At 69.1% G+C, this 40,771-nt stretch carries 40 protein-coding genes and 2 pseudogenes (1 of these 42 running past the window's edge); 23 read left to right on the top strand and 19 right to left on the bottom strand.

What is annotated here, in order from left to right:
* From C1J00_RS00465 to C1J00_RS00400, 14 genes are all read left to right on the top strand, one after another.
* Positions 1 to 752, top strand: a 752-nt coding sequence (locus tag C1J00_RS00465; protein WP_102907033.1) for a carbon-nitrogen hydrolase family protein, incomplete at its 5' end; no start/stop codon positions are given.
* 1 nt (position 753) lies between these two features.
* Positions 754 to 1,935, top strand: coding sequence for a tyrosine decarboxylase MfnA (mfnA, locus tag C1J00_RS00460; RefSeq protein WP_102907032.1), 1,182 nt, complete (start codon positions 754 to 756; stop codon positions 1,933 to 1,935).
* Positions 1,932 to 2,783, top strand: a complete 852-nt coding sequence (locus C1J00_RS00455) for a carbon-nitrogen hydrolase family protein (protein WP_102907031.1) — start codon at positions 1,932 to 1,934, stop codon at positions 2,781 to 2,783. The genes mfnA and C1J00_RS00455 overlap by 4 nt, the downstream gene beginning before the upstream one ends.
* On the top strand, positions 2,783 to 3,559 hold the full coding sequence (locus C1J00_RS00450) for an ABC transporter permease (protein WP_245936111.1): 777 nt from the start codon (positions 2,783 to 2,785) through the stop codon (positions 3,557 to 3,559). The genes C1J00_RS00455 and C1J00_RS00450 overlap by 1 nt, the downstream gene beginning before the upstream one ends.
* Positions 3,552 to 4,526 carry an ABC transporter ATP-binding protein gene (locus tag C1J00_RS00445; RefSeq protein ID WP_102907030.1) on the top strand — a complete coding sequence of 325 codons (975 nt, stop codon included), beginning with the start codon at positions 3,552 to 3,554 and terminating at the stop codon, positions 4,524 to 4,526. The genes C1J00_RS00450 and C1J00_RS00445 overlap by 8 nt, the downstream gene beginning before the upstream one ends.
* Positions 4,523 to 5,905, top strand: a complete 1,383-nt coding sequence (locus C1J00_RS00440) for a coproporphyrinogen-III oxidase family protein (RefSeq protein ID WP_102907029.1) — start codon at positions 4,523 to 4,525, stop codon at positions 5,903 to 5,905. Before C1J00_RS00445 ends, C1J00_RS00440 begins: the two co-directional genes overlap by 4 nt.
* Positions 5,892 to 6,599, top strand: a complete 708-nt coding sequence (locus C1J00_RS00435; RefSeq protein WP_102907028.1) for a class I SAM-dependent methyltransferase — start codon at positions 5,892 to 5,894, stop codon at positions 6,597 to 6,599. Before C1J00_RS00440 ends, C1J00_RS00435 begins: the two co-directional genes overlap by 14 nt.
* On the top strand, positions 6,599 to 7,432 hold the full coding sequence (locus C1J00_RS00430; RefSeq protein WP_102907027.1) for a carbon-nitrogen hydrolase family protein: 834 nt from the start codon (positions 6,599 to 6,601) through the stop codon (positions 7,430 to 7,432). Before C1J00_RS00435 ends, C1J00_RS00430 begins: the two co-directional genes overlap by 1 nt.
* A 15-nt stretch (positions 7,433 to 7,447) precedes the next feature.
* Positions 7,448 to 8,947, top strand: coding sequence for a B12-binding domain-containing radical SAM protein (locus C1J00_RS00425; protein ID WP_102907026.1), 1,500 nt, complete (start codon positions 7,448 to 7,450; stop codon positions 8,945 to 8,947).
* Positions 8,944 to 9,696 (top strand): DNA alkylation repair protein, encoded by a 753-nt coding sequence (locus C1J00_RS00420; RefSeq protein WP_245936110.1) that lies wholly within the window; start codon positions 8,944 to 8,946, stop codon positions 9,694 to 9,696. The genes C1J00_RS00425 and C1J00_RS00420 overlap by 4 nt, the downstream gene beginning before the upstream one ends.
* A 4-nt stretch (positions 9,697 to 9,700) precedes the next feature.
* Positions 9,701 to 10,738, top strand: a complete 1,038-nt coding sequence (locus C1J00_RS00415) for a BtrH N-terminal domain-containing protein (RefSeq protein ID WP_102907025.1) — start codon at positions 9,701 to 9,703, stop codon at positions 10,736 to 10,738.
* 15 nt (positions 10,739 to 10,753) lie between these two features.
* On the top strand, positions 10,754 to 11,149 hold the full coding sequence (locus C1J00_RS00410) for a pentapeptide repeat-containing protein (protein ID WP_102907024.1): 396 nt from the start codon (positions 10,754 to 10,756) through the stop codon (positions 11,147 to 11,149).
* Between the two features lie 17 nt (positions 11,150 to 11,166).
* The gene (locus tag C1J00_RS00405; protein ID WP_102907023.1) at positions 11,167 to 12,945 is read left to right on the top strand and encodes a carbamoyltransferase family protein; all 1,779 of its coding nucleotides are present in this window, start codon (positions 11,167 to 11,169) and stop codon (positions 12,943 to 12,945) included.
* Between the two features lie 90 nt (positions 12,946 to 13,035).
* Complete coding sequence (locus tag C1J00_RS00400) at positions 13,036 to 14,022, top strand: BtrH N-terminal domain-containing protein (protein WP_102907022.1); 987 nt, start codon at positions 13,036 to 13,038, stop codon at positions 14,020 to 14,022.
* Between the two features lie 72 nt (positions 14,023 to 14,094).
* On the opposite strand, the gene C1J00_RS00395 is transcribed toward C1J00_RS00400, so the two are convergent.
* Complete coding sequence (locus C1J00_RS00395) at positions 14,095 to 14,436, bottom strand: response regulator transcription factor (RefSeq protein WP_245936109.1); 342 nt, start codon at positions 14,434 to 14,436, stop codon at positions 14,095 to 14,097.
* Between C1J00_RS00395 and C1J00_RS00390 the strand changes: the two genes are divergently transcribed.
* Positions 14,435 to 14,734 carry a hypothetical protein gene (locus tag C1J00_RS00390; RefSeq protein WP_102907021.1) on the top strand — a complete coding sequence of 100 codons (300 nt, stop codon included), beginning with the start codon at positions 14,435 to 14,437 and terminating at the stop codon, positions 14,732 to 14,734. The two genes, C1J00_RS00395 and C1J00_RS00390, sit on opposite strands and share 2 nt — an antisense overlap.
* Before the next feature lie 179 nt (positions 14,735 to 14,913).
* On the opposite strand, the gene C1J00_RS00385 is transcribed toward C1J00_RS00390, so the two are convergent.
* The 9 genes and pseudogenes from C1J00_RS00385 to C1J00_RS00350 all read right to left on the bottom strand — a co-directional run bounded on the left by C1J00_RS00385 (position 14,914) and on the right by C1J00_RS00350 (position 24,941).
* Complete coding sequence (locus C1J00_RS00385) at positions 14,914 to 16,725, bottom strand: S8 family peptidase (RefSeq protein WP_245936108.1); 1,812 nt, start codon at positions 16,723 to 16,725, stop codon at positions 14,914 to 14,916.
* Positions 16,726 to 17,128: 403 nt separating this feature from the next.
* Positions 17,129 to 18,475 carry a jacalin-like lectin gene (locus C1J00_RS00380; RefSeq protein ID WP_102907020.1) on the bottom strand — a complete coding sequence of 449 codons (1,347 nt, stop codon included), beginning with the start codon at positions 18,473 to 18,475 and terminating at the stop codon, positions 17,129 to 17,131.
* Between the two features lie 437 nt (positions 18,476 to 18,912).
* On the bottom strand, positions 18,913 to 19,932 hold the full coding sequence (locus tag C1J00_RS00375; protein WP_102907019.1) for a zinc-dependent alcohol dehydrogenase: 1,020 nt from the start codon (positions 19,930 to 19,932) through the stop codon (positions 18,913 to 18,915).
* A gap of 76 nt (positions 19,933 to 20,008) precedes the next feature.
* On the bottom strand, positions 20,009 to 20,332 hold the full coding sequence (locus C1J00_RS00370) for a putative quinol monooxygenase (protein WP_102907018.1): 324 nt from the start codon (positions 20,330 to 20,332) through the stop codon (positions 20,009 to 20,011).
* A gap of 113 nt (positions 20,333 to 20,445) precedes the next feature.
* A complete protein-coding gene (locus C1J00_RS00365; protein WP_102907017.1) occupies positions 20,446 to 21,582 on the bottom strand; it encodes a serine hydrolase domain-containing protein in 1,137 nt (378 codons plus the stop codon).
* Between the two features lie 2 nt (positions 21,583 to 21,584).
* A complete protein-coding gene (locus tag C1J00_RS00360) occupies positions 21,585 to 23,108 on the bottom strand; it encodes a flavin-containing monooxygenase (protein WP_102907016.1) in 1,524 nt (507 codons plus the stop codon).
* Between the two features lie 54 nt (positions 23,109 to 23,162).
* A complete protein-coding gene (locus C1J00_RS46185; protein ID WP_245936112.1) occupies positions 23,163 to 23,423 on the bottom strand; it encodes a helix-turn-helix domain-containing protein in 261 nt (86 codons plus the stop codon).
* Positions 23,424 to 23,645: 222 nt separating this feature from the next.
* Positions 23,646 to 24,205, bottom strand: a pseudogene (locus tag C1J00_RS46180) (AraC family transcriptional regulator ligand-binding domain-containing protein); the annotation flags it as partial.
* A 61-nt stretch (positions 24,206 to 24,266) separates the two neighbouring features.
* Positions 24,267 to 24,941: a PaaI family thioesterase gene (locus C1J00_RS00350; protein WP_102907015.1), complete on the bottom strand. Its 675-nt coding sequence runs from the start codon at positions 24,939 to 24,941 to the stop codon at positions 24,267 to 24,269.
* A 184-nt stretch (positions 24,942 to 25,125) separates the two neighbouring features.
* Here C1J00_RS00350 and C1J00_RS00345 point away from each other — a divergent pair, with 184 nt between their 5' ends.
* Complete coding sequence (locus C1J00_RS00345; RefSeq protein ID WP_281262735.1) at positions 25,126 to 25,710, top strand: TetR/AcrR family transcriptional regulator; 585 nt, start codon at positions 25,126 to 25,128, stop codon at positions 25,708 to 25,710.
* Positions 25,711 to 25,738: 28 nt separating this feature from the next.
* Here C1J00_RS00345 and C1J00_RS00340 read toward each other — a convergent pair whose 3' ends face one another.
* From C1J00_RS00340 to C1J00_RS00325, 4 genes are all read right to left on the bottom strand, one after another.
* On the bottom strand, positions 25,739 to 26,215 hold the full coding sequence (locus C1J00_RS00340; protein WP_102907013.1) for a tautomerase family protein: 477 nt from the start codon (positions 26,213 to 26,215) through the stop codon (positions 25,739 to 25,741).
* Between the two features lie 129 nt (positions 26,216 to 26,344).
* Entirely contained in the window at positions 26,345 to 26,971 is a 627-nt protein-coding gene (locus tag C1J00_RS00335; protein ID WP_102907012.1) for an NAD(P)-dependent oxidoreductase, read from the bottom strand.
* A 710-nt stretch (positions 26,972 to 27,681) separates the two neighbouring features.
* The gene (locus C1J00_RS00330; protein WP_102907011.1) at positions 27,682 to 28,173 is read right to left on the bottom strand and encodes an SRPBCC family protein; all 492 of its coding nucleotides are present in this window, start codon (positions 28,171 to 28,173) and stop codon (positions 27,682 to 27,684) included.
* Positions 28,170 to 28,562: a metalloregulator ArsR/SmtB family transcription factor gene (locus C1J00_RS00325; RefSeq protein WP_102907010.1), complete on the bottom strand. Its 393-nt coding sequence runs from the start codon at positions 28,560 to 28,562 to the stop codon at positions 28,170 to 28,172. The genes C1J00_RS00330 and C1J00_RS00325 overlap by 4 nt, the downstream gene beginning before the upstream one ends.
* A gap of 243 nt (positions 28,563 to 28,805) precedes the next feature.
* Here C1J00_RS00325 and C1J00_RS00320 point away from each other — a divergent pair, with 243 nt between their 5' ends.
* The gene (locus tag C1J00_RS00320; protein WP_102907039.1) at positions 28,806 to 29,303 is read left to right on the top strand and encodes a hypothetical protein; all 498 of its coding nucleotides are present in this window, start codon (positions 28,806 to 28,808) and stop codon (positions 29,301 to 29,303) included.
* Here the strand turns inward: C1J00_RS00320 and C1J00_RS00315 are convergent.
* Positions 29,300 to 30,223, bottom strand: a complete 924-nt coding sequence (locus C1J00_RS00315; protein ID WP_102907009.1) for a MerR family transcriptional regulator — start codon at positions 30,221 to 30,223, stop codon at positions 29,300 to 29,302. The two genes, C1J00_RS00320 and C1J00_RS00315, sit on opposite strands and share 4 nt — an antisense overlap.
* Positions 30,224 to 30,698: 475 nt before the next feature.
* Here C1J00_RS00315 and C1J00_RS00310 point away from each other — a divergent pair, with 475 nt between their 5' ends.
* Complete coding sequence (locus tag C1J00_RS00310; protein WP_102907008.1) at positions 30,699 to 31,877, top strand: Cmx/CmrA family chloramphenicol efflux MFS transporter; 1,179 nt, start codon at positions 30,699 to 30,701, stop codon at positions 31,875 to 31,877.
* Between the two features lie 360 nt (positions 31,878 to 32,237).
* On the opposite strand, the gene C1J00_RS00300 is transcribed toward C1J00_RS00310, so the two are convergent.
* The 3 genes from C1J00_RS00300 to C1J00_RS00285 form a co-directional block, all read right to left on the bottom strand.
* Positions 32,238 to 32,960 carry a dienelactone hydrolase family protein gene (locus tag C1J00_RS00300; protein ID WP_102907007.1) on the bottom strand — a complete coding sequence of 241 codons (723 nt, stop codon included), beginning with the start codon at positions 32,958 to 32,960 and terminating at the stop codon, positions 32,238 to 32,240.
* A 521-nt stretch (positions 32,961 to 33,481) separates the two neighbouring features.
* Entirely contained in the window at positions 33,482 to 33,940 is a 459-nt protein-coding gene (locus tag C1J00_RS00290; RefSeq protein ID WP_102907006.1) for an SRPBCC family protein, read from the bottom strand.
* A 243-nt stretch (positions 33,941 to 34,183) separates the two neighbouring features.
* Positions 34,184 to 35,263: a class I SAM-dependent methyltransferase gene (locus C1J00_RS00285; protein ID WP_102907005.1), complete on the bottom strand. Its 1,080-nt coding sequence runs from the start codon at positions 35,261 to 35,263 to the stop codon at positions 34,184 to 34,186.
* Between the two features lie 113 nt (positions 35,264 to 35,376).
* On the opposite strand from C1J00_RS00285, the gene C1J00_RS00280 reads away from it, so the two are divergent.
* The 4 genes from C1J00_RS00280 to C1J00_RS00265 are packed head-to-tail and all read left to right on the top strand — an operon-like array spanning position 35,377 to position 39,007.
* The gene (locus tag C1J00_RS00280) at positions 35,377 to 36,372 is read left to right on the top strand and encodes a branched-chain amino acid ABC transporter permease (protein WP_102907004.1); all 996 of its coding nucleotides are present in this window, start codon (positions 35,377 to 35,379) and stop codon (positions 36,370 to 36,372) included.
* 10 nt (positions 36,373 to 36,382) lie between these two features.
* Positions 36,383 to 37,375 (top strand): branched-chain amino acid ABC transporter permease, encoded by a 993-nt coding sequence (locus C1J00_RS00275; protein ID WP_102907003.1) that lies wholly within the window; start codon positions 36,383 to 36,385, stop codon positions 37,373 to 37,375.
* Positions 37,365 to 38,264: an ABC transporter ATP-binding protein gene (locus tag C1J00_RS00270; RefSeq protein ID WP_102907002.1), complete on the top strand. Its 900-nt coding sequence runs from the start codon at positions 37,365 to 37,367 to the stop codon at positions 38,262 to 38,264. Before C1J00_RS00275 ends, C1J00_RS00270 begins: the two co-directional genes overlap by 11 nt.
* 2 nt (positions 38,265 to 38,266) lie before the next feature.
* On the top strand, positions 38,267 to 39,007 hold the full coding sequence (locus C1J00_RS00265; protein ID WP_102907001.1) for an ABC transporter ATP-binding protein: 741 nt from the start codon (positions 38,267 to 38,269) through the stop codon (positions 39,005 to 39,007).
* 22 nt (positions 39,008 to 39,029) lie between these two features.
* Here C1J00_RS00265 and C1J00_RS00260 read toward each other — a convergent pair whose 3' ends face one another.
* Positions 39,030 to 40,277, bottom strand: a complete 1,248-nt coding sequence (locus C1J00_RS00260) for an ABC transporter substrate-binding protein (protein WP_102907000.1) — start codon at positions 40,275 to 40,277, stop codon at positions 39,030 to 39,032.
* Between the two features lie 391 nt (positions 40,278 to 40,668).
* Between C1J00_RS00260 and C1J00_RS00255 the strand changes: the two are divergent.
* Positions 40,669 to 40,771 (top strand): annotated as a pseudogene (locus C1J00_RS00255) (ATP-binding cassette domain-containing protein); its annotated part runs 482 nt beyond the window's last position; the annotation flags it as partial.

Below are 40,771 nucleotides of genomic sequence, written 5' to 3'. Positions count from 1 at the left end.
CCCCCGAGGCGACCGCCGCCGCCGTACTCGACGATCTCGACAGCCGGGTGACCGACGAGGCATCGTTCGTCGTCCTCCCCGAGAACGCCTTCACCACCGGCGACATGGGCCCCGCGCTGCCCCGGCCACTGCGTGAGCGGTGCCTGGACCGCCTGACGGCACTGGCGCGGACCCGCGGTACCTACGTGTTCACCGGCTCGTGGGCGGAGGAACGGCCGGGCGGCGGGCTGACGCAGGTGGCCAGGCTGCTGGATCCGAGCGGCGCGGAGTGCACCCGGGTGGAGCGGCCCGTCCTGCCCGACGGGACGACCGGCACCGGCGACGACTTCCCGGTCGTCGAGACGCCGTTCGGCCACGTCGGGGTGCTCCTCGGCCCCGACTTCTGGCTGGTCGAACCGCCGCGCATCGCATGCCTGACCGGCGCGGAACTGCTGTTGGTGGCAGGGTCCCTCGACGGCACTCAGCAGGCCGCGCAGCGCGCAGCGGTGTGGGGCATCGCCACCCTCAACACCGTCGCCGTCGCCTTCGCCGGCTCGCTGAGCGAACGCTGCGGTGGAGGCAGCGCCGTGGCGGCGCCCGAGGGGTTCGTCGCCGAGGCCGGCACCGACGAGGGCGTCATCGAGGCGCCCTGGGACGTAGCGAGGATCCGGCATCTGCGCGAACCCGACCTGCGCTTCCAGCAGACTCTCTGGTTCGGGCTTTGGGCGCGCCGGACGGAGCTGTACACCGGCCTCACGGCGCAGGTGAGTTGAGATGCGTACCTCCGGCGCTCCCGCCTCCGACGTCCGACGACGGATCGCGACGGAGCTGGCGGACGACGTGCCGTGGAACCGGGTGCTCAATTCCATCTGCACCGAACCCCATCCCCTGGGAGTGGAGATGGCGTCGGCCGCTGCGCACACCAACCTCGGCGACGTGCGCATCTTCCGCGGCACCAAGCGGATCGAACGCGAGGTCGTCCGGCTGCTGCTCGATCTGATGGGCAACCCGGGCGGGTCGGGGGGCCTGGTGTCCGGAGGCACCGAGGCGAACCTGATCGCGCTGCTGGTGGCCCGCGAGTCGGCGCGCGCCCGGGGACGGCTGACCGGCCGGCCCGAGGTGGTCGTCAGCAGCACCGTGCACTTCTCCTTCACCAAGATCTTCGGCCTGCTGGGGCTGACCCCGGTCGTCGTGCCGGTCGACGTCTCCCTGCGGTTGCCGGCCGACGAGGTGGCCCGGCGCATCGGCGAGCACACCGTCGCGGTCGTCGCGACCGCGGGCAGCAGCGAGTTCGGTGTGGTCGACGCGGTCGACGAGATCGGACCCGTGGTGGCGGGACGGGACGTGCACCTGCACGTGGACGCGGCCACCGGCGGCTTCATCATCCCCTTCGCCCGTGAACTCGGCCACGACCTCCCGCAGTTCGACTTCAGCGTCGACGGTGTCGACTCGATCACCATCGACCCGCACAAGTACGGACTGGCCAACGTCCCGGCCGGAGCGATCCTGTTCCGGGGCGCCCAGGACGCCGGACGCTTCGCCGTCGACTCGTTCTTCATCGACACGCCGGTGCACAACACCCTCCTCGGCACCCGCCCCGGGTCCGCCGCGGTATCGACCTACGCGGTGCTGGAACACCTGGGGCGGGACGGCTTCCGCGACCTCACCCGCACGAACTACGAGGTCACGCAGTACCTGGTGGACGGGTTGCGCGCGGCCGGGCACGAGTTGTTCACCGAACCGCAGCTGAACATCGTGGTGGTCAGGATGGCGCACGCGGTCCGGGTCTCGCAGCTGCTGGAGTCGAGGGGCTGGATCGTCTCCACCTCGAAGCGCTTCGGCGAAACCCTGCGCCTGGTCGTCACCCGGCACGTGACCCCCGAGATGGTGGACGAGTTCCTTCCGGTGCTGGAGCGGGCATGCAAGGAAGCCACCGCAGAGGCGGCGCCGCGATGAGCCTCTTCCGTGGCGCCCGGACCCGGCTCGCCGCCCTGCAGATGCGGATCGAGCCCGGGCAGCGGGACGAGAACCTGGCGCGAGCCGCCAAGCTGCTGTCCACCGCGCGAGAACGCGAGGCCGACCTGGCGTGCCTGCCGGCGACGTTCGCCACCGGCCTGAACTTCCCCACGCTGCGCACGGACGCGACCGCCGAGGACGGCCCCGTCGTCGAGTTCCTCGCCGAGCAGGCCCGCACCCTCGGCATGCACATCGCCGCGGGCGTGCTGCTGTCGAGCGGGCGGGACCTCTTCGACGCCGCCGTGCTCGTCGGCCCCGCCGGCGACCCGCTCGGCTGGTACCACCGCGCCTGCGTCTGGGCGGGCGAGTCCGAGTACATCTCCACCGGCTCACCCGGCGAGGTGATCGACACGCCTGTCGGGCGGATCGGCCTGCAGGTGAGCTACGACCTGCGGTTCCCGGAGGCGAGCCGCCAGTACCTCGCCCAGGACGCCGACCTTGTCGTCTGCGTGGCGAACCTCTTCGGGCCGTTCTCGCACCCGGTGCGCTCCCTGTGCCGCGCACGGGCCGCCGACAACGAGTGCGCGCTGGTGTTCGCCAGCGGGGTCGGCGAGAACCGCTTCGCGAACATGACCTACGTCGGCCGCAGCATGATCGTCGACGGTCTGGTGCAGGACGCCCGGGAGGACCAGGACGCGGACATCCTCGCCGAGGCCGCCCCGGGCAGTCAGGAAACGGTGATCGACGCGGACGTGCACTGGCGGCAGCGGCGCAAGGTGCGCGCCGGCCTGCCGTTCCACGACGACCTGCGCTCGACCTGGACCACGATCCACGGGGGGCGCGCCTGATGAGGGCAACGCGTATCCAGCAGGAGTCCGGCTGGCTCGGCGACGTTCTCGGGCTCGTCGTCATGGACATGCGGCAGTTCTTCGACAACCGCCTGTTCGCGGTCTCGACGCTGCTGACGTCGGTGTCGATGGTGCTGGCCTTCGGCGCGGCGACCGACCAGATGGTGAGCCCCGCACCGACGGCCGCCAACTACTTCGGCTTCGTCTTCCCCGGCATCATCGGCGCCGGCATCATGTTCAGCTGCACCTACACCGTCGGCTACACGGTCATCATCGACCGCAACCGCCGCACGATCGAGGACCTGATCCTCTCGCCCCTGTCGTACTCGGGGTTTCTGCTCGCGCGGATCATCGGCGTGGTGCTCAAGTGCCTCTTCCAGTTCGTGCTGGTGCTCCTGCTCGGCGTCGGGGTCTTCGACGCCCGCATCGAGTCCGTGCCGCTGTTCCTGCTGGGCTTCTTCACCGCGTGCACGGCCTTCGCCGGGCTCGGGATCCTCATCGCGACGTACACCAACGAGATCTCCTTCCCGGCCGTCGTGAACATCATCGTCATCCCGCTCATGTACTTCGCCGGGATCTTCTTCCCGCTCGACAACCTCGGAAAGCTCGGCGACGTCTTCGAGAGGCTCCCCCTCTCCGTGCACGTCGACGTCTTCCGCGCCGCCACCTCGCCGGACGTCTCGGCCACCGGGGCGTCGGTGCTGGCGGTGGCGTACTCGTTCCTGGCCCTCGGCATCGCCGCATGGGCCTTCCGCAGGAGGATCGGCCATGGCTGACACCACGAGCACCGCGGCGCCGGTCCTGTCGGTTTCCCGGCTCGACCACCGGGTGAGCCCCGGCTTCGCCCTGCGCTCCATCACCTTCTCGGTCGAGGCCGGCGAGGGCGTGGCCATCATCGGCACCAACGGCGCCGGCAAGACCACACTGATCCGGCTCATCGCCGGGCTGCTGCGCCCGTCCGGCGGCGAGGTGCGGATCTGCGGTACCCCGCCCCGCCGCTGGGGGCAGGTCGGCCGCCACATCGGGTACGTCCAGCAAGCCAAGGACCTCCCGGACGGCGTCAGCGTGGAGACGTACGTCAAGCACCAGCTCAAACTCCGTCGGGCCGACCCCGCCCGGTACGAGGAGCTGATCGCCCTGGCCGACCTGGAGCAGTACCGCCACCAGTACGTGCGCAGTCTCTCCGGCGGCAGCCAGCGCAAGCTGCACGTCATCTGCGCCGTGGCACACCGGCCCGACCTGCTGATCCTCGACGAGCCGACCACCGGCCTGGACCCGACGGCCCGCGAGACGCTGCTGGAGCTGCTGGGGAACCTGAAGAAGGACGGCGTCGGCGTGCTGTTCGCCAGCCATCACCGCGACGAACTCCTCGCGCTGGCCGACTCGGTCGTGGTGCTCCACCAGGGCCGCCAGATCAAGGACGCCTCGCTAGACGCCGTCACCCGGTGGGGCGAGCGCTCCAGCCTGATCCTCGAGGCCTTCACCGAGGAGCACCTCACGCGGCTGCACGACTGGGCCGGGCAGGAGGCGCAGGCCGGCGGCCCGGTCCGGTCCGTCCGCGCCGTCGACCAGGGCGTGCGGCTCGACCTGTCCGAAGGCGACCACCAAGCCACGCTGGCCGAGGTCGTCGCCCGGGCCCACACCGCCGGGCTCGCACTGCGCTCCGCGTCCTACTTCCAGCCCACTCTGGCGGACGTCGTCCGTTCCATCGTCGACCAAGTCGAACCGGAGGACATCGCATGAGCATCACCACCACGACCACGAGCATGCCGTTCTGGAAGGAGTACCCGGAGCGCGACAGCGAGTGGGTGCGGCAGTACCCGACGAAGCACGTGCCGGTGAACGAGGAGGAGGTGTTCGCCCGCAAGCCCATGGGCGTGTACGTCCACATCCCGTTCTGCAACCGGCTCTGCTTCAGCTGCCCGTACATCAAGCACCAGACCGACCGGGACCTGACCCGCACCTACCTGGACGCGCTGAAGACCGAGATCACCAACTACGCCGAGCGACCCTACATCCAGGACCACGTCATCACCCTCGGCTACATCGGCGGCGGCACCCCTACCGCGCTGACCGCCCCGCAACTCGACGACCTGCTCGGCCACATGTTCAGCAGCCTGAACGTCGAGGAGGGCGCGGACTTCTCCATCGAGACCACCCCGGTCGACATCACCGAGCGCAAGGCCACCGTCCTGCTGGAACGCGGCATACGGCGCATCAGCCTCGGGGTGCAGACCTTCGTGCCGGAGGAACTCAAGAACATCGGCCGCCCCAACGACCCTGAGATGCTCAAGGAGAGCATCCGGCTGCTGCGCCGGTGCGGGTTCGAGAACATCAACATCGACCTGATGCACGGCATCAACGGGCAGACGATGGAGAGCTGGGAGCACAGCCTCGACGTCGCCATCGAACTCGGGGTCACCTGCATCTCGTTCTACACGTACATGGAGTTCGCGCAGATCTCCACCAAGCGCAGGAAGCTGCCGCCGGTCCCGGAGAAGGCCGTGGTCGACGACATGTTCCTGTTCGCCGCGGAGAAGCTCTCCAAGAACGGCTTCCTGGGCTACTACGGCGACTGCTTCGCCAAACCCGGCTTCCAGCCGAAGTACGGCGAGACGTCGTGGAGCGAGGACATCCCCATCATCCCGCTCGGCCCGACCGCCACCGGGCACCTGCGCGACCACTGGTACTTCAACGAGCCCGACATCGGCCGCTACATCCAGACGGTGATGGAGGGACGGCTGCCGATCTCGATGGGCAAGCACATCACCAAGTCGGAGGCGATCCGGCGCTCGATGGTCCTCGGCGTCAAGGCCGGGCGGGTCAACCGGGAGCGCTTCCGCCGGATCCACGGCGTCGACTTCATGGAGATGTTCCGCGCCGAGATCGACGACCTGATCGAGAAGGAACTGGTCACCGCCGACGAGAACGGCATCGAGGTGACCGGCCCGAAGGGCTGGTACTACCTGGACAACATCTCCAAGGCGTTCTACTCGCCGGAGTACCGGCGCTACCCGCAGCACCTGGGAGCGGACATCTCCAACTTCATCTCCAGCCAGCCGATTCCTCTGCAGCTCACCACGCGGCCCACGAACGAGGAGGCCGGCTGTGACCACCACTGAAACCCGACTGCTGAACCTGACCGACCGAGTGCCGCAGGCGTCCCCGCACGACGACATCGACAAGGTGCGCTTCTACGACCTCGGCATGCGCCGCTCCGCGCTGATGGCCTACAAGCGGCCCAGCGACCGCATCCTGGCCCATGTCCGCGAGGGGATGACCGACCTCGTCGAGGTCGGCTTCAACACCGGCCTGCTGTCCCTGCACGTGGCCGGCCAACTGCCGGACCTGGCCGTGTCCGGGGTCGAGGAGAACCAGAACCTCGTCGACGTCGCCGAGGACAACCTGACGCTGGCCGTGTGGGCGAACAGCGCCGGCGACGTGGAGTTCGAGATGGCCAAGCTGAACCGGCTGCCCTTCCCGGACGACTCCGCCGACATCGTCTTCTCGTTCTCCTCGCTGCACCGCTGGCGCCGGCCGGTCGAGACGCTGAAGGAATGCGCCCGCATCTGCAAGCCCGACGGCGTCGTGATCATCGAGGACATGAACCGGCACGCCGAGGAGGGGCACATCACCTTCATCCTCCAGTTCGTGAAGGAGGGCGGCGACGAGTTCATGCGGTCGCTGCAGGCCGCCTACACGCGCGACGAGGCGGCCGAGCTGCTCCGGGAGGCCGGACTCGCCAACTGGCAGGTGGTCGAGGAGGACCTCGGCCTGGTGATCTCCTCGCGTCCCCTCGAACCGGTGAGCACGTGATGCCCGGGACGAAGATCGCCGTAGTCCAGATGGAGTCGAAGCTCGGCAAGCCGGCCCAGAACCTGCGCCGCGCCGAGCACTACATCCGGGAGGCCGTCGAGCAGGGCGCGGACCTGATCTGCCTGCCCGAGGCGTTCTCCACGTCCGGCAACATCCTCGAAGTGGCCGACGTGTCGGTGCCCGTCCCGGGGCCGGAGACCGAGTTCCTGTGCGAGCAGGCGAAGCAGGCAGGCGTGCACCTCGTGGCCGGCCTGCTGGAGCGCGGAGACGACGGCAGGTACTACAGCACCTCGGTCCTGTGCGGCCCCGAGGGAACGATGCTCGGCCAGTACCGGCGCGTGCACTGTCACGAACTGGAGGCCCGCTACCTCTCCGGCGGATCGCAGTACCCGGTCTTCGACGTCGAGTTCGGGCGCATCGGTCTGATGCAGGGCTACGACATCAACTTCCCGGAGGTCGCGCGGGAGTACTGCCGCCGCGGGGTCGACATCATCGTGTGCTCCGCACTCGTGCCGGAGATGTTCGCGTACGTGGCGAACATGCGGCTGCCGGTCAGGGCGGTGGACGCCGAATGCATCGTCGCGTTCGCGTCCGGCATCGGCAACAACCTGTACGCCGGATTCGGCTACATGGGGCGCAGCCAGATCCTGGCCGATCCGCTGTTCCTCGAAGCCGAACGATTCGACTTCGTCGACGGCGACGAACGGATGGTGGACCTCGGTAAGGAGCCCGGTGTCGGCGTCGTCGAGGTCGACCTGGACCGTATGCGCCGCTACCGCACCAAGGCCACCCTGAGCGGCGATCTGCAGCCGGCGACGTACTGGCAGTCCTGACGAGAGTGAAGGCCCATGCGCGTACTGCTCATCTCCACCAACAAGATCCGGGTACCGCGGCCGGCGCTGCCCATCGGCATGGCCTACATCAGCGCCGCGCTCAAGCACGCCGGGCACCACGTCGACGTCCTGGACCTGCTCTGGGAGTCCCGGGAGCTCAAGGCGGTCCGGGAGAAGCTGACCACGGGAACGTACGACGTCGTCGGCGTCGCCGTACGCAACCTGGACAACCTGACGTTCATCGATCCGGTCTTCTTCGGCCCGATGACCGAGAAGATCGTCCAGTGCGTCCGCAAGTACACCAGCGCCAAGGTCGTCCTCGGCGGGTCCGGCTTCTCCGTCGAGCCGTTGTCGTTCTTCGAGTACGCCCAGCCGGACTACGGCATCGCGGGTGAGGGCGAGGCCGGCATCGTCCAGCTGCTGGACTACCTGGAGTCCGGCGGGCGCCTGGAGTCGATCTCGGGGCTCTGCTACCTCGACGACGACGGCAAGTTCTGCCAGAACCAGTCGAGTCAGGCGTTCGACCTGGGCGCGCTGGAGCCCGACCGGTCCGTGTACGACCCCAGGTACTTCGAGGAGGGCGTCTCGGCGGCCTCCGACCTCACCCGCGACCACCAGCCGGCCATCGAGACGCTGCAGACCAAACGGGGCTGCAAACTGTTCTGCTCCTACTGCATCATCCGCAAGACCGAGGGCAAGGGCGACCGGTTCAAGGACCCGGCCGAGGTCGTCGGCGAGATCCAGCGGGCCATGGCGGAGAACCCCGCCGTCCGGGAGTTCGAGATCGTCGACGCGACCTTCAACTACCCGATGGAGTACGCCGCAGAGGTCTGCGAGGAGATGATCCGCGCCAAGCTCGACGTCCCCTGGTACTGCCAGCTGACGCCGAACGCGGTCACGCCGGAGTTCGTGAAGCTGCTGCACGCGGCCGGCTGCATCCGGGTGGACCTCGGCACCGACGCACTCACCGACGAGGCACTGGCGGACCTGATGAAGGGCTTCGACATGGCCCGGGTCCTGGAGATCGATCGCCTGTTCACGGCCAGCCCGATCGAGCACACCCACTGCATCTTCCTCGGCGGGCCGGGGGAGACCCCGCAGGCACTCAGGGAGTCGATCCGCTTCACCGAGCGGTACCTCAACCCGGCCCAGATCTACGCCAACCTCGGCATCCGGATCCTGAGCGGCACCAAACTCCAGCGCCAGGCGTACAAGGCCGGGATCCTGCGCGAGGGCCAGGGAACGTTCGTCCCCGCCTTCTACGTGGAGCCGGCGATCCTCGCCGACGGGGACACGCTGGACTTCGTCCGCAACGCCTATCTGAGCCACAAGAACTGGTACCTGTGGTGGGGCCTGGGCGGGCAGAATCTGACGGACCGTTCGAAGGAGACCATCCAGGCCGTGGCCGACATGCAACAGGAGTACGAGTACGTCATGCAAGGCAAGCCCCGGCTGGAACGTGCGCCGAAGCCGCTCCCGGCCCAGCCGCTGAAACTCACGATCGGCACCCCGTGATCCATGTTCCATCCGCCGCGGACGAACTCGCGAAGACCCTCGCGGCCCGGGCCGACCCGGACTTCGCGGTCCGCATGCAGCGGTACTTCCCGCACGAGATCCGGGCGCTCGGGGTCGCCAATGCCGCGGTCGTCGAGATCGCCGACGGCTACTTCCGCGAGCGGCGCGACACTCCCGCGGCGACGCGGCTGCTCCTGGCGGAGGAGGTGCTGGCGCGCGCCGAGTACCACGAGGAGGTGCTGCTGGGCTTCGCGGTCCTGCACAAGGTCGCCAGGACCGGACTCGGTGCCGAGTTGCCGGACCGCTGCGAGCACTGGTTGCAGACGTACGTGTCCAACTGGGCGCAGTGCGACGACATGTGCCTGAAGCTGCTGTACCCGTTCTTCCTCGGGCACCTGGAGCTGATCCCGCGGACGCGGGACTGGGTCGCCTCGTCCTCGCCGTGGGCCAGGCGCGCGGCGAACGTGGCCGTCGTGAAGTTCGTCCGGCGCACGGTGGGCCGTACGGTCTTCGAGCTGCCGTTGTCGCACGTCTTCGACAACTGCGTCCGGCTGATGCACGACGACGACGTCTACGTGCAGAAGGGCTCGGGCTGGCTGCTCAAGGTCACCGCCGGGGTCCATCCCGACGAGGTGGCCGAGTTCCTGCGCACCTGGCACACCGAGATGCCCCGCGACACGTTCCGGTACGCGGTGGAGAAGATGGACCCGCGGCTGCGGCGGTCCTTGATGGAACTGGGACAGGGGTGACGCGATGAGCGCGACCGGCCGCTACGTCCACCGGCGGGGCCTCCACTGCGAGTCGGCCTGCCAACGCGCCGTTCTCGCGGCCGGCGGATACGACGTGGACGAGGAGATCGTGTTCGGGCTGGACGGGGGTTTCGGGTTCTCGTTCTTCCCGGCGAACGGCAACGCGCCGGACATCGTCGTCGGCAAGCAGGCGATCATGCCGCTCCGGGCGGCACGGCTGATGGGCGTCGAGGTCGCCACCCACACACCGAGGTCCGGTGCGGGTCTGGCCAAGCTGCTGGAGTCGGCGCCGGCCGTCATGACCCGGGTGGACCTCGGCCTGCTTCCGTACTGGGGTCTTCAGGGGCGTACCTCCTTCGGCGGGTACTTCGTCAACGTCGTCCGCCCGCTCGGGGCCGATGCCTTCGAGGTGTCGGACCCGGCGTTCGACGAACCCGTCTCCGTGAGCGCGGCCGAGTTGCAGGCGGCACGGTCCAGCCGCGACTCGCCGCCGCTGAACCCGGACCGGAAGGTGTACGTCTTCGGCGTGCCGCGGCGCACTCCGCAGCTGGACCGCGTCGGTCCCGTGGCGGTACGCACCCTGTGCCGCGAGGTCCTCAAGCCGGGCAGCCGGAATCTCGGCATACCCGGGATGAAGCTGCTGGCGACGACGGCGGCGTCCTGGCCGGAGTCCAAACGCGGCGAGGTCGAGGACGTGGACCTGGCCGGGCACGTGGTGCGGACCGACGCACTGGCGCGTCAACTGCTGCACCTAGGACGGCAGATCGAGTCCTTCGGCACCGGCGGCGGACTGTTCCGGCCGATGATCGGCCGCTACCTGAACAGGGTCGCCGACACCACCGGCGAGGCCCGCTACGCCGATGCGGCAGAGCAGTTCCTGGACAGCGGCCGGCTCTGGTCGAAGCTGGGATCCGCACTGCTGGCCGCCGGGACCGCCACCGCGCGCGACGATCTCACATCGCTCGTGGACGCGGTGGCGGACACGGCGCGGTCCGCGATGGACGTCGAGAAGCGGGCGCTCACCGCCCTCACCACTGTGTAGACGCGAGGTCGAGACATGCCCACCGAGGACGAGACCGTACTGCTCCAGGGCCCGGCACGATGGAACGAGCACGCCCGCCGGCGCCGGTCGCAGGGCCCCTTCCGGCCCGACCTGCGCAAGGCGGTGCTGCACGGCGCCGACCTGCAGGGCGCGGAGCTGGCCGACGCGGACTTCACCGACGCGGTGCTGACCGAGTCGTACCTGATCTCCGCCGACCTGAGGGGCGCGAATCTCGAAGGCGCCGACCTGTGCGAGGCGTACCTCATCCTGGCCGAGCTGAACGGCTGCCGCCTCGTGGGAGCGAACCTGGACGGCGCGGACCTCAGCGGTGCCGATCTGACCGGCGCGGTCCTCGACCCGGGCTTCCGGCGGTCCGCCGTGATCTCGGACTACCTCACGATCTGGCCATAGCGAAAGGAGCTCCTCAAATGATCGTTCTGGGCTACAACGGATTCGGCAAGTCTGCGGAAATCTTCGGACGCCTCTTTCGCGCCACCGGCATCGACCGTCACCTGTTGTACGGCCATGACTCGTCCGCCGCCCTCGTCATCGACGGGGAACTGGTCGCCGCCGTCGAGGAAGAACGGCTCAACCGGGAGAAGAAGACGTCGAGCTTCCCGGCCAACGCGATGCGCTGGTGCCTGGAATCGGCCGGGATATCCTTCGACGACGTCGACACGTTCGCCTTCTCCTGGCAGTTCTCCCAGGACGTGGTGAACAAGATGATCGCCGAGATCACCGAGGACCGCGCAGCGACCGTCGAGCAGAAGTTCGCGCGCCTTGGGCGTCTGGCGGAGACCCATGCGGCGATGTTCAGCGAGGCCGCGACCGAAGCCGACTTCCTTGAGCACACCGGTCACAGGCCGGCCCCGGAGAAGCTGGTCCGGGTCCCGCACCACATGGCCCATCTGATGACGGGATACCACCTGTCGGGCGGCGGGGACGCCGCGTTCCTCGTCAGCGACGGCCGCGCCGAATGGCTGTCGTCGATCATGGGCGAGGTGCGCGACGGCGAGGTGAAGATCTTCGACGACATGACCATCGACTCGCGGCATTCCCTGGCGATGCTCTTCTCCGTGGTGACGCGCTACCTCGGATTCGTCCCGAACAACGACGAGTACAAGGTGATGGGGCTGGCCGGCTATGGCGCGCCGCCCGAGCCGAATCCGTTCCTGGAGCACGTCGTGGAGATGCGCCCCGACGGCACCTACCGGATTCCCTACCCGGCGAACGCGGTACCCGCCTACTACGAACTCTTCGACCGCGTCTTCGGCGGAGACGCCGAATGCCGGGAAGAATTCGACTACCGCGTACGCGTGGCCAGTGCGGCACAGTACATGCTCGAAACGGTGACCGCCGGCCAGATCCGGACGCTCGAAACCCGCAGTGACCTCCCCCGAGTGATCTTCGAGGGTGGACTGGCCCTGAACTGCGTCAACAACAGCAAGCTGCTGGAGCGTTCACGCTTCACCGGGATGGACGTCAGCTTCGGCGCCAGCGACGTCGGCGTGGCCATCGGGGCCGCACTGTTCGCCAGCGGCCGGGCCGGCACACCACCCCGGATCAGCACATCGCCCTACCTGGGCCCGAGTTACGACGCCCAGGAGATCCAGGCGGCCCTGAAGCAGTACGCCGACCAGGTCGTCTGGCGAGAGCTGGACCCTGCGGACGTGCCGCGGGAGGCCGCACACCTGATGCGGGAGCGGTGCGTCATCGGGTGGTTCCAGGGGCGTATGGAGTACGGGCCGCGCGCCCTGGGCAACCGCAGCATCCTCGCCAACCCGAGGTTCCCCGACATCAAGGACATCATCAACGAACGCATCAAGCACCGCGAGCAGTTCCGGCCCTTCGCCCCCGTAGTCCTGGAGCACCTCGCGGCCGACGTCTTCGAGCTCGGCAAGAAGACGTCCTCGCCCTACATGACCTTCGTGGTTCCGGTGCGCCCCGAGTACCGGGACAAGATCCAGGGCGCCTGCCACGTCGACGCCACCTCGCGGATCCAGACGGTCACCGAGCAGAGCAATCCGCTGCTCGCCGAACTCCTGCGTGAGTTCACGGAACTGACCGGGATTCCCTGTCTGATCAACACCTCGTTCAACGTCGCCGGCGAACCCATCGTCTGCTCGCCCGCGGATGCTCTGTCCTGCTTCTTGAAGACGGATATGGATCACCTGTTCCTCGGCAACTTCCTGGTTTCGCGAATCTGAACGAGTGGACACCTCCCTGATCTGGGCGCCCGCAATCGTACTTCGGGCGGTTGCGCTACGCTCTACGCGAAGGAAGGGAGACAAGAACAAGTGTCGCTTTTAGAGGAAGATCCGTACGTCGGTAACCACTGCGAGTCGACCACCCTCGTCAACTTGTTGCGGCAGCGAGAGATCGACTTGTCGGAGTCACTCGTCTTCGGGCTCGCCGGTGGTTTGTCATTCATCTACTGGCGGACGAAGCAGATGCCGACACCGTTCGTCGGTGGCCGCATCAAGCCCGACACACTGTCCGAAAACCTCGCGACTGCGCTGAACCTGCGCCTGTCCGTGCACGAGACGTCGTCGGTGAACCGGGCGCGGGAACACCTGCTGGCCGAGCTTGATTCCGGAACGGTCGTCGGTCTCAAGCTCGACCGCTACTTCCTCGACTACTCCACCGACGACTTCCGGTTCGCGGCCCACTATGTAGCCTGCGTCGGGTACGACGACGACCGTTTCGCCCTGGTCGAGACGCAGCCGCTCGGTCTGCAATGGGCCTCCGGCGAATCCCTCGCGACCGCGCGAAACGCCCGGGGACCGATGAGTTCGCGCAATCGCGCCTTCACGATGGATATCCCGAAGGGCGGCCTTCCCGACCTGGGTGAAGCCGCCCGTAAAGGCGTCAAATCGGCGGCGGAGAAGTTCTTGAATCCGCCGATCTCCAACTTCGGATTCAAAGGAATGCACAAAGTCGCCGACCTGATGCCGCAGTGGCTCGACGACCTCGACTCTCCCGCCGACAGCCTTCCCGAGATCTGCACGATCATGGAGGATGCCGGGACCGGTGGTGGCCTGTTCCGCATGATGTGGGCGGAATTCCTGGCGGAGACCGCCGAAATCACCGGCACCGGCGAGTTCCATAAGATCTCGGACGCCTACCGAGAAGTGTCGAAGAAGTGGACCGAGGTGGCCGGACTTCTGAAAGAGGCGGGAGAAGCGTCGTCGCGGGAATCCCTCCACAGCGCGTCGAAGATCGTGCATGAGGCAGCCGACAAGGAACAGCGCTTGATGCACCGCCTCATGGAACTGTCGAGCTGACCGGAGCCCGGACCCCTGTTCTCCGTGTGCTTCACGACGGTGACCCGCCGGCACTCGAGCGCGGGCCGGCACTCACCCTGAGGAGCCCTGCGTGGAGCTCCGGGGATGTCCCAGGCCCGCGTCCCGCGCCAGGGCCGCCGCCTCGGTGCGTGACCGGGCGTGCAGTTTGGCCAGAACGTCGCTGACCCCGTTGCGGATGGTCTTCTCGGAGAGGCGCAGGCGGCGGGCGATGGATGCGTTGTCCAGGCCGGGGGAGATCAGGTCGAGCGTCTCTCGTTCCCGGTCGGTGAGGTGAGGTGAGGTGAGGTGAGGGAAGGGGAGATCGAGCGGCGGGCGGCACGGAGAAGTGGGACAGGACCCCTCCCGGTCCTCCGAACCGGGCACTGTCAGTGGTGGCTGCGAGGGTGAACGCATGGACCGTGATGAAGAGCAGTTGCTGCGCGGCCGGGTCTACGGCCACGACCACGACGACCCCGACCCGGGCCCGCGCCGCGGGCAGACATACGCCGAACTGGTGGGCGGGCCGCTGGACGGACTGCTGCTGGACATCACGAGTTGGCGGGCGGAGGAGTTCGACGAAGGAGCGGCTCTGCCCACCGAGCTGGGACGGTTCCCCGGCGGCCGGGCACTGTACGAGCCGGTGCCCGGCGGCTCCCGCACACCCGGTCCGGGGGTGAGCTGCCGCTTCCACCACTCCGGGGACACGCCCTGACGTGCGCTCCGACCACGAGCCGGACCACGCAGGCCAGGGCGGCCCTACCGCCCTGCCGGCCCTTCGGCTACAGCCTGTCCCGGTCAGGCACCCGGTGACGCACGCACGCGGTCGGCCTCGCGGCCGGGCGGGTACCCGCCCGGCCGCGAAGCGCGTACCCGCCCGGTGCGACGCAGCTGCTAGAAGGTGAGGTTCCAGGCGTCGATCCGCCCCGTGTCCTGCGAGGCGATGTCGCGGACGCGCAGTTTCCATGTACCGGACGCGGTCTCCGACGAGGCGTCGACGGTGTACGTCTTGACCACGTTGTCCGCGCCGTCGCCGTTGGCGAAGTCCTCGAGGGAGTAGACCGATCCGTCGGGGGCGACGAGGGACAGCACCAGGTCGCCGCGGTACGTGTGCTTGACGTCCACGCCGACCTTCAGCGCGGCCGGGGCGTTGCCCGTCACGCCGGTCACGGTGATCGGTGAGTCGACCGTGGCGTTGTCGGCGACCGTGACGTCGGTGGTGTTCTCGAAGTAGCGGCCGGGCTGCGGCCCGGTGCCACCGACGGCCTTCAGCGCGTCGACCTGGCCCTCCCCGAAGAAGGCGTTCTTGGCAGTGGTGCCGGTGCAGCGGCTGTCGGACGGGCACGCCGTGTCCGTGGCCTGGACTCCCAGCCGCGCGCGGAGATCGGCGGGGGTGGCGGCCGGGTCTGCACTCTTCAGAAGCGCGGCGACACCGGCCACATGCGGTGAGGCCATCGAGGTGCCGTTCATGTTCCCGTACTTGCCACCGGGGAGCGTGGAGTAGACGCCGGAGGCGCCGTCACCGCCCGGGGCCGCCACGTCGATGACGTCCCGGCCGAAGTTGGAGTAGGACGCCCTGATGTTCCCGTTGCCCATCGCCGCGACGGTCACGACGCCCGGCAGTTCCGTCGGGATGTCGACGCAGGCGTTCGTGATGGTGCGGTTGACGGGGGTGGAGTCGTTCGGGCTGGAGCTGTCGGTGCGCTTGTTCGCCAGGTCGTAGTTGGAGTTGCCCGCTGCGGCGACCTGGAGGGAGCCCTTGCCCTCCGCGTACTCCTGCGCCCGGCGCACACCCTCGATGATGGCGGCCTGGTCGGGATCGTCGGGGCAGTTGAACATCCACGGGTCGGTGTAGTAGCTGTTGTTGGTGACGTCGAAGCCGCGGTCACCGGCCCACATGAACCCGCAGATGGTGTTCTCGGCGAAGAACATGCTGGTGCTCGGCTCGGCGATGCGCACGGAGGCGATCTTCACGCCCGGCGCGACGCCGACCACTCCCTTGCCGTTCTTCGCGGCCGCGACGGTTCCCGCGACGTGTGTGCCGTGGGTGCCGACGTCACGCCAGGCACCGGCGCGGGTGTCGGCCTTGCCGTAGGCGCAGGAGACGGAGTCCGCCGCGTCGAAGTTGGGCGCGATGTCCTGGTGCCGTTCGTCCACTCCGGTGTCGAGAACACCCACCGTGACGGCAGGCGAGCCGGTGCTTACGGCCCAGGCCTTGTCGGCGTTGATCCTGGTCATGTCCCACCGCGCGGTCTCGGTGAGCGTGGTGGGCGACTGTGCGGGAGCACCCGGCAGGGTGGGGGAGTAGGCGTCCGCGGGAACGTCTGAGGTGCGCGTCGCGCCCACCTTCTGCACGCCCGCGACGGAGCGCATCGCGGTGGCGAAGTCGGCGGAGGAGGAGTGCGCGACCACCACACCGATCGTGTCGTAGTGCGCGAAGACCGAACCGCCGTTCGCCGTCACGGCGTTGCGTGCGGCCGAGGTGTCACCGGGAGCGGTGATGACGAGGTAGGAGCGGGTGCCGGCGGCCCATCCGGCGGCGGTCTGGGCGAGTGTGGCGGCGCGGGCCGTGGCCGGGCCCGACGGAAGGCCGGTGTCGACGTCGGCCGCGCCGGCGGGCGTGGCCAGCGCGAGGGCGGCTCCGACCGCGGCGACGGACAGCAGCGGCCGTCTGAGACGGCGCTGGGATATGCGGGGGGTTGTCACAGCATCCTCCGAGAGCCCGGGGCATGGGGGCGCCGACCGGGCCGTGGGCTGAATGGGTCGACGCAAGATCTCAGATGAGGGCATGACAAGGGAAGGGTTGGCGGCGCATCAATCACCCCACCCGGACAAGTAGTTGACGCCGCTCCGGATTGATCAAGGACACGCAGGGCACGACGTCCCGAACAGCGCCGGGCCTTCGGCCCTCCTGAGCACGGCGGTCCGCAGGCGTGCCGGGCACCACAAGCCGGCTCTGCCCCACCGCACGAAGCCTCCACCGCACGAAGCCTCCACCGCACGAAGCCTCCACCGCACGGAGCCTCCCACCGGACGGCGGCGACAGCCGGTGGGAAGCCGTCGCCGCCGACCGCGGGCAGGCGCTCGCGTCGGCAGGCGCAGGAGCGCGTCAGCGCTTCGTGTAGATGAAGCCCAGCTTGTCGACCTCGCCCCCGGCCCGCCCGTGGAACCCGGCGATCTGCCATCCCGACGGCGCTGTGCGCGTCACGCAGTCGGACGTGGTGCTCCCGCCGGACAGACTCCTGCCGAGGTTCGTGGTGAACCTGGCGGAGAAGATCCGCGTCCGGCCGTCCTTCTGGCCCCGGCACAACTGGGCGGAAGCGACGTACTCCCCGCTTCCCAGATCCAGAGACGACGCCGTGCCGCCGGTTCCGCCGTGACTGAGGACCTTGCCGTTGCCGAGCGTCATGCCGACGCCGTCGACGCGGGTGCCGCTGCGCAGCGAGAGGCTGACCGGGCGGGCACCCGCGGGTACGGCGTCGATGTCGGTGTAGTGGTCGCCGTGGGGCCCGCCGAACTGTTCGCTGAGCTGGAAGTCCGCGGCGCGCGACCAGGAGAAGTCCACCTTGATCGGGTCGTGGTCGGACAGCATGAGCCCGTCGTCGGTGAGGAACCTGGAGTGCTCGTTGTTGTAGGAGGTGGCGTTGAGTGACACGAGTTTGCTGTCGCGGTACAGGACCTTGTCCACGACTTCGCAGGTATTGGGCACGGTTGGGCCGGTCTGGTCGCAGACCAGGGCGTCGCTGCCCTTGGCGGGCGGTGTGCCGCCGCGGATGAGCTGGACCCAGGGGTCGGTCAGACCGTTGGCGGCGGCGAACTCGGCGATGGTGTCGCCGGAGCGCGTGTAGCGGGTGTTGGTGTCGCCCATGACGACGACCGCGTTCCCGGCCGAGTGGGTCTTGATGAAAGCCGTCAGCTGGTTGAGGTTGTCCGCCCGCGAGGCCAGGTCGCCGGGGTTCGTGCCGGCGTTGGTGTGCAGGTTGTAGAAGTCCACGTACACGCCCTCGGCGAGACGCTGACGGATGAACGTGAACCCCTTGGGCGTGAGGCAGTCACCGGAGTCGAACTGGCAGGACTTCCAGCGCACCCGCTCGAAGTCGTCGGTGTCGTACGGGAGCTTCGACAGGGTGTTGAGACCGCTGCCGATGCCCGCGCCCCCGCTGGTGGGGGTGCGGTAGGCGTGGGCCGTGTCGCCGGCGTAGAGAAAGGCGTGGTAGTTGAAGTCCTCCTGGACGTTGACCACGTCGTACGGCGCGATCCGCCGGCCGATTTCCGTGGTGGCGGGTTCGCGGGGGGTGGGTGCGCTGGAGATGCTCTCCGGCAGGCCCGCGACGTTGTAGGCGAGGACGCTGAAGGATCCGGACGCGGGGTCGGCGGCAGCGGCGGGGGACGTGTTCGTGATGAACCCGCCGATCGCGGCTGACGCCACCACGATGGAGGCTAGAAGTCGGCGCATGAACCGGAGCTCCTGACAACGGGGGGTGGAGGGCCGGAACTTACCGGTGGTAACCCGCTGTCGTGCATGGCTGGCGCAAGCGAGACCGAATCTTGACCGACGAGTCTGGACCAGGCCCACGGGAGGCCCGTGATCCATACCCGGCCCGTCCCGGCCCCGGAGCGATGCTGCGCGTTGTTGGCCGACGCAGGTTCCCGCAGCCGAGCGCTCGGGGGGGCCTCACTGCGGACGTGAGCGGAGTACGGAACAACAGCACCTGGTTGCCCGTTGAACGAACCGTGGGTGGGATGGGACGGTGTCCCCGGGCCTCACCATTCGCCCACAGGAACGATCGTTCGGCTGAAGCCCTGTGGAGCCATTCGCCGCGAGGCGACCGCCCTCCGTGCCCACCTCCGCACCGCCCCGGCCGTGATTCCCCCGTCCGGTCGGGGCTCCTCTCACTTCTCCAGCACGAAGACCGGTTTGTGGCCGGCGCGGCCGGAGGTCAGCACGTCGGGGATCTCGTCCCAGCCGTAGATCCCACTGGTGACCAGCTCCGGGTGGAGGGTGCCCGCGGCCACCGCCTCCAGGGTCGGCGTCATGTTCGGCCGCGCGTGGCCCTTGCCGTTGTGGAAGTGGACTCCGCGCTGGTACAGCGCGAGCATGGGTAGCTGGACGTCGTCGAAGTAGATGCCGACGCTGTTGACGTGGCCCTCCGGCATGACCGACAGCAGTGCCTTGCGCAGCCGTTCGGGGTTACAGCTGGCGTCCACGGCGAGGTGGAAGTCCTTTTCGCGTTTGCCGTGGATGTTGTGAACCTCCGCGCCGAGCTGCTCGGCGACCTTCATCCTGACCGGATCGTCGTCGTAGTAGACGGTGCGGGCGCCGGCACTGTGGACCGCGACGTCGACGCAGTACAGGCCGATGGAGCCGGTTCCACCGAAGACCGCGATCTTCGGGTCGGAGATCCCGGCCACGGTCGGCATCACCGTCTCCCAGCCGAGGGCGAGATTGTCGCCGATCGAGGCCAGGTGCACGGGGTCGACCCCGGCGGGCAGTCTGGCGAGGTTGAAGTCCGCGTAGGGGACGCGGATGAGTTCGTCGAACGTCCCGCCCCATGCCCCGTTCACGGGCAGGCCGTACTGGGCGTCGCCGTGGAGGAGACAGCGGGCGGGGTGTCCGAGCCTGCACTGCGCGCAGGTGCCGCACGCGATGTGCCATGCGACGCCGACGACGTCACCGACCGCGACGTCCGTGCAGTCGGGGCCGACCTCGGCCACCGTGCCCACACACTCGTGGCCGATGGGGAACGGGCCGAATCCGGAGAACGGCGTCTTGTCGTCGATGACATGGTGGTCGAGATCGCACGTCGTCGCCGCGAGCGGCCGCACGAGCGCGTCCGTGCCCTCGACGATGGTGGGGGCGTCGACCTCGTCGAAGCGCAGCTGCCCGGGCGCGACGAACATCAGACTGTTCATGGGAAAGCTCCTCGGTTGCATGGGGTCCCCGGACCGGGCCGACCGGTGTCGCCCGTCGGCCCCGTCTCGTGGTCGGTCAGACGGCGCCGGCGTCCCGGTCGCCGGCGGGCAGGGCGTCCAGGAAGACCATGTCCGGGGGCCCGGCCAGTGCCCGCGCCAGGGCGATACCGATCTCGCGCATGGCGGCGCCCTTCATGTGCGCGCCCAGCGCCTCGCGTGAGGCCCACTTCTCGATCACGACGAACTCGCCGGTCGTGCCTGACTTGCGGTGCAGCGCGTAGAGCAGGCACCCGGGTTCGGCGTGCACCGCGGGCAGCGCCGCCGTCAACGTCTTCTCGATCAGCTCTTCTTGACCCGGCTTCGCGACCATCGTCGCCACCAGGACCACCGGCTCGGACATGGGTACACCTCTCTCGATATGACACTCGTTATAATCATGTCAGATGTGCGGGCCGCTGGTCACAGCGACTGGTCGCATCTCGGTTCGGCGGCCGATGCGCCATCGGCGCCTCTTCAGTCCAGGGCAGCGAAGGCGGCATTGACGTACTGGTACGTGCGGTCGCTGCCGAGCAGCCCGGTGCCCATGCTGTTCATGACGTACGAGATCGCTGCCCGGCGTTCGGTGTCGATCACCACCACCGATCCACCCCACCCGGTCCAGAAACAAATCCGTCCCGGTGGGAGATACGGCACCGCCGGGGACGGCAGTCCGAACCCGATGCCGAAGCGCAGGTGCGCTCCGAGCACGAAGTCCGGCCCGTCCGTCTGCCGGCGGAAAATGAGGTCGATGGTGCGCGGCGACAGCAGGCGCACGCCGTCGAGCGTCCCGCCGCAGGCGATGACGGAGTGAATCCTGGCGAGCGACCGGGCGTTGCCATGGCCGCTCGCCGCGCCGATCTCGGCGCGACGCCACTCGGGACGCCACGACTCCTCGGCACCCCCCAGGGGACCGGTGAAGGTCTTCATCGCCACACCGTCCGGATCGGCGCCGGCGAGATCACTCGACCGGAACGGCGGCGGTACGACATCGGCGACCCTGCCGAACTCGGAGTCCCGCAGGCCGATGTGGAAGTCGGCGCCGAGCGGACCGGCGATGTCCTCGGCGACGAACCGGCCCAGGCTGCGCCCGTCGACCCGCCGGACCAACTCGCCCACCAGATGCCCGTAGTTCAGCAGGTGGTACCCGGACGCCGTGCCCGGGGCCCACCACGGCGCCTGCTCGGCCAGCCGGGCCGTCGACGTCGGCACGTCGCAGACGTGCGCGACGGTCACCGGCCGGTCCCACCCCGAGACGCCGGAGCTGTGCGACAGCAGGTGCCGGACCAGCACGCCCTCCTTGCCGCGCGCGGCGAACTCCGGCCAGTACCGGGCCACCGGGGCGTCGACGTCGAGCAGCTCACGCTCGACCAGGAGCAGTGCCGCCAGGGACGTGACCGTCTTCGTGCACGACCAGACGTTGGTGATCGTGTCGCGCCGCCACGACGTCGTACGGCCCTGGTCGGCCCACCCACCCCACAGGTCGACCACCGGCTCTCCGTCGACCGTGACCGCGATCGAGGCGCCGAGTTCGTCGCCCGCGTCCAGGTTCTCGGACAGTCGCGCGGCCACCTCCGCGAAACGCTCGTCGTACACTCCGTCCAGATCCGCCATGGTCAGCCTCCCGGCCGGGTGTCGTCGCCGGCCGGCCGCACCGATGCGCGAGGCACGCCGTGCAACTCGCGGCCGAGGCTCGCACGTGCGATGTCGAGGGTGTCCAGCAGATACGTCTGGTGCATCCGCCACGGGGTGCGGTGGCCCTGCCGGGGGAAGCCCTGGACGCCCCGCTGGACGTAGCCGGACGCCAGCTCGATCATGGGCTGCTCCCGGACGCCACGCTCCGCGGGCGGGGTGACCGCGGCGAGGTCCGCGCGGCGCATGTGATTGAGGATGCGGCACAGCAGCCGCGCCGTGAGATCCGCCCGCATGGTCCAGGACAGGTTGACGTAGCCGAAGCAGAGCGCGAAGTTCGGCACGTCGCTGAGCATGGTGCCCCGCCACAGCAGGTGACGTGAGGGCTCGACCGGCTCGCCGTCGACGCTCACCGCGACGTGGCCGAACGCCAGCATGCGCAGCCCGGTCGCCGTCACCACGATGTCGGCCGGCAACACTCTGCCCGACCGCAGCCGCACGCCCTCCGCGACGAAGCGGTCGATGTGATCGGTGACCACCTCGACCTCCTCGCGCTTGATCGCCTTGAACAGGTCCGCGTCGGCCGTGATGCACACCCTCTGGTCCCACGGCGCGTACGACGGGGTGAAGTGCTCGCGCACCGCCTCCTCGCCGATCCGTCGCGTGGCGGCCTTGGTCAGCAGCGTCCGCGCGCGGTCCGGGAAGCGCCGGCAGTAGTGGTAGAAGCCGTTGGAGAAGGCGGCGTTGCGTGCCCTGATGACCCGGTGCGCCGGCCCGGCGGGCAGCCGCCGTCGGACGCGGGCGGCGAACCGGTCGCGCAGCGGCAACGCGCTGATCCAGGTCGGTGTGCGCTGCAGCATGGTCACCTTGGCCGCGTCGCGGGCCATCGCGGGGACGATGGTGATCGCGGTGGCGCCGCTGCCGATCACGACGACACGCTTGTCCGTGTGCTCGAGCCCCTCGGGCCAGAACTGCGGACGCACCACCGTCCCGGCGAAGGACTCGATGCCCGGGAACTGCGGGTCGTGCCCGCGCTCGTAGTCGTAGTAGCCGGTGCACAGGTAGAGGAACGAGCAGGTCACGGTGGACCGCCGCGGCCCGTCCTCACCCCCGTGCTGCTCGACGGTCACACTCCAACGGGCCGTCTCGCCGGACCAGTCGGCCGCGACCACCTTCGTGGCGCTGTGGATGTGGCGGTCGATGCCGAACCGTTCCACGGTGCGCCGCAGGTAGTCGAGGATCTCGTCCCCGTCGGCCATGGAGTTCTCACCGGTCCAGGGCTGGAAAGGAAAACTGAGCGAGTAGATGTCGGAGTCCGCACGGACTCCCGGATACCGGAACAGATCCCACGTCCCGCCCAGGGACTCGCGGGCCTCCAGCACGGCGTACGAGCGATCGGGGCACTGTGACTGCACTCGGAACGCGGCGTCGATCCCGGAGATGCCCGCGCCGACGATCAGTACGTCGACATGACCGGGCAGTGAGGCGGGGCGGGGGGTACTGGTCATGGCACCCGAGTATGGAAGCGCCCCGAAGACGCCGCTTTGCCCTGGGCGACAAATTTAACTCCGCGCGACATGCGATGCGGTGGATGCGCACCTGGCGTCACGGCGAACCTGTGTCGGGGTCCTGCCGAACCAGCGGCGCGCCGCACGCGTGAGGGCAGCCTGTCCGGCCAGCTCCACCAGTGACGCGATCTGGGAGAACGGCATGTCGGTCCCCGTCAGCAGCCGGTGCGCCGCGTTCTTGCGGACGTCGTCCACGATCGCCTGGAACGAGGTGCCCTCCTGCGCGAGTCGGCGCTGCAACGTGCGCGGGTGCATGTGCAGCCACTTGGCGATCAGATCGATCCGCGCCGGGACCGTGCCCAGGGCGCGGTTGACCGCCGACCGCACCGTGGTCACGACGCTCTCACGCGGATCGGTGTAGTGCGCCTCCAGGTACTCCACGACCATCCGCCGCAGTTCGGGATTGACCGGCGTCGACATCGGCTGTGCGAAGAGCTTCGTGGGCACCCGCAGCAGGGCGCGACCGGTGTCGAAGCGGACCGGCGCGCCGAAGAAGTCGGTGTACACCGACTCGTCCGCGAGCGGGGGATGGGGCAGGTGGACCCCGAGCAGCTCGTACCCCCCGCTCATGGTGATGAGATTGCGGTGCAGCAGCCCCAGACCGGCGTCGATCGTCTGCGGCTCGTACGGGATGTCCGGATGCAGCATCCGGTATTCGACGGCCCCCACCCCCGCGTAGTGTTCGGGATCCTGCGTCCGCGACAGACGAATGCCCTGGTTGTGCACGTACAGGAACCGCGACGCGCAGTCCAGCCCCTCTCCGACGGTGTCGCAGTTCCCCACCGCCAGAGCCAGCGGGCCGAGCATCGACATGTCCTGGTACGCCGCCAGGCGCAGCCGAGATCCGGGCAGTTGAATCTCCTCGTGGCCCTTCGCAGGATCCGCCCTGCCGTCACCGTCGGCAACAGGCCTTGCTCGGAGTTCAGATCGGAGGGCGAAACACCGAACTCGGCCAGTAGCGCCTCCCCGTCGCCACCGAGGTCGTCGATCAGACGATCGATGCCGCGGATCGCGGCGGCCCGGATCTCCGTCTGCATGCGTCAACCGTTTCGTCGGGGCCGGAGTCGCGCGTACGACCTTCCAGCGCTGGGTGCGCTGTCATGCCTCTTCCTCGAGGCCGGGGAACAGTGCGCGGGTCCGGTCGGGGTCGGGGGTGATGAAGACAGCGTCCGCTGTGACCAGGTCTGTGGAAGGGTCCGCCTGGGTGGTGATGGTCCCGGCCGCGAAGATCTTGCGCTTGTCCGTGCCGGTGACGCGTCCGACGATGCGCAGGGGTGTCTCCAGCGGGATGGGCTGGTGGTAGCGCATCTGGAGGGAGACGGTCAGACCGGGCGTTCCGGCGGCGGTGCAGGCCTGGCCCATGAGTTCGTCCAGGAGCATGGCGCTCATGCCGCCGTGGCCGTAGCCGGGCGGGCCTTCGTGGGCGATGCCCAGCGTGCAGTGACCGATCAGGCCGTCATCGGTGGGCGTGATGCGCACGGGCGGGGCCAGCGGGCTGCCTGCTCCGACAACGGGGCTGTACATCCTTGGTCCCCCGGGGAACCCGTCCACTTCGGGGATCTCCGTTCGGGCGCGCCGTCGCCCGGTCAGCTGGCCGGTGACGTGACGGACGCCGTCCGCCACGCGGTGGAGGGTGTCGGCCGAGGCGGCGGTGCGGACCGTGGCTTCCACCAAGGCGCGCAGTTCGTGTCCCAGGCGGGTGATGGCCGCCTGCTGCTGCTCCAGGTGCTCGGCTCCCGCAGCTGCGGGCGGTTCGGCGAGGGGTATGTGCATCGGGCTTCTCCGGGCGTGGGGGGCGAGGTCCGGGTGGTGTGGTCAGCCGTCCGCCCGGACGAGGACGGGCTTGAGGGACGTTTGTCGGTCCGTCTCGATGACGCGGCAGGGTTGTGAAGTCGCTGAAGGAGACGATGGCGTAGGCTATGACAATCGTTATAGCAAAGTTCGGGAGGGGTTCCGGGTGAGCGAGTCCAGTCCGTCGGCGCGCGATCGGATCGTGGCGGGTGCGGCAGACATGATCAGTAGGCGTGGTCTGAACGCGACGAGCATTCGCGAGACGGCCAAGCACGCCAGGGCGCCGCTGGGTTCGACGTACCACTACTTCCCCGAGGGCAAGCAGCAGTTGGTCACCGAGGCCGTGCGCTACACCGGCGAGTGGACCGCGCGCAGCCTGCGCAAGGAGTTGCAGGCCGGTCCGGTCGCCGGTCTGCAGGCCTTCCTCGCTCTGTGGCGCAAGATCGTCGTCGACAGCGATTTCCGGGCCGGTTGCCCCGTCCTCGCGGTCTCCATCGAGGAGCCGGCCGCCGGCCGGACGTCCGCCGCCCTCGCGGCGGCCGCCGACGTCTTCACCACATGGGAGGGACTGCTCGCCGACTCCCTGCGTGAGCACGGTGCCGAGCCTGAGCGGGCGGCGAACCTCGCGACGCTCATCGTCGCGGCCGTCGAGGGAACGGTGGCCATGTGCCGTGCCAAGCGCAGCACCGAGCCCCTCGATCGCACCGCCGAGCAGTTGCGGACGCTCATCCTCGCCGCGGTCGAGGACTGACCCGGGCTCGCGCTCGACAGCCCGGAGTTCAGGCGCCCAGTGCGGCACGGACCGCCATGACCCGCTCCTCCGTGAACACTCCGCTCTGAAGCAGCGGCAGGATCGACAGCACACCGCCGGACGAGCCCCAGCTGCCCTCGTCGATCACCCGGAAGTTGACCCACCAGCCCGGGGCCGGCTTGTCGAGACCGCAGGCCGCCGCCAGCGCGGCCAGCACGCGCTCGATGACCTCGGCCCGCACCTCCGGCTGCCAGGCCGCGTCCATGACCGCGAGATCGATCACCATGACGTCGAGTCCGGGGTCGGCGTCCGCCAGTAGCTTGCCGCCGATGGCCATCATGTCCCGCTCGCGTTCGACGAAGTGCACCTGGAAACCGGGCCGCGCGGCCGGAGCGAACCGGCCCACCTCGGGCACCAGTACCGCGTCCGTCAGCGTCTCGGCCAGCTCTCGGCGCTGCGCCAGGCTCAGGCGCCCCTTGGGCGTGTTCACGGTGATGATGGTCACGGCGTCCTCCTATGACAGTCGTTATGAACGGCAGTGTACCCGCCTCTATAACGACTGTCATAGGGATGGGCCGCCAAGGGGGTGGTGCGCGGCAGGCCAATGACTGGAAGGCCGGCTGGGACGCAGGCGTCAGTCGCTGATCACGGGGCTGCGGTGGAGCCACTCGCTGCCGTGTGCCGCCTGGTGCATGAAGGCGGCCACGTCCGCGCGGCTGATGGTCGGGTTGCCCTTCATCGGCAAACGGTCATCCGCGCTGTACGTGCCCTTGGCGGGTCCGTGGGTCAGCCGGGTCGGGTAGACCACGGTCCAGTCCAGCCCGCTGGAGCGGATGCGGTCGTCCGCGATCCGCTTGTCCGCGTAGATCGACCGCAGCAGGGTGCGGAAGATCGTCTTCTGGGCGGCGCTCGACCGGTCGAACGTCTCACCGACGCCGAACGACGACAGCCACACCAGGCGGGAGATACCCGCTTCCTTGGCCGCGCCGATCACTGCCGCCGAAGCCTGCGTGAAGAGGCCGTCGGCGCGCACCGAGCTGCCTCTGCCGAGCGCGGAGACGATCGCGTCCTGCCCGGCCGCGGCGGCGACGATGTCGCGGTGCGAGGTGGCGTCGCCGGTGAACGGCGTGACCTTCTCGGTCAGGTCGCCCAGAGCCGATGGGTCGCGTACGAGGGTTGTGACCGAGTCGCCGGACCGCAGGGCCAGGTCGACGACATGGCGACCCGTGGGCCCGGTCGCACCGAGGATGAGCAGTTTCATGGCAAGGGGATCTTCCGTGAGCGGGCGGGGGCCGGGGTGGCGTACGTCTGTGGCGTCGGCGGCCGCAGGTGTACCGCGACGACAGGCAGCCGAACCGGATAGCTGTCCGTTACCGCGAAGGTAGCGGACATGTGTCCGGTTAGCAAGGCGGGATTCCGGTATGGCGGGGACGGAAGTATCCCGGCGCCTCCGGCCTTCCTGCGGCTCCGGCCGCTCCTTTCCGGCCTGCCTCCCAGATCCTTGCCCGACCGGACAGCAGCCTGCCGGCTTCCCCTGCCGGGGTCCGCTCACGTCGGAGGCACCCGCACCGCCGGGTGTTTGCAGGTCTACGGCCAGATGCCAGCCGCCAGGCTCACCATCGAACGGTGGCCAGAGCACCGCAGGTGAACCTGATCACCACTGGTGTCAGGAGCCGATTGCTGCCCGATGTGTTCGTGATGAAGCTGTGGATCCGCCATGCGGCATCACGGTAATTGCATGCCACCAGCACAGCGGCGACCCAGAAGGCCAGATTCCAGCCAACCCCAGCCCACCCACTCATGACTTCTCTCCTCGGCGCCGTCGAACCCTCAGCGCCGTCGAACCCTTGGCGCACGCTGTTCAGGCCGCTCCGACAGCCGGCCGAGCCCGTCAGCCCGCCAGGGTTTGGCGGGACGGCCTCCGTGATGACGTACGCCGCGACGGTCAAGCGTCGAGGTGAACCGTCAGGCTCAGGCCAGGGACTCGAAGTACGCCTTCTGTGCCGGGTAGTAGTCCTCGAAGTCAGGCCGTGGCCCGCCCGTGCGCGCGGCGGTGAGCATGTCCAGGTAGTACTCCCAGCCCGGGCCGGTCTCGCCGAGGTGCTCTGTCGAGGCGAGATGCTGGACCAGGCGGAGTTCGGTGGTGCCGTCGGATTCGGCCAGCAGCAGCTCCATCGACCAGGAGCCGGCCTCGTCCTCCATCGAGACGGCGAGTCGGCGCGGTGGTTCGCAGGCTTCGATCCGGAGTGGGCACCAGGGCGCCGACTCCTCGAAGGCCAATTGCACCTCGACAGTGCTGCCGGGCGCCGCCTGGCCGCGCCACGGGCCGAACCAGCGGGCAGCGCGCTCCGGCTCGGTGACACTCGCCCAGACGTCGTCGGCGGGGGCGCGGTAGGTGCGGGTGAGGACGAGGTCGTACCCCGTAGGCGTGGGGATGACTCGTCCGGTGGGCTCAAGGGTCATGCCGTGTCCTCCTCGGCGTGGCGTGCGGTGTGCCGATCGTCGGTGTGCTCAGCCCGACTGCGGTCCCGGCGGGTGCGGTAGACCTCGGTCTCCAACGCCGCAAGACGCTGCGACCAGCCGACACGCTGGGCGTCGAATTGAGTGAGCCAGGCGGCGAGGTCATTCAGCGGGGAGCGGACGAGCGAGTAGCGCCGATGGCGTCCGATCTGCTGGTCCTCGACCAGGCCGCTCTCCCGCAGTACGCGCAGATGGCGGCTGACCGCGGGCCGGCTGATGGCGAACCGGGCAGCGATGTCGCCTGCCGTCAGCGGGGTGGCGCGCAACATCATCAGGATCTCCCGGCGCACGGGATCGGCGATGGCGTCGGCTACCTCGCTCAGTGCGTCCACACCAGAAGCGTAACCTATAGGTTACGCATCATGGTGGCCGACCCCGCGGTCCCCTCCACGAGGTCCGTCAACACGCCGATGTCCGAGCGCGATCGCCGTCCGGAGACCGGCGCCGACCCTCCTGACACGACGGCGGCCGGTGCACTCCGGTACCTCGGTGGGTCCGTCCTCCGCCGCACGGCGGAGGACGGACCGCCGCTGCGCACGACGCGCGGCTGCCGTGGTCCTGGACAGCATGTGGTCATGACCGCAGCCACCGCTTCTGTCCCCGCCGCGCCCGTCTGGGCCCGCCGCGCCGCCCATGCCATGGCGCTGTGCGCCGTCCCGTCCGGCCTGTGGCGCATCGCCATGGCGTCCGGGATCTATGTCGGCTACAGCGACCAGGTCCTGAGGGACGCGTACGACATTCCGGGATGGGGGATCGCGTACGTCGTCAGCCTCTCCGTCTTCACCGAGCTGGCCGCCCTGTTCCCGCTGCTCCTCGTCAGCGACCGGTGGCGGCCGCTGCGGCCCAGGACCCTTGCCGCGCTGGCCTGGACCGCGTCGGCCGTCCTGGTCCTGGTGGCACTGTGGCAGCTCGTGATCGCCTTCACCGTCGAGAGCCGGACGTACATGTCGAGCGGCACGGCACAGACCGTCTGGGGCCTCGCATTCGCTCCGCTGGTCGCCGTCCCGGTCCTGATGACCGCGGTGACATGGTCGTACGCAAGCCGGCATCGGGCCCCTGGCCGGAGCGGCTAGGCCGTGTCACAGGTAGCGGGTGAGTCCTGGGCGAAGAGTTCTTCGACCAGTTCCATACAGCGCAGGCGGGCTTGGGAGAAGTCGTACGGCATCTTGCCGACGGCTTCGAACGCGCTCATGGAGTCAGCCTCCCGCCTGCCTGAGCTGAGGTCGGCCTCGTCCTCGCCGTCATCGGCGGTAGTGGCGTGCAGAGTGTCCCAGGCGTCGAAGAGGGCATCGTCGTCCTCATCCAGGCCGGACTCCTCGATGACGGTCTGGAGGGCGCTTTCGAAGGCGTGCCGCTCGACGGCCACTTGAGCCACCCGTGGATCATCGACGGCGACGCTGTCATCGAGTGCCTCCTCGGCGTCGTCGATGCGGTCGGATTCCTCCCGCAGAGTGGGATGCGTGGCCAGGGCGACGAAGCGGGTGGCCTGGACGGCCGCGCCGAGCGGGCCGAAGATCCGCTCAGTGACCAGCAGACTGTCCAGGTCCGTCTGACGCAGGGAGCCCTCGGGCAGGCCCTTGAGGCGTTCGGTGACGAAGTCGGAGAGCAGGCCCATCCGGCTGCCTTGGGTGCGCATCCGCTGCACGGCGGTCCGTTGCCGCCGCAATTCCGCCTCCTGCTCGGCGAGGGTTTCCTCCAGCCGCTCCAGGATGCCCGCGATACCTTCTCCGCTGTCCGCACCGGCGGAGGCCGTGCCGGTGGTGAAGGCGTCACGGATGTCGTCCAGGGCGATCCCGGCGTCGGCCGTCTTCCTGATCCACAGCAGGCGGATCATGTCCTCGTACCCGTAGCGGCGGCGGTCATCGCCGCCCCGCTCAGGCTCGGGGAGCAGCCCGATCTCGTGGTAATGGCGAATCGCCCGTGGCGTGATGCCGGCGAAGGCCGCCGCGTCACCGATCTTGACCTTGCGGGGTGGCATGAAGGACGAATGCACGAGCAGGGACCTTTCCTCAAGGCATCGGGACGTAAGTCCACCGGACCACATGCCGCTACGGAAGGTGCAACCTCATACACGCCGCTCCGCCCTGTGCCAAGAAATGCGTCCTTCCTCCGTAATGATCGCAGGGCCGTCCTTTCCTGCTGTGGCATCCGCACGACGGCAGGCTGAGGGTTCACAGCCACTGATGACTCGCCGCGACCTGAACCGTCGCCTCGAACCGAACCGCAAGCACGCCAAGGCCGGTGAAACCAAGGTGCCTTGGCGTGCATCAGTCGGGTACCGTGCGGGCCATGTCGAGTCCTGAGTCAGACAGGGTGGGGGCTTTCGGTCACGCCGTCAGCCCCCTGAACCACTGAGCTCGTAGCCCTGTCGTCGCGCCGCATTCTGCGGCCGGGCGCGAGTATGTCCGTAGGGCTGGCCGCGGTGACGAGATGACCTTCTCGTGCTTCTCTCACCCCGGAGCCACTCGATGCCTCTCCCGCTGTATCTGCTTGCCATAGCGGTCTTCGCCATGGGCACCTCGGAGTTCATGCTCGCCGGCCTCCTGCCGGACATCGCCTCGGATCTCGACGTCACAGTCGGGACAGCAGGCACGCTCACCTCGGCCTTCGCGGTCGGCATGGTCGTCGGTGCTCCCCTTGTGGCCGCGCTTGCCCGCAACTGGCCCAGGCGCTCCAGCCTTCTCGCGTTCATCCTCACTTTCGCGGCAGCTCACGCCGTGGGCGCCATCACCACCAGCTTCCCGGTCCTGTTCGCCACCCGGGTCGTCGCCGCGCTCGCGAACGCAGGGTTCCTCGCCGTCGCTCTGACGGCTGCAGCCACACTGGTCTCACCCGACAAGAAGGGACGTGCGCTGGCCGTGCTGCTGTCGGGCACGACGGTGGCCACGATCGCCGGTGTCCCCGGCGGGTCGGTACTCGGCACGGTGCTCGGCTGGCGGGCCACATTCTGGGCTGTCGCCGCTCTCTGCCTGCCAGCCGCTCTCGGCATCGTGCAGGCAATACCGGCCGGCCGTGTGCAAGAAGAGGCGACTGGCGGGCCGGCATTGCAAGCAGAGCTCGCCCAGCTCACAAGGCCGCCATTGATGCTGATGATGCTGCTCGGCGCGCTGGTGAACGCAGCCACGTTCGGCAGCTTTACCTTCCTCGCCCCCGTCGTGACCGACACCGCCGGGCTGGGCGAGTTGTGGATCTCTGTCGTTCTGGTGCTCTTCGGCGCCGGTTCCTTCGCCGGGGTCACCGTCGCCGGCCGGCTGTCCGACCAGCGTCCCGGTCTGGTCATCGCGGTCGGCGGCCCGCTGCTGCTCATCGGCTGGCCGGTCCTGGCGGTGCTGGCCAACGAGCCGGTCGCCCTGTTCACCCTCGTGTTCGTGCAGGGCGCCCTGTCGTTCGCGCTGGGCAGCACCCTGATCACACGGGTCCTCTACGAGGCCGCGGAAGCCCCCACCATGGCCGGGTCGTATGCGACCGCGGCACTCAACGTCGGCGCCGCCATCGGCCCCCTCATCGCCGCAACCACCCTCAGTACCGCGGTCGGCAGCCTCGGGCCGCTGTGGGCAAGCGGGCTCCTGGTTGCCATCACACTGCTCATCACATTCCCCTTTCGCACTGTGGTCGCGGCCGCCCGTAGCGCCGAGATGTTCCCGTGACACATGCGAACACCCTCCTGAACATGAGGGACGCCGAAGGCTCATCGAACGCTGCCGCAGCCGTCTGATCGCCCACATGGCAGCTGACCGATCGCCCACACGGCCGCCGAGGCCGGCGTCTCCCGCGCCTGCCTGTCCAAGTGGAAGAACCGCTACGACCAGTACCGGCGAGGCCGGGCCGCGGGACCGCTCCAGCGTCCCGCACTCCTCACCGGCCCAGACCCCGCCCGACGTCGTCTTCGCGATCGCGCAGGTTGTGCACCTGCCGGCCGCCGCCATCGAGAAGTGCCGGGACCTGTTCCCGATGACGGCATCCCGGACGCACCACCTACCGCGTGCTGCTCACCCGACGGCCCGGCCTCACTTCAGGTGTCGGTCCAGGAAACGGCATCCGTCCTCCAGCTCGAACCACGGGGTGCCGGTGTGCCCTCCCGGATTGGCGTGCAGCGTCTTCTCCTTGCTGCCGAAGGCGTCGAACAGGTCCAGGGCCCGTTGCCGAGGGTTCCCCTCGTCGTCCCACTGCAGCAGGAACAGCAGCGGAACGGTGACCTGCCGGGCCTCCTCGCGCTGGGCACGGGGCACGTACCCCCCGGCGAAGAAGCCTGCGGCCGCGATGCGCGGTTCGACCACCGCCAGCCGAATGCCGAGGGCGGTCCATCCCCCGGAGTACCCGACCGGGCCGCCGATCCCGGGCAGTTCGAGGAGGGCGTCCAGAGTGGTCAGCCATTCCGGGACCGCGTTCTCGACCAGCGGGCCGATGAATGACTCGAAGATCTCGTCGGCCGGCTCGCCGGTGTGCAACGCCCGCCGGAGCTCGGCACGGGCTTGCTCGTCCGCGGCGGAACGGGGACGGTCACCGCACCCGGCGGCGTCGATGGTGGCCACCGCGTAGCCGCGCGCCGCGGTGTACCGGGCCCGGGCCACCAGCCGGGGCTGCGCCTTGGGGAGGCCGTTGTTGTGGGCCATCAGGACCAGTGGGGCCTGTGCGGATCCAGGCGTCCACAGGGTGCCGGGGATCTCGTCGAGGGTGAATTCGCGCTCGAGGACCCCGTCGTCGAGGCGCTGTTCGGAAGTGAATTGCACGGTCGTGCCTTTCGGGAGGGCGCGTGAACGGCGCTCCCGGACGACCTATCGCCCGACCGTGACCCCGGAGGGGAGCACCCATGTCGACACTGCGTTCACGGGTACCACCTCCTCGTTCTCTCGCACGGCCTCCGGGAGAGTAGCAACGGTCGCCATGGCCCGCCACCGGTTATCGCGCAGACTCCATGACCGGATCCAAGCCTCCGGGTACCTCGGCGAGGAGTGCCGCCGCGTTGTCCGCACACCTGACACGAGCACTCTCTTCACGAGGAGCATCCATGCGGTCAAGGGGCAGAACCGTCGTGGGAGCGCCGACCGCCGACCCGCAGCACCGCCTGGACGCACGCGGTGCCCCGCCGGTCCTGGTGTCCAACGCGTTGCACGACCCCGCCACCGGCTACCCGTGGGCGGCAGGCTCCTCACCTACGAGGGCCACGGCCAGGCAACGTCACCAGCGGACCGTGCATGGAGGACGCCGTGGACGGCTACCTCACCGACCTGGCCGTCCCGCCCGGACTCGGTCAACGCGGCGGGATCGCCGCCTCGGCCGCTGCCTTGATCCGGGCCGCGAAGGCGGGCGCGTCCTTGCGGGCGGCGGTGAGCGCCAGGCCGACGAGCAGCTTGCCGAGTCCGTGGCCCTCCAGAACGTTGTGGAGACGGACCCGCGTCCTGCCGTCGGCCAGCGGCTCCAGGTCGTAACCGCCCTCGGTCACCGCCACGCTGTTCTTGGACACCTCGGTCCACCGCATCCGCGCCGGGGCTTCGAGCTCGGTGATACGGAGCTCCCTGGCCGTCTTCACCCCGGCGTCCTTGACCGTGCTGCGGAAGACCGTTCCCACGACGGTCGGCGTCTGCGGAACCCGCTCGATCCTCAGCACACGGGGGCTGAACTGTGGGTCGTTGCGCCCGTCGGCGAGGTAGTCGAACACTGCCTCGATGGGCCGGTCGATCTCTGTGGTCGCTTCGAACTGTCCTGACATGAGGGCTCTCCGGGCACTTGGTCCGCGCGGTCGTGAAGGGCCGTCAGTGCGTCCTGCCGTAACGGCATCGAGACCCTACGGGAGCGCCGTGCATCCCGCGAGGCGAGAAGCGGGCCATCGGTGTTCCGGCCCGGAGCGATCAAGGAAGCCCCCGGAGCGATCAAAGAAGCCTGGGTACGGTTCGCGCCACCGCGTCGGACGTCGCGTCGCCCGTCGTTCCGGGGCAGCGAGCACGATGATCGGTCAAGAGGCCACCCGGGCGGCTGAACCCGATGCGTTGGCGCGTCCGTTCCGGTCCCAGGTGCTCCTGCTGCCGCTCAGTGCGTCCTTGGCGTGCGCTCGGTCCCATGACGCAATGGGTGTCCACGTCGTGCTGGAGCAGCCTCCCGCCCTCCCCACCGTACGGCGAGCGCCCCGCCCGGTTTCCCGGGCGGGTTTACCGAAGACGTACGCCGTGTAGCGCGTGACGCGCCCGATGGCCTGGTGAGCCCGGACGACGGCGATGACCTCGTCCCACTCGCGGGCGTCGAGCTCCCTCAGGCCGGGCCACCGCACGCACAGGGCCCGTCGGCCGGCCCGGGTGGACGCGAAGCGGGCGAACAGGGCGGAGAGTTCGGCCGCCCTGTGGAGCACGGGAGTCGTCCAGTCGAGGATCCGGTACGTGCCGAAGCCGGCGGCGGATGCCATCAGTGGGTACCGCTCGCACGGTTCGATGTCGTCGAAGCGCCAGGTGCGGCGTACGAGGCCGTTCGGGTCGAGGGTCTCCATCGGCTGATCCATGCGGGACGTGACGTCCACGAGGACGAGCCGCCCGCCGGGGCGCAGCAGTCGGAAGCTGTCGCTCAGGAACGACTCACGGCCTTCATGGCCGAAGTGAAAGGCGGCTTCCAGGCAGTGCACGCAATCGAAGGAGCCGTCCTGGAGCGGAATGTCCGCCGCCTGCCGTGGCAGAGCCGTCGCGTCGGCGACGGCGAAGCGCGCGCCTGAGCGGCTGCCGAAGCGGCGACGGGCCCGGTCGATCTGCGAGGGCTGGATGTCCACCCCCAGTGCCCGGCATCCGGCGGCGCCGAGCCGCGCCGTGGTGTCACCGCGACCGCACCCGGCATCCAGGACGAGCTGCCCGGGCCGGGCATTCAGCAGTCCCAGCGACCGGCGGGCCAGACGGCGCTGGAAGAACACCGGCCCCGCCAGGGCCGCGACCGGAAGGGTGGGCAGCGTGAAGTAGCCGATGTTGGCCAGGTCGCCCCAGCCGAGGTGCTTCAGGACCCGGAAGAGCACGCTGTCGTCGCTGTAGGCACCGGCGAGGCTGCCGCTGTCGCCCATCCCGCACCCCCTGCTTCCCATGGGACACATCTGTGGCCCGCTGCCTGTGTCACCGCCCCGACCTGTATCTACACTGAGCTCATTGGGGATGTCCGTGACATACCGGAACCATCATGCGTCATCAGCGGATGCTCGTACCGGTCCTCGCCCTGGTCCTCGTGATGGTGCCCGCGACCTCCGCGCAGGCACAGGGTGAGGAAGTCCCGCGCGGGCCCACGTTCGCCGCGCGCGCCCTGCAGGCGCTGATCGACGGTATCCAGTTCGGAGTGATCATCGCGATCACATCGGTGGGACTCTCGCTGATCTTCGGCACCATCCACCTGATCAACTTCGCGCACGGTGAGTTCGTCACCATCGGCGCCACCTTCGCCTTCTTCCTCAACGTCTCCCCGGCCGGTCCCGGGTGGCATCTGATCCCCGCAGCCCTCGCCGCGGTGGTCTTCGGCGCCCTGCTGGGCGGCGCGGTCGATCGCGGCATCTGGCGCCCGCTGCGGGCCCGGGGCACCGGGCTGATCAACATGTTCATCGTCACCATCGGACTCTCGCTGCTGCTGCGCCACGTCGTCCTCGTGCTGTACGGAACCCGTCCCGCCTCCTACGCGCAGTACGACATCCAGAGCACGATCGACCTGGGTCCGGCCGGTATCACCCCGCGGGACCTCACCGTCACCCTGCTCGCCGTGCTGGTGCTTCTCGGCGTCGCCGCGCTCCTGCAGAAGACACGGATCGGCACGGCCGTCCGGGCCGTCTCCGCCAACCGCGACCTCGCCGAGGCGTCGGGCATCGACGTCCAGCGGGTGGTGCTGTTCGTGTGGATGCTCGGCGGCGGACTGGCCGCGCTCGGCGGGGTCTTCTTCGGCCTGGTGGAGATCGTCACCTGGGACATGGGCTTCAAGCTCCTGCTGCTCATGTTCGCGGGGGTCATCCTGGGCGGCCTCGGCTCCGCCTACGGTGCGATGGTCGGCAGCCTCGTCATCGGCATCGTCGCCCAGATGTCCACCCTGTGGTTCCCGGTCGACCTGCAGTACGCGTGGGCGCTGCTCGTCCTCATCCTCGTCCTCCTCGTCCGGCCGCAGGGCATCCTCGGCCGGGCCGAACGCGTCGGGTGAGGGGTGTGCCATGGACTTCTCGGCCATCGTCTCCGACGCCCTGCGTTCGGGAATCGGCCCCATCGCCGCCGTCTACGCGCTCGCCGCGATGGGACTGAACCTGCACTTCGGTTACACCGGCCTGCTGAACTTCGGCCAGGTCGGCTTCATGCTGGTCGGCGGCTACGGACTGGCCATCACCGTGTCGACGTACGACGGCCCGATGTGGCTCGGCGTCCTGGGCGGAATGGCCTGCGCGGTCGTGCTGGCCCTGCTGCTCGGCCTGCCCACCCTGCGACTGCGCGCCGACTACCTGGCGATCACCACGATCGCGGCGGGCGAGACGCTACGGCTCTTCTACCGGTCCAGCTGGGCCGAGCCGGTCACCGGCGGGGTGTTCGGACTGCAGCGCTTCGCCAACGACTTCTACGCACTCAGCCCCATCGAGCCCGGCACCTACGGCGTGTGGCTCGTGAGGTTCAGCTCCCGCGACCTCTGGGTGATGATCGTCGGATGGGCGCTGGTGCTCGTGGTCGGAGGCCTGCTCGCCCTGCTGATCCACAGTCCCTGGGGCCGGGTGATCCGGTCGATCCGGGAGGACGAGATCGCCGCGCGCAGCCTCGGCAAGAACGTCTACGCCTACAAGATGCAAAGCCTCGCGCTGGGCGGCGTCATCGGGGCGGTCGCGGGCATGATGCAGGCCATCCAGGTGCAGTCCGTGAACCCGGACAACTATGACCCGGGCGTCACGTTCTTCCTGTACACGCTGCTCGTACTCGGGGGCGCCGGGCGGATCCTCGGGCCGGTCGTCGGCTCGATCCTGTTCTGGTTCGTCCTCAGCTTCCTCGACAGCGCGCTGCGCCAGGCCATCGGCGCGGAGTACATCTCGCCGGACCTCATCAGCACCTCGGAGGTAGGCGCGGTGCGCTTCGCCCTGGTCGGGGTCGCCCTCGTCCTGCTGGTCGCGTTCCGGCCACAGGGCATCCTCGGCAGCCGGAAGGAGATGCTGCTCAGTGGCCGCTGACCCGGTCGTGCCCCACCCGGGCCGGCTCTCCGCGATCGATCCCGAGCCGGGGGTGCGCAAGCCCGATCCCCTGCTGATCCTCGACCAGGTGACCCGCACCTTCGGCGGTCTGGTCGCCGTGCGGGTCGAGCACCTTGAGGTGCAGCGTGGCGTCATCACAGCGCTCATCGGCCCCAACGGCGCCGGAAAGACCACGTTGTTCAACGTGGTGAGCGGGTTCGACCGGGCCGACGGCGGCCGATGGTCGTTCGAGGGGCGGCCGCTCACCGGCTCCCCGGCACACCGGGTGGCGCGCCGGGGACTGGTCCGAACGTTCCAGCTCTCCAGAGCGCTCGCCCGGCTCACTGTGCTGGAGAACCTGCTGCTCGCCGCACCCGGGCAACGCGGCGAAGGGGCCCTGCCCGCCCTGCTGCGACCGCTGTGGCGCGGGCAGGAGCGGGAGTCCGAGCGCCGGGCCGACGAACTGCTGGACCGGTTCCGGCTCGGGCCCCTGCGCGACGACTTCGCCGGCACGCTCTCCGGCGGGCAGCGCAAACTGCTGGAACTGGCCCGCGCGCTCATGACCCGGCCGGTGATGCTCCTGCTCGACGAACCGATGGCCGGGGTGAACCCCGCGCTGGTCCAGTCGCTGCTCGGACACATCACGCGGCTGCGGGACGAGGGGCTGACGGTGTGCTTCGTCGAGCACGACATGGACGTGGTGATGGGCATCAGCGACTGGGTGGCCGTCATGGCCGACGGCCGCCTGGTGGCCGAGGGCCCACCGCACACGATCGGCCGGAACGCCGCCGTCGTGGACGCCTACCTGGGCAAGCGGCACGACGAGCCGGAGGCGACCGACGAACAAGGCGAACCGGAGGCGACCGACGACCAGGGCGAGGAGGAGTAGCCATGTCCGCAGAGGAGCAGGTACCGGTGCTGGCGGCCGACGAGATCGTCGCCGGCTACGTGCCGGGCGTCGATGTACTGCGCGGATGCAGCGTCGAGGTGCGGCCGGGCGAGGTGGTCGGCGTGATCGGCCCCAACGGCGCCGGCAAGTCGACCCTGGTCAAGGCCGTCTTCGGGCTGCTTCGGGTACGCGGCGGGACGGTGCGGCTGCGCGGCGAGGACGTGACAGGACAGCCCGCGCACGAGCTGGTCCGGAGGGGCGTGGGCTATGTGCCGCAGCTGCAGAACGTGTTCCCCACACTGACCGTCGAGGAGAACCTGCGGATGGGCGTCTATCTACGGCCCAAGGACCACACGCGGCGGGTCGCGGCGGTCGAGGAACTCTTCCCCCTGCTGGCCGACCGCCGCAAGCAGAAGGCCGGCGCCATGTCGGGCGGCGAGCGCCAGATGCTCGCGATGGCCCGGGCCCTGATGATGGAGCCGCAGCTGCTGCTGCTCGACGAGCCGTCGGCCGGCCTGTCACCACTGCACCAGGACCACGTCTTCGACCGGTGCAGAATGATCAACAGTGCGGGTGTCGCCGTGCTCATGGTCGAGCAGAACGCCCGCAGGTGCTTGCAGCTCTGCGACCGCGGCTACGTCCTCGACCAGGGCCGCAACGCGTACTCCGGCACGGGCACGGCCCTCCTGCACGACGAGAAGGTAATCGAGCTCTACCTCGGCACACTCGCCCGCGTGCGCTGATTCCCGCTGTCGGTCCTCCTCGTCACTCCTCGGCCCTGCTGGTCTCGGTACGCAGGGTCTGCAGCTTTCCTTCGTCGTCGTAGCCGTACACCTCGATCGACGCCTGGCCCGGTTCGCCCTTGTCGGTGAAGTCGAGCGGACCGCTCACACCGTCGTAGTCGATGTCCCTGCCGTCGGCGAGCAGCTCCTTGCAGGCGGCGAAGGAGTTGCACTTCTCGCCGTCCTTGGTGATCCCGTTCATCTCCTTGACGTAGTCGCCGGGATCGTCGGACTCCGCCTTCTCTGCGGCGAGCGCGATCGTCGTCGCGCAGTCGAACACCTGCGGTGCGAACTGCAGCTCCTTCAGATCCGGCGCGAATTCCTGGAGGTCCTTCACGTACTGCTCGTTCGACGCCGAGGCCGGCGCGGTCCCCTTCATCCCGGAGAGCCTCTCGGGCTGGCCCGGGGCGACCAGCGAGGGCAGTTCCTCGCTGCGCAGTCCGTCGGCGCCGTAGACGCCGATCTGGTCGGGCCCGAGTCCGGACTCGATCATGCCCTGCAGAATCTGGGTGCCCTCCTCGAAGGCGATCACCACGGCGGCATCCGGCCTGGAGTTCTCCACCTGCTGGACGACTTGGTCGAAGTTGGTCGCCTTCGGGTCGTAGGTCTCGGCCAGCGTCACCGTCGCACCGCGCTCTTCCAGCGTCTCGCGGGTGGCCTCCATCAGGCCGCGCCCGTAGTCATCCGCCCGGGCGACCAGAGCCACCCGGTCGTGACCGTCGTCGCGGACGACATCGGCCAGGATGGGCCCCTGCAACGCGTCGCTCGGGACGGTACGGAAGTAGAAGCCGTCGTCCTCGTAGTCGGTGAAGGTCGGCGCGGTGTTCGACCCCGAGCACTGCACGACGCCCGCACCGGTCACCCGGTCGATGAACGCCAGCGACATGCCGGACGCCGCAGCGCCGATGACGGCGTCCACGCCTGCCGCCAGGACCCTGTCCGCAGACTGTGCCGCAACGGCCTCCTGGCCCGCCTCGTCACTGGAGACCACGGTCGGCACCGACTTGCCCAGGACCCCGCCGGCATCGTTGATCTTCTCTATCGCGAACTTCAGCGACTCGATCTGCGGCGGGCCGAGATAGGCCAGCTGTCCCGTCTCCGGCAGGACGTAGCCGAACTGGAGCTCACCATCGCCCGGCTCGGCCTGGGCGGTGCCCGTCGTGCCGCACACGGCTATCGCGAGAGCGGCCGCGCTCGCGAAGATCGCGGACCGTCGTATCGACGCTTTCATCTCCGCCTCCGCTCGTACAGGCGGCGGTGGTCGACTGGCCGGCCATCGCCCGCCATCTGTACTTGAGGTTAGATCTCAAATGAAGTCCGGAAAAGCACGAAACGCACAGTTTTTCGATTGGGTGCGATCACTCGATACGGAAGGTGTGGAAGAGGCCAGCGTCACCAGGGTTACGACGCCCGCGCCGGTCGCGCGATCGCCGCGATCGACCGGTCGACGTCGGCCTCGTCGCCGCGCTCGTGCCCGGCGTGCCGCAAACGAGTTGAGGCGAGACGGTCCGTCTTGTTACGGTGGGGGTATGGCTTTCCTCTTCTTCGTCTGAGTCCGGGCACGGTCGATGCCGCCGTCTCTGCTGCCCGTAGACCCTTCGCATGCCACCAGGACAAGTCATATGCGCGACCGCGCCCGTTTCACCCTGCCCACCGTCGCCTCCGCTGCCGTGACCCAGCTGTCGATCACGGACGTCACCAAGACCTATGGCACCCGAACCGTCC

The sequence above is a fragment of the Streptomyces cahuitamycinicus genome, assembly GCF_002891435.1.
Classification (GTDB): domain Bacteria; phylum Actinomycetota; class Actinomycetes; order Streptomycetales; family Streptomycetaceae; genus Streptomyces; species Streptomyces cahuitamycinicus.
The sequence above is the reverse complement of the archived record's forward strand: the minus strand, read 5'-3'. Positions and strand labels throughout refer to the sequence as shown.

Excerpts from the sequence above, each read along its gene's own strand:
- mfnA (WP_102907032.1), top strand. The coding sequence starts at position 754 with ATGCGTACCTCCGGCGCTCCCGCCTCCGACGTCCGACGACGGATCGCG.
- C1J00_RS00285 (WP_102907005.1), bottom strand. The coding sequence starts at position 35,263 with ATGGGCGACAGCGGCAGCCTCGCCGGTGCCTACAGCGACGACAGCGTG.
- C1J00_RS00320 (WP_102907039.1), top strand. The coding sequence starts at position 28,806 with ATGACCGCAGCCACCGCTTCTGTCCCCGCCGCGCCCGTCTGGGCCCGC.
- C1J00_RS00405 (WP_102907023.1), top strand. The coding sequence starts at position 11,167 with ATGATCGTTCTGGGCTACAACGGATTCGGCAAGTCTGCGGAAATCTTC.
- C1J00_RS00440 (WP_102907029.1), top strand. The coding sequence starts at position 4,523 with ATGAGCATCACCACCACGACCACGAGCATGCCGTTCTGGAAGGAGTAC.
- C1J00_RS00260 (WP_102907000.1), bottom strand. The coding sequence starts at position 40,277 with ATGAAAGCGTCGATACGACGGTCCGCGATCTTCGCGAGCGCGGCCGCT.
- C1J00_RS00425 (WP_102907026.1), top strand. The coding sequence starts at position 7,448 with ATGCGCGTACTGCTCATCTCCACCAACAAGATCCGGGTACCGCGGCCG.
- C1J00_RS00415 (WP_102907025.1), top strand. The coding sequence starts at position 9,701 with ATGAGCGCGACCGGCCGCTACGTCCACCGGCGGGGCCTCCACTGCGAG.
- C1J00_RS00390 (WP_102907021.1), top strand. The coding sequence starts at position 14,435 with ATGGACCGTGATGAAGAGCAGTTGCTGCGCGGCCGGGTCTACGGCCAC.
- C1J00_RS00450 (WP_245936111.1), top strand. The coding sequence starts at position 2,783 with ATGAGGGCAACGCGTATCCAGCAGGAGTCCGGCTGGCTCGGCGACGTT.
- C1J00_RS00330 (WP_102907011.1), bottom strand. The coding sequence starts at position 28,173 with ATGACCCTTGAGCCCACCGGACGAGTCATCCCCACGCCTACGGGGTAC.
- C1J00_RS00370 (WP_102907018.1), bottom strand. The coding sequence starts at position 20,332 with ATGTCCGAGCCGGTGGTCCTGGTGGCGACGATGGTCGCGAAGCCGGGT.
- C1J00_RS00395 (WP_245936109.1), bottom strand. The coding sequence starts at position 14,436 with ATGCGTTCACCCTCGCAGCCACCACTGACAGTGCCCGGTTCGGAGGAC.
- C1J00_RS00275 (WP_102907003.1), top strand. The coding sequence starts at position 36,383 with ATGGACTTCTCGGCCATCGTCTCCGACGCCCTGCGTTCGGGAATCGGC.
- C1J00_RS00365 (WP_102907017.1), bottom strand. The coding sequence starts at position 21,582 with ATGGCGGATCTGGACGGAGTGTACGACGAGCGTTTCGCGGAGGTGGCC.
- C1J00_RS00445 (WP_102907030.1), top strand. The coding sequence starts at position 3,552 with ATGGCTGACACCACGAGCACCGCGGCGCCGGTCCTGTCGGTTTCCCGG.
- C1J00_RS00380 (WP_102907020.1), bottom strand. The coding sequence starts at position 18,475 with ATGCGCCGACTTCTAGCCTCCATCGTGGTGGCGTCAGCCGCGATCGGC.
- C1J00_RS00310 (WP_102907008.1), top strand. The coding sequence starts at position 30,699 with ATGCCTCTCCCGCTGTATCTGCTTGCCATAGCGGTCTTCGCCATGGGC.
- C1J00_RS00455 (WP_102907031.1), top strand. The coding sequence starts at position 1,932 with ATGAGCCTCTTCCGTGGCGCCCGGACCCGGCTCGCCGCCCTGCAGATG.
- C1J00_RS00335 (WP_102907012.1), bottom strand. The coding sequence starts at position 26,971 with ATGAAACTGCTCATCCTCGGTGCGACCGGGCCCACGGGTCGCCATGTC.
- C1J00_RS00280 (WP_102907004.1), top strand. The coding sequence starts at position 35,377 with ATGCGTCATCAGCGGATGCTCGTACCGGTCCTCGCCCTGGTCCTCGTG.
- C1J00_RS00360 (WP_102907016.1), bottom strand. The coding sequence starts at position 23,108 with ATGACCAGTACCCCCCGCCCCGCCTCACTGCCCGGTCATGTCGACGTA.
- C1J00_RS00410 (WP_102907024.1), top strand. The coding sequence starts at position 10,754 with ATGCCCACCGAGGACGAGACCGTACTGCTCCAGGGCCCGGCACGATGG.
- C1J00_RS00290 (WP_102907006.1), bottom strand. The coding sequence starts at position 33,940 with ATGTCAGGACAGTTCGAAGCGACCACAGAGATCGACCGGCCCATCGAG.
- C1J00_RS46185 (WP_245936112.1), bottom strand. The coding sequence starts at position 23,423 with ATGCACCCGCGCACGTTGCAGCGCCGACTCGCGCAGGAGGGCACCTCG.
- C1J00_RS00375 (WP_102907019.1), bottom strand. The coding sequence starts at position 19,932 with ATGAACAGTCTGATGTTCGTCGCGCCCGGGCAGCTGCGCTTCGACGAG.
- C1J00_RS00430 (WP_102907027.1), top strand. The coding sequence starts at position 6,599 with ATGCCCGGGACGAAGATCGCCGTAGTCCAGATGGAGTCGAAGCTCGGC.
- C1J00_RS00265 (WP_102907001.1), top strand. The coding sequence starts at position 38,267 with ATGTCCGCAGAGGAGCAGGTACCGGTGCTGGCGGCCGACGAGATCGTC.
- C1J00_RS00350 (WP_102907015.1), bottom strand. The coding sequence starts at position 24,941 with ATGCACATACCCCTCGCCGAACCGCCCGCAGCTGCGGGAGCCGAGCAC.